General features: G+C 66.6%; 63 protein-coding genes and 1 pseudogene (1 of these 64 running past the window's edge). 20 read left to right on the top strand and 44 right to left on the bottom strand.

The genetic code is table 11. From position 1 onward, the window contains the following. From secY to ACI2JO_RS14735, 28 genes are all read right to left on the bottom strand, one after another. Positions 1 to 416 carry the start of a preprotein translocase subunit SecY gene (gene secY / locus ACI2JO_RS14870; protein WP_335307503.1) on the bottom strand. Its footprint begins 931 nt before the window's first position, so only the first 416 of its 1,347 coding nucleotides appear in the window; it begins with the start codon at positions 414 to 416; the stop codon falls past the left edge of the window. A gap of 216 nt (positions 417 to 632) precedes the next feature. Further along, complete coding sequence (rplO, locus tag ACI2JO_RS14865) at positions 633 to 1,154, bottom strand: 50S ribosomal protein L15 (protein ID WP_404721404.1); 522 nt, start codon at positions 1,152 to 1,154, stop codon at positions 633 to 635. Positions 1,155 to 1,250: 96 nt separating this feature from the next. Then, on the bottom strand, positions 1,251 to 1,430 hold the full coding sequence (gene rpmD / locus ACI2JO_RS14860; RefSeq protein ID WP_028966606.1) for a 50S ribosomal protein L30: 180 nt from the start codon (positions 1,428 to 1,430) through the stop codon (positions 1,251 to 1,253). Positions 1,431 to 1,436: 6 nt separating this feature from the next. Next, positions 1,437 to 2,219, bottom strand: a complete 783-nt coding sequence (gene rpsE, locus ACI2JO_RS14855) for a 30S ribosomal protein S5 (protein WP_404721403.1) — start codon at positions 2,217 to 2,219, stop codon at positions 1,437 to 1,439. A 3-nt stretch (positions 2,220 to 2,222) separates the two neighbouring features. Beyond that, complete coding sequence (rplR, locus tag ACI2JO_RS14850) at positions 2,223 to 2,573, bottom strand: 50S ribosomal protein L18 (protein WP_028966608.1); 351 nt, start codon at positions 2,571 to 2,573, stop codon at positions 2,223 to 2,225. Further along, a complete protein-coding gene (rplF, locus tag ACI2JO_RS14845) occupies positions 2,573 to 3,106 on the bottom strand; it encodes a 50S ribosomal protein L6 (RefSeq protein WP_404721402.1) in 534 nt (177 codons plus the stop codon). Before rplF ends, rplR begins: the two co-directional genes overlap by 1 nt. Further along, positions 3,106 to 3,501 (bottom strand): 30S ribosomal protein S8, encoded by a 396-nt coding sequence (rpsH, locus tag ACI2JO_RS14840; RefSeq protein WP_159754654.1) that lies wholly within the window; start codon positions 3,499 to 3,501, stop codon positions 3,106 to 3,108. Before rpsH ends, rplF begins: the two co-directional genes overlap by 1 nt. Before the next feature lie 9 nt (positions 3,502 to 3,510). Next, on the bottom strand, positions 3,511 to 3,816 hold the full coding sequence (gene rpsN, locus ACI2JO_RS14835) for a 30S ribosomal protein S14 (protein ID WP_028966611.1): 306 nt from the start codon (positions 3,814 to 3,816) through the stop codon (positions 3,511 to 3,513). 35 nt (positions 3,817 to 3,851) lie between these two features. Continuing rightward, entirely contained in the window at positions 3,852 to 4,436 is a 585-nt protein-coding gene (rplE, locus tag ACI2JO_RS14830; protein ID WP_404721401.1) for a 50S ribosomal protein L5, read from the bottom strand. Then, the gene (gene rplX, locus ACI2JO_RS14825) at positions 4,429 to 4,746 is read right to left on the bottom strand and encodes a 50S ribosomal protein L24 (RefSeq protein WP_028966613.1); all 318 of its coding nucleotides are present in this window, start codon (positions 4,744 to 4,746) and stop codon (positions 4,429 to 4,431) included. The genes rplE and rplX overlap by 8 nt, the downstream gene beginning before the upstream one ends. Next, on the bottom strand, positions 4,746 to 5,114 hold the full coding sequence (gene rplN, locus ACI2JO_RS14820; protein WP_007406105.1) for a 50S ribosomal protein L14: 369 nt from the start codon (positions 5,112 to 5,114) through the stop codon (positions 4,746 to 4,748). Before rplN ends, rplX begins: the two co-directional genes overlap by 1 nt. Before the next feature lie 225 nt (positions 5,115 to 5,339). Next, positions 5,340 to 5,612 carry a 30S ribosomal protein S17 gene (gene rpsQ / locus ACI2JO_RS14815; RefSeq protein WP_022687057.1) on the bottom strand — a complete coding sequence of 91 codons (273 nt, stop codon included), beginning with the start codon at positions 5,610 to 5,612 and terminating at the stop codon, positions 5,340 to 5,342. Positions 5,613 to 5,623: 11 nt separating this feature from the next. Further along, positions 5,624 to 5,830 carry a 50S ribosomal protein L29 gene (gene rpmC, locus ACI2JO_RS14810; protein WP_028966615.1) on the bottom strand — a complete coding sequence of 69 codons (207 nt, stop codon included), beginning with the start codon at positions 5,828 to 5,830 and terminating at the stop codon, positions 5,624 to 5,626. A gap of 1 nt (position 5,831) precedes the next feature. Further along, complete coding sequence (gene rplP, locus ACI2JO_RS14805) at positions 5,832 to 6,266, bottom strand: 50S ribosomal protein L16 (RefSeq protein ID WP_022687059.1); 435 nt, start codon at positions 6,264 to 6,266, stop codon at positions 5,832 to 5,834. Positions 6,267 to 6,278: 12 nt separating this feature from the next. Beyond that, a complete protein-coding gene (rpsC, locus tag ACI2JO_RS14800; protein WP_159754660.1) occupies positions 6,279 to 6,986 on the bottom strand; it encodes a 30S ribosomal protein S3 in 708 nt (235 codons plus the stop codon). Then, entirely contained in the window at positions 6,986 to 7,363 is a 378-nt protein-coding gene (gene rplV / locus ACI2JO_RS14795) for a 50S ribosomal protein L22 (RefSeq protein WP_404721400.1), read from the bottom strand. Before rplV ends, rpsC begins: the two co-directional genes overlap by 1 nt. Continuing rightward, on the bottom strand, positions 7,363 to 7,638 hold the full coding sequence (rpsS, locus tag ACI2JO_RS14790) for a 30S ribosomal protein S19 (RefSeq protein ID WP_028966618.1): 276 nt from the start codon (positions 7,636 to 7,638) through the stop codon (positions 7,363 to 7,365). Before rpsS ends, rplV begins: the two co-directional genes overlap by 1 nt. After that, a complete protein-coding gene (rplB, locus tag ACI2JO_RS14785) occupies positions 7,638 to 8,471 on the bottom strand; it encodes a 50S ribosomal protein L2 (protein ID WP_404721399.1) in 834 nt (277 codons plus the stop codon). Before rplB ends, rpsS begins: the two co-directional genes overlap by 1 nt. 1 nt (position 8,472) lies before the next feature. Further along, positions 8,473 to 8,787 (bottom strand): 50S ribosomal protein L23, encoded by a 315-nt coding sequence (locus ACI2JO_RS14780; RefSeq protein ID WP_022687064.1) that lies wholly within the window; start codon positions 8,785 to 8,787, stop codon positions 8,473 to 8,475. Beyond that, positions 8,780 to 9,394, bottom strand: a complete 615-nt coding sequence (gene rplD, locus ACI2JO_RS14775; protein WP_028966620.1) for a 50S ribosomal protein L4 — start codon at positions 9,392 to 9,394, stop codon at positions 8,780 to 8,782. Before rplD ends, ACI2JO_RS14780 begins: the two co-directional genes overlap by 8 nt. Positions 9,395 to 9,397: 3 nt before the next feature. Next, positions 9,398 to 10,129, bottom strand: coding sequence for a 50S ribosomal protein L3 (gene rplC / locus ACI2JO_RS14770; RefSeq protein ID WP_404721551.1), 732 nt, complete (start codon positions 10,127 to 10,129; stop codon positions 9,398 to 9,400). Positions 10,130 to 10,425: 296 nt separating this feature from the next. Further along, on the bottom strand, positions 10,426 to 10,734 hold the full coding sequence (rpsJ, locus tag ACI2JO_RS14765; protein ID WP_022687067.1) for a 30S ribosomal protein S10: 309 nt from the start codon (positions 10,732 to 10,734) through the stop codon (positions 10,426 to 10,428). A 213-nt stretch (positions 10,735 to 10,947) separates the two neighbouring features. Continuing rightward, entirely contained in the window at positions 10,948 to 12,144 is a 1,197-nt protein-coding gene (tuf, locus tag ACI2JO_RS14760) for an elongation factor Tu (protein WP_028966622.1), read from the bottom strand. 209 nt (positions 12,145 to 12,353) lie between these two features. Then, positions 12,354 to 14,447 (bottom strand): elongation factor G, encoded by a 2,094-nt coding sequence (gene fusA, locus ACI2JO_RS14755; RefSeq protein ID WP_404721398.1) that lies wholly within the window; start codon positions 14,445 to 14,447, stop codon positions 12,354 to 12,356. 110 nt (positions 14,448 to 14,557) lie between these two features. Beyond that, on the bottom strand, positions 14,558 to 15,028 hold the full coding sequence (gene rpsG, locus ACI2JO_RS14750) for a 30S ribosomal protein S7 (protein ID WP_028966624.1): 471 nt from the start codon (positions 15,026 to 15,028) through the stop codon (positions 14,558 to 14,560). A 42-nt stretch (positions 15,029 to 15,070) separates the two neighbouring features. Beyond that, positions 15,071 to 15,442, bottom strand: a complete 372-nt coding sequence (gene rpsL / locus ACI2JO_RS14745; RefSeq protein ID WP_404721397.1) for a 30S ribosomal protein S12 — start codon at positions 15,440 to 15,442, stop codon at positions 15,071 to 15,073. A 214-nt stretch (positions 15,443 to 15,656) separates the two neighbouring features. After that, on the bottom strand, positions 15,657 to 16,001 hold the full coding sequence (locus ACI2JO_RS14740; protein ID WP_404721396.1) for a DUF3140 domain-containing protein: 345 nt from the start codon (positions 15,999 to 16,001) through the stop codon (positions 15,657 to 15,659). Between the two features lie 43 nt (positions 16,002 to 16,044). Next, positions 16,045 to 16,932 carry a LysR family transcriptional regulator gene (locus ACI2JO_RS14735; RefSeq protein WP_404721395.1) on the bottom strand — a complete coding sequence of 296 codons (888 nt, stop codon included), beginning with the start codon at positions 16,930 to 16,932 and terminating at the stop codon, positions 16,045 to 16,047. A 99-nt stretch (positions 16,933 to 17,031) separates the two neighbouring features. On the opposite strand from ACI2JO_RS14735, the gene ACI2JO_RS14730 reads away from it, so the two are divergent. Continuing rightward, a complete protein-coding gene (locus ACI2JO_RS14730) occupies positions 17,032 to 17,775 on the top strand; it encodes a pirin family protein (protein ID WP_404721394.1) in 744 nt (247 codons plus the stop codon). Between the two features lie 23 nt (positions 17,776 to 17,798). Next, positions 17,799 to 18,401 (top strand): NAD(P)H:quinone oxidoreductase, encoded by a 603-nt coding sequence (gene wrbA, locus ACI2JO_RS14725; RefSeq protein ID WP_404721393.1) that lies wholly within the window; start codon positions 17,799 to 17,801, stop codon positions 18,399 to 18,401. Positions 18,402 to 18,449: 48 nt separating this feature from the next. Here the strand turns inward: wrbA and ACI2JO_RS14720 are convergent, their stop codons facing one another. After that, positions 18,450 to 19,289 carry a M15 family metallopeptidase gene (locus ACI2JO_RS14720; RefSeq protein WP_404721392.1) on the bottom strand — a complete coding sequence of 280 codons (840 nt, stop codon included), beginning with the start codon at positions 19,287 to 19,289 and terminating at the stop codon, positions 18,450 to 18,452. On the opposite strand from ACI2JO_RS14720, the gene ACI2JO_RS14715 reads away from it, so the two are divergent. Beyond that, positions 19,275 to 19,928, top strand: coding sequence for an RluA family pseudouridine synthase (locus ACI2JO_RS14715; RefSeq protein WP_404721391.1), 654 nt, complete (start codon positions 19,275 to 19,277; stop codon positions 19,926 to 19,928). The two genes, ACI2JO_RS14720 and ACI2JO_RS14715, sit on opposite strands and share 15 nt — an antisense overlap. 67 nt (positions 19,929 to 19,995) lie before the next feature. Here the strand turns inward: ACI2JO_RS14715 and ACI2JO_RS14710 are convergent, their stop codons facing one another. The 4 genes and pseudogenes from ACI2JO_RS14710 to ACI2JO_RS14695 all read right to left on the bottom strand — a co-directional run bounded on the left by ACI2JO_RS14710 (position 19,996) and on the right by ACI2JO_RS14695 (position 22,245). Then, entirely contained in the window at positions 19,996 to 20,268 is a 273-nt protein-coding gene (locus ACI2JO_RS14710; protein WP_404721390.1) for a hypothetical protein, read from the bottom strand. A gap of 67 nt (positions 20,269 to 20,335) precedes the next feature. Then, positions 20,336 to 20,420 (bottom strand): annotated as a pseudogene (locus ACI2JO_RS14705). Between the two features lie 75 nt (positions 20,421 to 20,495). Continuing rightward, positions 20,496 to 20,918 (bottom strand): alternative ribosome rescue aminoacyl-tRNA hydrolase ArfB, encoded by a 423-nt coding sequence (arfB, locus tag ACI2JO_RS14700; protein ID WP_404721389.1) that lies wholly within the window; start codon positions 20,916 to 20,918, stop codon positions 20,496 to 20,498. 73 nt (positions 20,919 to 20,991) lie between these two features. Continuing rightward, positions 20,992 to 22,245 (bottom strand): DUF1996 domain-containing protein, encoded by a 1,254-nt coding sequence (locus tag ACI2JO_RS14695; protein WP_404721388.1) that lies wholly within the window; start codon positions 22,243 to 22,245, stop codon positions 20,992 to 20,994. Positions 22,246 to 22,529: 284 nt separating this feature from the next. On the opposite strand from ACI2JO_RS14695, the gene ACI2JO_RS14690 reads away from it, so the two are divergent. Then, on the top strand, positions 22,530 to 23,009 hold the full coding sequence (locus ACI2JO_RS14690) for a GAF domain-containing protein (protein ID WP_404721387.1): 480 nt from the start codon (positions 22,530 to 22,532) through the stop codon (positions 23,007 to 23,009). A gap of 39 nt (positions 23,010 to 23,048) precedes the next feature. On the opposite strand, the gene ACI2JO_RS14685 is transcribed toward ACI2JO_RS14690, so the two are convergent. Together ACI2JO_RS14685 and ACI2JO_RS14680 are read right to left on the bottom strand one after the other, a co-directional pair. Beyond that, positions 23,049 to 24,344 (bottom strand): M20/M25/M40 family metallo-hydrolase, encoded by a 1,296-nt coding sequence (locus ACI2JO_RS14685; RefSeq protein ID WP_404721386.1) that lies wholly within the window; start codon positions 24,342 to 24,344, stop codon positions 23,049 to 23,051. A 45-nt stretch (positions 24,345 to 24,389) separates the two neighbouring features. Further along, a complete protein-coding gene (locus tag ACI2JO_RS14680) occupies positions 24,390 to 24,842 on the bottom strand; it encodes a universal stress protein (protein ID WP_404721385.1) in 453 nt (150 codons plus the stop codon). Between the two features lie 137 nt (positions 24,843 to 24,979). Between ACI2JO_RS14680 and ACI2JO_RS14675 the strand changes: the two genes are divergently transcribed. From ACI2JO_RS14675 to ctrA, 7 genes are all read left to right on the top strand, one after another. Further along, positions 24,980 to 26,299: a pyruvate dehydrogenase complex dihydrolipoamide acetyltransferase gene (locus ACI2JO_RS14675; protein ID WP_404721384.1), complete on the top strand. Its 1,320-nt coding sequence runs from the start codon at positions 24,980 to 24,982 to the stop codon at positions 26,297 to 26,299. A gap of 11 nt (positions 26,300 to 26,310) precedes the next feature. Then, complete coding sequence (locus ACI2JO_RS14670; protein WP_404721383.1) at positions 26,311 to 26,523, top strand: hypothetical protein; 213 nt, start codon at positions 26,311 to 26,313, stop codon at positions 26,521 to 26,523. Further along, on the top strand, positions 26,520 to 26,906 hold the full coding sequence (locus tag ACI2JO_RS14665) for an acyl-CoA thioesterase (RefSeq protein ID WP_404721382.1): 387 nt from the start codon (positions 26,520 to 26,522) through the stop codon (positions 26,904 to 26,906). The genes ACI2JO_RS14670 and ACI2JO_RS14665 overlap by 4 nt, the downstream gene beginning before the upstream one ends. Before the next feature lie 59 nt (positions 26,907 to 26,965). Beyond that, positions 26,966 to 28,360 carry a dihydrolipoyl dehydrogenase gene (gene lpdA / locus ACI2JO_RS14660; protein WP_404721381.1) on the top strand — a complete coding sequence of 465 codons (1,395 nt, stop codon included), beginning with the start codon at positions 26,966 to 26,968 and terminating at the stop codon, positions 28,358 to 28,360. A 230-nt stretch (positions 28,361 to 28,590) separates the two neighbouring features. Then, positions 28,591 to 30,075, top strand: a complete 1,485-nt coding sequence (locus ACI2JO_RS14655) for a hypothetical protein (RefSeq protein WP_404721380.1) — start codon at positions 28,591 to 28,593, stop codon at positions 30,073 to 30,075. Positions 30,076 to 30,154: 79 nt separating this feature from the next. Then, positions 30,155 to 31,273: an AI-2E family transporter gene (locus ACI2JO_RS14650; protein ID WP_404721379.1), complete on the top strand. Its 1,119-nt coding sequence runs from the start codon at positions 30,155 to 30,157 to the stop codon at positions 31,271 to 31,273. A 99-nt stretch (positions 31,274 to 31,372) separates the two neighbouring features. Further along, a complete protein-coding gene (gene ctrA / locus ACI2JO_RS14645; protein ID WP_404721550.1) occupies positions 31,373 to 32,068 on the top strand; it encodes a response regulator transcription factor CtrA in 696 nt (231 codons plus the stop codon). Positions 32,069 to 32,211: 143 nt separating this feature from the next. Here ctrA and ACI2JO_RS14640 read toward each other — a convergent pair whose 3' ends face one another. Next, complete coding sequence (locus ACI2JO_RS14640; protein WP_404721378.1) at positions 32,212 to 33,243, bottom strand: choice-of-anchor A family protein; 1,032 nt, start codon at positions 33,241 to 33,243, stop codon at positions 32,212 to 32,214. Positions 33,244 to 33,341: 98 nt separating this feature from the next. Continuing rightward, on the bottom strand, positions 33,342 to 34,100 hold the full coding sequence (locus tag ACI2JO_RS14635; RefSeq protein WP_404721377.1) for a competence/damage-inducible protein A: 759 nt from the start codon (positions 34,098 to 34,100) through the stop codon (positions 33,342 to 33,344). A 50-nt stretch (positions 34,101 to 34,150) separates the two neighbouring features. Here ACI2JO_RS14635 and map point away from each other — a divergent pair, with 50 nt between their 5' ends. Then, on the top strand, positions 34,151 to 34,975 hold the full coding sequence (map, locus tag ACI2JO_RS14630; protein ID WP_404721376.1) for a type I methionyl aminopeptidase: 825 nt from the start codon (positions 34,151 to 34,153) through the stop codon (positions 34,973 to 34,975). A gap of 10 nt (positions 34,976 to 34,985) precedes the next feature. On the opposite strand, the gene ACI2JO_RS14625 is transcribed toward map, so the two are convergent. Next, complete coding sequence (locus ACI2JO_RS14625) at positions 34,986 to 36,083, bottom strand: CAP domain-containing protein (protein ID WP_404721375.1); 1,098 nt, start codon at positions 36,081 to 36,083, stop codon at positions 34,986 to 34,988. A 202-nt stretch (positions 36,084 to 36,285) separates the two neighbouring features. On the opposite strand from ACI2JO_RS14625, the gene ACI2JO_RS14620 reads away from it, so the two are divergent. The 3 genes from ACI2JO_RS14620 to ACI2JO_RS14610 all read left to right on the top strand — a co-directional run bounded on the left by ACI2JO_RS14620 (position 36,286) and on the right by ACI2JO_RS14610 (position 39,089). Further along, positions 36,286 to 36,624 (top strand): P-II family nitrogen regulator, encoded by a 339-nt coding sequence (locus ACI2JO_RS14620; RefSeq protein ID WP_028056880.1) that lies wholly within the window; start codon positions 36,286 to 36,288, stop codon positions 36,622 to 36,624. A gap of 96 nt (positions 36,625 to 36,720) precedes the next feature. After that, positions 36,721 to 38,133, top strand: a complete 1,413-nt coding sequence (glnA, locus tag ACI2JO_RS14615) for a type I glutamate--ammonia ligase (protein ID WP_404721374.1) — start codon at positions 36,721 to 36,723, stop codon at positions 38,131 to 38,133. A gap of 362 nt (positions 38,134 to 38,495) precedes the next feature. Further along, a complete protein-coding gene (locus ACI2JO_RS14610) occupies positions 38,496 to 39,089 on the top strand; it encodes an alpha/beta hydrolase (RefSeq protein ID WP_404721373.1) in 594 nt (197 codons plus the stop codon). Between the two features lie 282 nt (positions 39,090 to 39,371). On the opposite strand, the gene ACI2JO_RS14605 is transcribed toward ACI2JO_RS14610, so the two are convergent. From ACI2JO_RS14605 to ACI2JO_RS14585, 5 genes are all read right to left on the bottom strand, one after another. Then, on the bottom strand, positions 39,372 to 40,382 hold the full coding sequence (locus ACI2JO_RS14605) for a sugar kinase (protein WP_404721372.1): 1,011 nt from the start codon (positions 40,380 to 40,382) through the stop codon (positions 39,372 to 39,374). Further along, a complete protein-coding gene (locus tag ACI2JO_RS14600; protein ID WP_404721371.1) occupies positions 40,382 to 41,755 on the bottom strand; it encodes a mannitol dehydrogenase family protein in 1,374 nt (457 codons plus the stop codon). The genes ACI2JO_RS14605 and ACI2JO_RS14600 overlap by 1 nt, the downstream gene beginning before the upstream one ends. Continuing rightward, positions 41,752 to 43,164 (bottom strand): glucuronate isomerase, encoded by a 1,413-nt coding sequence (gene uxaC / locus ACI2JO_RS14595; protein ID WP_404721370.1) that lies wholly within the window; start codon positions 43,162 to 43,164, stop codon positions 41,752 to 41,754. Before uxaC ends, ACI2JO_RS14600 begins: the two co-directional genes overlap by 4 nt. Positions 43,165 to 43,166: 2 nt before the next feature. Further along, complete coding sequence (gene uxuA, locus ACI2JO_RS14590; protein WP_404721369.1) at positions 43,167 to 44,345, bottom strand: mannonate dehydratase; 1,179 nt, start codon at positions 44,343 to 44,345, stop codon at positions 43,167 to 43,169. Positions 44,346 to 44,411: 66 nt separating this feature from the next. Further along, entirely contained in the window at positions 44,412 to 45,308 is an 897-nt protein-coding gene (locus tag ACI2JO_RS14585) for an aldo/keto reductase family oxidoreductase (RefSeq protein WP_404721368.1), read from the bottom strand. A gap of 71 nt (positions 45,309 to 45,379) precedes the next feature. On the opposite strand from ACI2JO_RS14585, the gene ACI2JO_RS14580 reads away from it, so the two are divergent. The 5 genes from ACI2JO_RS14580 to ACI2JO_RS14560 all read left to right on the top strand — a co-directional run bounded on the left by ACI2JO_RS14580 (position 45,380) and on the right by ACI2JO_RS14560 (position 52,679). Further along, the gene (locus ACI2JO_RS14580; protein WP_404721549.1) at positions 45,380 to 46,732 is read left to right on the top strand and encodes an FAD/NAD(P)-binding protein; all 1,353 of its coding nucleotides are present in this window, start codon (positions 45,380 to 45,382) and stop codon (positions 46,730 to 46,732) included. A gap of 96 nt (positions 46,733 to 46,828) precedes the next feature. Next, the gene (locus ACI2JO_RS14575) at positions 46,829 to 47,950 is read left to right on the top strand and encodes a glycoside hydrolase family 43 protein (RefSeq protein WP_404721367.1); all 1,122 of its coding nucleotides are present in this window, start codon (positions 46,829 to 46,831) and stop codon (positions 47,948 to 47,950) included. Positions 47,951 to 48,085: 135 nt separating this feature from the next. After that, a complete protein-coding gene (xylB, locus tag ACI2JO_RS14570; protein WP_404721366.1) occupies positions 48,086 to 49,525 on the top strand; it encodes a xylulokinase in 1,440 nt (479 codons plus the stop codon). 12 nt (positions 49,526 to 49,537) lie between these two features. Next, positions 49,538 to 50,848 (top strand): xylose isomerase, encoded by a 1,311-nt coding sequence (xylA, locus tag ACI2JO_RS14565; RefSeq protein WP_404721365.1) that lies wholly within the window; start codon positions 49,538 to 49,540, stop codon positions 50,846 to 50,848. 250 nt (positions 50,849 to 51,098) lie between these two features. Then, positions 51,099 to 52,679, top strand: a complete 1,581-nt coding sequence (locus ACI2JO_RS14560; protein WP_404721364.1) for an aldehyde dehydrogenase (NADP(+)) — start codon at positions 51,099 to 51,101, stop codon at positions 52,677 to 52,679. A gap of 330 nt (positions 52,680 to 53,009) precedes the next feature. Here ACI2JO_RS14560 and ACI2JO_RS14555 read toward each other — a convergent pair. Further along, on the bottom strand, positions 53,010 to 53,492 hold a 483-nt coding region (locus ACI2JO_RS14555), incomplete at its 5' end, for a dihydroxy-acid dehydratase (protein WP_404721363.1).

Genomic DNA, 53,492 nt, shown 5'->3' with positions numbered 1-53,492 from the left:
ATGAAATAGCCCTGCACCGCGGTCAGCCCGACGGTGCCGTAGCGGGTATACTGGTTGAGCTTCTTGCGGCCCGATTCGCCTTCCTTCTTGATCGCGGCGAGCTGCGGGCTCAGCGAGGTCGCGAGCTGCACGACGATCGACGCCGTAATGTACGGCATCACGCCCAGCGCGATCAGCGACGCGCGCGACAGCGAGCCGCCCGAGAAGGTGTTGAAGAAGTCGAGCACGCCGCCCTTCATCCGCTCGGCCAGCACCCCAAGCTGCGTCGGGTCGATCCCGGGCAGCGGAACGTAGCTGAGCAGACGGAAAACGATCAGCGCGCCGATCGTGAACCACAGTCGCTTCTTGAGGTCGGTAGCCTGCGAAAATTTCGCGAGGCTGATGCTCTGCGCCATCTGGTCGGCTGCGGATGCCATCGTGTCGGTGTATCCTGGAAACGAAGAACGGCGGGATGCGTTTATACCGCCCCGCCGCTCATATAGGCGCTTGGCACGCCTTGTCTAACCCGGTGAGGCGCGAACGGCGGGAAAGCCGGTAATCGGGCCGTCCCGCGCGCACGATTGCCGTGCACCACCGGCCCGGAAACGAAGAAGGGGCGCGGACCCAGCCCGCGCCCCTTCCCTGATTCGGCGTTACGCCTGCTTGCGTGCGGCCTGCGCGGTGCGGTGCTTGGCCTTGGCCTTGTCCGCGGCCGGCACGATCTCCGGCACGGTGACCGAGCCACCTGCCTTTTCGACCGCTTCGCGCGCCGACGACGACACGCCCGCGACCGTGAAGTTCAGCTTCGCCGAATACTCGCCCTTGGCGAGCAGACGGACGCCGTCCTTGCCACCACGCGCCAGGCCAGCGGCCTTCAACGCGGCGTGGTCGATGTCGGTGCCGGTCAGCTTGCCCGAATCGATCGCCTTCTGGATCGCGCCCAGGTTCACCTCGGCATAATCCTTGGCGAAGATGTTGTTGAAGCCGCGCTTCGGCAGACGCATGTGGAGCGGCATCTGGCCGCCCTCGAAACCGGCAATCGACACGCCTTCGCGGCTCTTCTGACCCTTGACGCCACGGCCGCCGGTCTTGCCCTTGCCCGAGCCGATACCGCGCCCGACACGGATCTTGCGATGACGGGCGCCCTGGTTGTCGCTGAGTTCGTTGAGCTTCATGTTATGCACTCGCTTTCGCTTTTTACGCGCTGAAATAAGGAAGGGGGCCGGTTAGCCCCCTTCCCGTGTCTTGTCATCACCGAAGTGACGAAGGGCTCAGCCCTCCACCACCTCGACCATGTGCTGCACCTTGCGGATCATGCCGCGGACCGACTCGGTATCCTCGAGCTCGGACACCTTGTGCATCTTGTTGAGGCCCAGCCCGACGAGGGTCGCGCGCTGGTCCTTGGTGCGCCGGATCGGCGATCCGGTCTGCTTCACCTTGATGGTTGCCATGTCGCCTTACTCCACCACGGCCGCGGCATCCGCCTCGGCGGTCTGCGCATCGGCACCGTGCGCACGGCCCAACAGGTCGGCAATCTTCTTGCCGCGACGCTGCGCCACCGACTTCGGCGAGGTCTGGCTGCCCAGCGCCTCGAACGTCGCACGGATCATGTTGTACGGGTTCGACGTACCGACCGATTTGGTCACGACGTCGTGCACGCCCAGGCTCTCGAAGACGGCACGCATCGGGCCGCCCGCGATGATCCCGGTGCCCTGCGGCGCCGAGCGGACGGTGACGCGACCGGCACCGAAGTGGCCGTTGCCGTCATGGTGCAGCGTGCGACCTTCCTTGAGCGGAACGCGCAGCATCTTCTTCTTGGCAGCGGCGGTCGCCTTCGAGATCGCCTCCGGCACTTCGCGTGCCTTGCCATGACCGAAGCCGACGCGGCCCTTGCCGTCGCCCACGACGACCAGCGCCGCGAAGCCGAAGCGCTTGCCGCCCTTCACCGTCTTGGAGACGCGGTTGATGTGGACCAGCTTCTCGATCAGCTCTTCGCCGCCGTCGTCCTGGCCACCGCGCCGATCGTCACGACGACCACCGCGGCCATCACGGCCACCGCCACGATTGCCGCCGGGGCCACCGCGACCACCGCCGCCGCCCGGGCCGCCGCGGCCACGGCCGCCACGTGCGCCGCGCTCACCGCCGCCCTGATAGCCACCACCGGCGTTGCCGTCCTGCGGCGCTGCGGCGGGAGCTTCGTTCTCCGCAGCCTGCGGCTGCTGGTTGTTCTCGTCAGCCATGTCTTAGAACTCCAGTCCGGCTTCGCGCGCCGCCTCGGCCAGCGCCTTCACGCGGCCGTGAAACAGGAAGCCGCCACGATCGAAGACGACCTGCGTGACGCCGGCAGCCTTGGCCGCCTCGGCGACTCGCTTGCCGACGGCAGAGGCCGCCTCGGCAGTGGCGGTCTTGCCGTCGTGGTTGGACAAGGTCGACGCCGAGGCCACGGTGCGGCCCTGCGCGTCGTCGATGACCTGCGCATAGATGTGCTTGCCCGAACGATGCACCGACAGGCGCGGACGGGTGCCCGCACGCGCACGCAGCGCGGTACGGTTGCGGCGACGCCGCTTCTCGAAAAGTGAAAGACCCTTGGTCATTACTTCTTCTTCCCTTCCTTGCGGAAGATGAACTCGCCGTCGTACTTGATGCCCTTGCCCTTGTACGGCTCCGGCTTGCGCCAGCGGCGGATCTCGGCGGCCAGCTGGCCGACCTTCTGCTTGTCCGCACCGCTGATCTCGACGGTGGTCGCGTCCGGCGTCTTGACCTCGATGCCTTCCGGCACGTCGATGTTGACGTCATGGCTGTAGCCAAGCTGCAGCTTCAGGTTGCGCCCCTGCGCCGCAGCACGATAGCCGACGCCGGTGATGAGCAGCTTCTTGGTGAAGCCGTCGGTCACGCCGGTCACCAGGTTCTGCACCATGGTCCGCTGCATCCCCCAGAACGCGCGGGCGCGCTTGGTGTCGTTGGCCGGCTGCACCGAAATGCCGTCGCCTTCGATCGTGTAGTTGATCTCGTCACGCAGCGGCATGGTGAGGGTGCCCTTCGGGCCCTTCACGGTGATGATGCCGTTGTTGATCGTCGGGGTCACGCCCGCGGGGACGACAACCGCCTTCTTGCCAATGCGGCTCATCAGAACACCTCCGCGAGCACTTCGCCACCGACGTTCTGCTCGCGCGCTTCCGCATCGGAAAGCACGCCGCGCGGCGTCGAGACGATGGTGATGCCAAGGCCGTTCATCACGCGCGGCAGCTCGGTGGCGCCGGAGTAGATGCGACGGCCGGGCTTGGAGACGCGCGCGACATGCTTGATCGCGGGCTGGCCCTCGAAATACTTCAGCTCGATGCGCACGCCGGCGGCGGGGCCCATCTGCTCTTCGGAATAGCCACGGATGTAGCCTTCGCGCTGGAGCACGTCGAGCACGCGGACGCGCAGCTTCGACGACGGCGAAAGCACGCTGTCCTTGCGCGCGCGCTGGCCGTTGCGGATACGGGTGAGCAGGTCACCCAGGGGATCGGTCACTGCCATCTTACGTCCTTACCAGCTCGACTTGGTGAGACCCGGGATCAGGCCCTTGTTGGCCAGATCGCGCAGCATCACACGGGCAAGCCCGAACTTGCGGTAGTACGCACGCGGACGACCGGTCAGCGCGCAGCGGTTGCGGATACGCGTCGGATTCGCGTTGCGCGGAAGCTCGGCCATCTTCAGCCGCGCGATGAGACGCTCGGTCTCATCCAGCGACTGATCGTTGGCCTGTGCCTTCAGCTTCGCCAGCTTGGGCGCATATTGCGCCACCAGCTTCTTGCGACGCTCGTTCTTGTTCACGGAACTCAGTTTCGCCATGGACTTAAGCTCTCTCTATCAGACCAGAAGCGCGGTCATGCCGCCTTCTTCTCGGTCGTTTCTTCCTCGATCGGGAACGGGAAGCCGAACAGACGCAGCAGCTCGCGCGCCTCGTCATCGGTCTTCGCGGTCGTGGTCACGATCACGTCCATGCCGCGCACCTTGTCGACGCGGTCATAGCTGATCTCCGGGAACACGATCTGCTCCTTGATGCCGCAGGCGTAATTGCCACGGCCGTCGAAGCTCTTCGGGTTCAGCCCGCGGAAGTCGCGAACGCGCGGCAGCGCGATCGTGATGAAGCGGTCGAGGAACTCGTACATGCGCTCGCGACGAAGGGTGACCTTCACGCCGATCGGCATGCCCTCACGCAGCTTGAACTGCGCGATCGACTTCTTCGCCTTGGTGATCACCGGCTTCTGGCCCGCGATCAGCTCCATTTCCGACGCGGCCTGGTCGACGCGCTTCTTGTCCTGCGTCGCTTCGCCCACGCCCATGTTGAGCACGATCTTCTCGATGCGCGGAATTTCCATCGCATTCTTGTAACCGAACTTCTCGGTCATCGCCGCGACGATGCGATCGTCATAGATCGCCTTCATGCGGGGCTTGTAGGCATCAGCCATCGATCTTCTCCCCGGTCTTGACGGCGACGCGGACCTTCTTGCCGTCCTGCGTCTCGAAACGGACGCGGGTCGGCTTGCCGTCGGCGGTGACGTGCGCCACCTTCGAGATGTGCAGCGGCGCCTCGATCTTCTCGAGACCACCCTGCGGGTTCGCCTGGCTCGGCTTGCGGTGACGGGTCGCGACGTTGACGCCGCCCACGATCACCTTGCCGTCGCGCGGCATCGCCGCGGTGACGGTGCCGGTCTTGCCCTTGTCCTTGCCGGACAGGACGATGACCTGATCACCCTTCTTGATCTTCGCGGCAGCCATTACAGCACCTCCGGCGCAAGCGAGATGATCTTCATGTGCTTCTTGCCACGCAGTTCGCGAACCACCGGGCCGAAGATACGGGTGCCGATCGGCTCCTCGTTCTTGTTGACCAGCACCGCGGCGTTTCCGTCGAAGCGGATCACCGAACCGTCGGCGCGACGGATGTCCTTGGCGGTACGCACGATTACCGCGCGGTGAACGTCGCCCTTCTTCACGCGGCCACGCGGCTGCGCTTCCTTGACGCTGACGACGATGATGTCGCCGACGCTGGCCGTGCGGCGCTTGGACCCGCCAAGCACCTTGATGCACTGCACCCGCTTCGCGCCGCTGTTGTCAGCGACGTCGAGATTGGACTGCATCTGGATCATTGATCCGCTTCCTTCTCGCTCATGGGGTGGATACCGACCCAACCCCGCCTAAAAAAACGACCCCCGGCGGCGGGCTTGGCCCGCGCCAGGGGGAGCAGCCCGGTAGCCGCTCCATGGGTGAAAGGCAAGCCCTTCAGCCTACGTCGCCCCTCGCCCGCTCATGTGGTCTCCGCCCTGGCGAACGGACCCTTCACGAAACGGTGCGAGGCACTCGGTCATCGACGCTTATGCGTCGACGTCGACCCGCTCCGGTGCCACGTGGGTGTTCACGCGGTCCAGGACCTTCCAGGTCTTCAGCTTCGACATCGGCGCGATCTCCTCGATGCGCACCGTTTCGCCAGCCTTGTACTCGTTCGCCTCGTCATGGGCGTGATACTTCTTCGAACGGCGGATGATCTTGCCGTAGAGCGGGTGCTTAACCTTGCGCTCCACGTTCACCACCACCGTCTTCTCGCCCTTGTCGGAGACGATCACTCCGGTCAGCACGCGCTTCGGCATGTGTCGTCCTCTTACTTGGCGTCAGCCGCAGCGTTGCGCTGCGTCTGAAGGGTCTTGATGCGGGCGATGTCCTTGCGGACCTCACGCACGCGGCTCGGCTTCTCGAGCTGGCTGGTCGCCGCCTGGAAGCGCAGGTTGAACTGCTCGCGCTTCAGGTTGCCCAGGCTCTCGGAGAGCTGGTCGTCGCTCTGCCCGTTATAGTCGGTCTTGTTCGCCATCTTACTCGCCTCCCAGGTGCGAGGTGTCGCCGAGGCGCGCCACGACCTTGGTCTTGATCGGCAGCTTCATCGCGGCGCGCTCGAACGCCTCCGCCGCCAGCGGCCCTTCGACACCGTCGAGCTCGAACAGGATCCGGCCCGGCTTGACGCGCGCGGCCCAGAATTCCGGCGAACCCTTACCCGAGCCCATGCGGACTTCGGCAGGCTTGCTCGACACCGGCACGTCCGGGAACACGCGGATCCACAGACGCCCCTGGCGCTTGATGTGACGCGTGATCGCGCGGCGGGCCGCCTCGATCTGACGCGCGGTGATACGATCCGGCTCCATCGCCTTGAGGCCATAGGAGCCGAAGTTCAGCGACGTACCGCCCTTGGCGTCGCCGTGAATACGGCCCTTGAACGCCTTGCGGAACTTGGTGCGCTTCGGTTGCAGCATGTCCGTTAATCCTTAGCGGCGGTCGTCGCGCGCCGGGCGCACGCCGGAGGTCTGAGCCTCCATCATGAGACGATCGGTGGCGAACGGGTCGTGACCGAGGATCTCACCCTTGAACACCCACACCTTCACGCCGCAGACGCCGTACGCGGTGTGCGCTTCGGCATGGGCGTAGTCGATGTTGGCGCGCAGCGTGTGCAGCGGCACGCGGCCCTCGCGATAGCTCTCCGAACGCGCGATTTCCGCGCCGCCCAGACGGCCACCGCAATAGACCTTGATGCCGTCAGCGCCGAGCCGCATCGCGGACTGCACCGCGCGCTTCATGGCGCGGCGGAATGCGATACGACGCTCGAGCTGGTCGGCGATGCCCTGCGCGATGAGCTTGGCATCGACTTCCGGCTTGCGGATCTCGACGATGTTCAGCGACACGTCCGAGCTGGTCATCGCGCCGAGCGTCTTGCGCAGCTTCTCGATGTCCGAGCCCTTCTTGCCGATGATGACACCGGGGCGGGCCGCAAAGATCGAGATCCGGCACAGCTTGGCCGGACGGTCAATCACCACCTTGGAGATCGCCGCCTGCGGCAGCGTCTTCATGATGTACTGGCGGATCTTCAGATCCTCCAGCAGCAGCTTCTTGTAATCCGCGCCCTCGGCGAACCAGCGGCTGTCCCAGGTGCGGTTGATCTGCAGGCGCAGACCGATGGGGTTGCTCTTGTGACCCATTAGGCTTCTTCCTGCTCGCGCACGACGATCCGCAGCCGCGAGAACGGCTTGAGGATGCGGGTGGACTTGCCGCGGCCGCGCGTGGCGAACCGCTTCATGGTGATCGACTTGCCGACCGAGGCCTCGGCGACGACGAGTGCGTCGACGTCGAGGTTGTGGTTGTTCTCGGCGTTGGCGATGGCCGACGCCAGCACCTTGCGCGCATCAACCGCCATCGACTTCTTCGAGAAGGCGAGGATGTTCAGCGCGTCGGCGGCCGAGCGGCCACGGATCAGCGCAGCGACCAAGCCCAGCTTCTGTGCCGAACCGCGGATCTGCGTGCCGACCGAGAGGGCTTCCTTCTCGCCGACCTTGCGGGGGGACTGAGGCTTGCTCATCAGCGCTTGCCCTTCTTGTCAGCCGCGTGACCCGGGAAATAGCGGGTCGGCGCGAATTCACCGAGCTTCATGCCGACCATGTCCTCGTTCACCGTCACCGGCACGAACTTGCGGCCGTTATAGACAGTGAAGGTCAGGCCGATGAACTGCGGCAGGATGGTGGAGCGACGCGACCAGGTCTTGATCGGCGCGCGGCCGCCCGAGTCCTGTGCGACTTCGGCCTTCTTGAGCAGGCTCAGTTCGACGAACGGGCCCTTCCAGACGGAGCGCGCCATTACTTCTTCCTCGCGTGACGGCTACGGATGATCATCTTGTCCGTAGACTTGTTGTGGCGCGTGCGCGCACCCTTGGTCGGCTTGCCCCACGGCGTCACCGGATGGCGACCGCCCGAGGTCCGGCCTTCACCACCGCCGTGCGGGTGGTCGACCGGGTTCTTCGCCACGCCGCGCGTCAGCGGGCGCGAGCCCATCCAGCGCGAACGACCGGCCTTGCCGAGATTCTGGTTCTGGTTGTCCGGGTTCGACACCGCGCCGACCGTCGCCATGCACTCGCCATGGATGTAGCGCTGCTCGCCCGAGTTCAGGCGGACGATGACCATGCCGCGATCGCGACCGACGACCTGCACATAGGTGCCCGCCGAACGTGCGATCTGGCCACCCTTGCCGGGCTTCATCTCGACGTTGTGGACGATGGTGCCGACCGGCATCTGGCCCAGCTCCATCGCGTTGCCCGGCTTCACGTCGGTCTTCTTGCCCGCAACGACCTTGTCGCCCACGGCCAGACGCTGCGGCGCAATGATATACGCCTGCTCGCCGTCCGGATAGGAGACCAGCGCAATGAACGCGGTGCGGTTGGGATCATATTCCAGCCGCTCGACGGTGCCGTCGACGTCCCACTTCCGACGCTTGAAGTCGATGAAGCGGTAACGCTGCTTGTGGCCGCCCGCGATGCCGCGCGAGGTCACGTGGCCCTTGTTGTTGCGGCCGCCGGTCTTGCGCTTGCCCTCGGTCAACGCCTTGACAGGCTTGCCCTTCCACAGCGACGACTTGTCGACGAGGATCAGGCCACGCTGTGCCGGCGAGGTCGGGTTATAATGCTTGAGTGCCATCTTACTTGGCCCCCTCGGTGACGTCGATCGATTGCCCCTCGCGGAGCGTGACGATCGCCTTCTTCATATCAGACCGCTGGTAGGGCGCACCCTTCCAACGCTTGGTCTTGCCCTTCTGGACGATCGTGTTGACGCTGACGACGCTTACGTCGAACAGCGCTTCCACGGCCGCCTTGATCTCGGGCTTGGTCGCCTTGTTGGCGACCTTGAAGACCACCGCGTTCTGCTCGGAGAGCAGGGTCGCCTTCTCGGTGATGTGCGGCGCGACAATCACGTCATAATGACGGTTGTCGATCGCCTTTGCCGGCTTAGCCATTGAAGCGCGCCTCCAGCTTCTCGACCGCCGCGCGCGTCAGCACCAGCGTGTCAGCCTTGATGATGTCGTAGACGTTGGCGCCCACGGCCGGGAGCATGTTCACGCCCGGAAGGTTGCGGCCGGCGCGGAAGCCCTCGGCTGCCTCGCCGTCGATCACCAGCGTGCGCTTGCCCGTGTTGAGCCCCGCGAAATGGCCCTTCAGCTCCTTGGTCTTGGCGACCTCGAAGCCCTCAAGGACGATCAGCGAACCCGCCTTGGCGTGGCTGCTGAGTGCCATCTTGAGACCCAGCGCGCGGATCTTCTTGTTCAGGCCCGGATTGAAATCGCGGACGCGGGCGCCGTGCGCCTTGCCACCGCCGATGAACACCGGAGCACGACGATCGCCGTGACGAGCGACGCCGCCGCCCTTCTGGCGACCGAGCTTCTTGCCCGACCGTGCGACATCCGAACGCTCGCGGGTGCCGCGCGCGGTGGCGCGACGCTTCTCGAGCTGCCAGGTCACGACGCGGTGCAGGATGTCGGCGCGCGGATCGAGGCCGAAGACCTCGTCGTTGAGCTCGACTTCGCCCGTATCGGTGCCGGCGAAGGAAGAAATCTTGACCTTCACTTCTTAGCCCTCCTGGCTCTCGGCAGCTGCCGGAGCAGGGTCTGCGGAAACATTGTTGTTGGCCGCCTTGATCGACGCCGGGAACGGCGCGCTCTCGTGACGGGCCTGCTTGACGGCATCCTTGACGAACAGCCAGCCGCCCTTGGAGCCGGGGACCGAACCCTTCACGAAGATCAGGCCACGCTCGACGTCGGTGCCGACAATCTCGAGGTTCTGCTGCGTGCGGTTCTTGTCGCCCATGTGGCCGGCCATCTTCTTGTTCTTGAAGACGCGACCCGGATCCTGACGGTTACCCGTCGAACCATGCGAACGGTGGCTGACCGACACGCCGTGCGTGGCGCGCAGACCGCCGAAGTTCCAGCGCTTCATGGCGCCGGCGAAGCCCTTGCCCTGCGTACGACCCTGGATGTCGACCAGCTGGCCGGCGACATAATGGTCGGCCGACAGCTCTGCGCCGACGTCGAGGAGGTTATCCTCGGTGACGCGGAATTCGTGGACGATCGCCTTCGGCTCCACTTCGGCCTTGCCGAAGTGGCCGCGCTGCGGCTTCGCAACATTCTTGGCCTTGGCGACACCTGCACCAAGCTGGACGGCGGTGTAGCCATCCCGGTCATTTTCGCGACGAGCGATGACCTGAAGCGCCTCGATCTGCAGGACGGTGACCGGCACGTGGCGGCCGTCATCCTGGAACAGGCGGGTCATCCCCATTTTCTTCGCGATCACGCCAGTACGCATGATCCCTTGCTCCTTGACAGAGGCACCCTGAAGCCCATCCCCAGGGTGCTTGCGACCCGCAGCTTGCACCGCGGATCAGTCCGGCCCGGAATAGCGAAGCGTGCCCCCGTCCCGGGCTGGGCGCTCTCCACAAGGGAAGAGCAGACGGGAGACGCTGGACCCGGCCACCCGAGGGCGACCGGCGGTATCTCATGGTCGTCGGAGCGTCCGCTCAGGCGGTGCGCTCGTCCGCTTCGTGCGATACGCCACGAAACGACAAGCCCGCGGGACTCACGTCAACCGCGGGAGCCGGCCGATTACGCCAGCTTGATCTCGACGTCAACACCGGCCGCCAGATCGAGCTTCATCAGCGCGTCGACGGTCTGCGGGGTCGGCTGTACGATGTCGAGCATCCGCTTGTAGGTGCGGACCTCGAACTGCTCACGCGACTTCTTATCGATGTGCGGGCCACGGTTGACCGTGAACTTCTCGATACGGGTCGGGAGCGGAATGGGACCACGGATGAGCGCGCCGGTGCGGCGCGCGGTTTCGGCGATGTCGCCGGTCGCCTGATCGAGCACGCGATGATCGAACGCCTTCAGGCGGATGCGGATGTTGCTGTCCATAGTCCCTACCAATGCGAAAGAGCGGGGTACCTGCCCTGCCCGCCTGCCGGATAAACCGGACCGACGAATCGGGAGCACCTCTTGCTGTTCTCGAACGAAAACCGAAGCGGCGGCAATAGTGCCACCCTCATTAAAAGGCAACCGCCCGACGCACCTTTCGGCGCGCCGGGCGGAACCTTTTTCGACGAGCCGCGCGATGCGGCCCGACGTGTCTTACTTGGTGATGCCGCTCACGACACCCGCGCCGACGGTCCGGCCACCCTCACGGATGGTGAAACGCTGGCCGACGTCCATCGCGATCGGGGCGATCAGCTTGATGCCCAGCGCGACGTTGTCGCCCGGCATGACCATCTCGGTGCCCTCGGGCAGCTCGACGGTGCCGGTCACGTCGGTCGTGCGGAAGTAGAACTGCGGACGATAGTTGGCGAAGAACGGCGTGTGACGGCCACCTTCGTCCTTCGACAGCACGTACACTTCCGACGAGAAGTCGGTGTGCGGCTTGATCGAGCCCGGCTTGCAGAGCACCTGACCACGCTCGACCTCGTCACGAGCGACGCCACGGATCAGCGCGCCGACATTGTCGCCCGCCTGTCCCTGGTCGAGCAGCTTGCGGAACATCTCGACGCCGGTGACGGTGGTCTTGCGGACTTCCGGGTGGATGCCGACGATCTCGACCTCTTCACCAACCTTGATGATGCCGGTCTCGACGCGGCCGGTCACGACCGTACCACGACCCGAGATCGAGAACACGTCCTCGATCGGCATCATGAACGGCTTGTCCAGCGGACGCTCCGGCTGCGGGATGTACTCGTCGACGGCCTTCATCAGCTCCATGACCGCATCCGGCCCGAGCTTCTGGTTCGAGCCCGACAGCGCGCAGGTCGCCGAACCCTTGATGATCGGAATGTCGTCGCCCGGGAACTCGTACGAGCTCAGCAGCTCGCGGACTTCCAGTTCGACCAGCTCGAGGATTTCCTCGTCGTCGACCAGATCGACCTTGTTCATGAACACGACCATCGCCGGCACGCCGACCTGACGGGCGAGCAGGATGTGCTCGCGGGTCTGCGGCATCGGGCCGTCGGTGGCCGAGACGACCAGGATCGCGCCGTCCATCTGCGCCGCGCCGGTGATCATGTTCTTCACATAGTCGGCGTGGCCCGGGCAATCGACGTGCGCATAGTGGCGGTTCGCCGTCTCATACTCGACGTGCGCGGTCGAGATCGTGATGCCGCGCTCGCGCTCTTCCGGCGCCTTGTCGATGTTGGCGAAGTCGACCGCGGCGTTGCCCGCGACGTTCTCTGCCAGCACCTTCGTGATCGCTGCGGTCAGCGAGGTCTTGCCATGGTCGACGTGACCGATGGTGCCGATGTTCAGGTGCGGCTTGTTCCGCTCAAACTTAGCCTTAGCCATTGTTTCCCTACCTTCTTGGATTCGTCTTCGCGAACGGAGCCGCGCCAGAACGCGGCCCCATAGCGGCTGTTTAACCGTTGTGCAAACCCTCGCCTGCTTCAGCGGGGCCGACGGCGGAGTAAATCCGCCGTCGTCGGACGGGTCGGTTGCACCGGCCCGCCGGCCGGCCTTGCGGCGAGATGGGGCTAAGTCGCCTTAGCCCCTCCGCGTCAGGCGAGCTTCGCCTTCACTTCGTCGGCGACGTTCTGCGGCACTTCGTCATAGTGCGAGAACTGCATCGAGTAGCTGGCGCGGCCCTGCGTGAACGAACGGAGTGAGTTCACATAGCCGAACATGTTCGCCAGCGGGACCATCGCGGTCACCGCCTGCGCGTTGCCGCGCGTGTCGGTGCCCTGGATCTGGCCACGACGCGAGTTCATGTCGCCGATGACGTCGCCCAGATAATCCTCCGGGGTGACGACTTCGACCTTCATCACCGGCTCGAGCAGCGTTATGCCGGCCTTCTGCGCGCCTTCGCGCATCGCGCCGCGGGCGGTGATTTCGAACGCCAGCGCCGACGAGTCGACGTCGTGGTACGCACCGTCATACAGCGTGATGTCGAAGTCGATGATCGGGAAGCCGACCAGCGAACCGGTCGCCGCCGTCTCGCGGAAACCCTTTTCGATCGCGGGGATGTACTCGCGCGGGATGTTGCCGCCCTTGATCTCATCCTTGAAGACGATGCCCGCGCCGCGCTCGCCCGGCGTCAGCTTCACCTTCACGCGACCGAACTGACCGGTGCCGCCCGACTGCTTCTTGTGCGTGTAGTCGATATCGACGGCCTTCTTGAGGTACTCGCGATACGCCACCTGCGGCGCACCGACGTTCGCCTCGACCTTGAACTCGCGCTTCATGCGGTCGACGAGAATCTCGAGATGGAGCTCGCCCATCCCCTTGATGATCGTCTGACCCGATTCGTGATCGGTCGACACGCGGAACGAGGGATCCTCGGCGGCCAGGCGGTTGAGCGCGATGCCCATCTTTTCCTGGTCGGCCTTGGTCTTCGGCTCCACCGACAGCTCGATCACCGGCTCCGGGAATTCCATGCGCTCGAGGATAATCGGGTGCGCGGGATCGCAGAGCGTGTCACCGGTCGTCGTTTCCTTGAGACCCGCGATCGCGACGATGTCGCCGGCACGCGCCTCTTCGATGTCCTCACGCGAGTTCGCGTGCATGAGGAGCATACGGCCGATCTTTTCCTTCTTGTCCTTCACCGAGTTCAGGTAGCCGCCCTTGGTCAGCACACCCGAATAAATGCGCGCGAAGGTCAGCGAGCCGACGAACGGGTCGTTCATGATCTTGAACGCCAGCGCCGAGAACGGCGCGTCGTCCGACGACGGACGCTCGTCCGGGGTTTCGCCGTCGAGCTTGACGCCCTTGATCGCCGGCACGTCGAGCGGGCTCGGCAGATAGTCGACCACTGCGTCGAGCAGCGGCTGGACACCCTTGTTCTTGAACGCCGAACCGCAGACGACCGGCACGAACGACATGTTGAGCGTGCCCTTGCGGAGCAGCTTCTTCAGCGTCGCGGCGTCGGGCTCGTTGCCCTCCAGATACGCCTCCATCGCGTCGTCGTCCTGTTCGACGGCCAGCTCGATCAGGTCGTTGCGATACTTCGCCGCCTTCTCGACCATGTCGTCGGGGATCGGCTGATATTCGAACTTCGCGCCCAGCGACTCCTCGAGCCAGATGATCGCGCGGTTCTCGACCAGATCGACCAGGCCCTTGAACCCGCCCTCGATACCGATCGGGAGATACAGCACCGCCGGCTTCGCGCCGAGACGCTCGATGATCGAATTGACGCAGAAGTAGAAATCGGCGCCGGTGCGGTCGAGCTTGTTGACGAAGCACATGCGCGGCACGCCGTACTTGTCGGCCTGACGCCACACGGTTTCCGACTGCGGCTCCACGCCCGCGACGCCATCGAAGCACGCGACCGCGCCGTCGAGGACGCGCAGCGAACGCTCGACTTCGATCGTGAAGTCGACGTGGCCCGGCGTGTCGATGATGTTGATCAGGTGCTCGGGGCCCTTGCCCTCTTCGGCCTTCCACTTGCAGGTGGTGGCAGCCGACGTGATCGTGATCCCGCGCTCCTGCTCCTGCTCCATCCAGTCCATCGTCGCGGTGCCTTCGTGCACTTCGCCGATCTTGTAGGACTTGCCGGTGTAGTAAAGAATACGCTCGGTCGTCGTCGTCTTGCCGGCGTCGATGTGCGCCATGATGCCGATGTTACGGTAGAGTTCGAGCGGATGGCTGCGGGCCATGAACGGGCTTCCTTGAGCAGATGTGGGGAGCGCAGCGCATCGGCCGGCTCCCCACGATATAGGTCAGATTTGAGACGCTTCCAAGACAGGCCGCGTCCGCATCGCCGCTGTTACCAGCGGTAGTGCGAGAAGGCGCGGTTCGCTTCCGCCATGCGGTGCGTGTCTTCGCGCTTCTTGACCGCGTTGCCGCGGTTGTTCGAGGCATCGAGCAGCTCGCCCGACAGACGCGCCGACATCGTGTTCTCGCTGCGCGCGCGCGCAGCGGTGATCAGCCAGCGGATCGCCAGTGCCTGCGCACGCTCCGGACGGACTTCGACCGGAACCTGGTAGGTCGCACCGCCGACGCGGCGGCTGCGGACCTCGATGCCCGGCTTGATGTTGTTCAGCGCATCGTGGAACACGCCGATCGGCTCGCGCTTGGCGCGGGTCTCGACGGTGTTCATCGCCGAATAGACGATGCCTTCGGCGACCGACTTCTTGCCGTCGAGCATCACCGAATTCATGAACTTGGACAGAACCTCATCCCCGTACACGGGATCAGGCAGAATTTCCCGCTTCTCGGGACGACGACGACGCGCCATGATGAATACCTTTCAATCAGCTGGTGAGAATACGGGAGCGGCTTACTTCGGCCGCTTCGCACCGTACTTCGACCGCGACTGCTTGCGCTCCTTGACGCCCTGCGTGTCGAGCACGCCGCGCAGAACGTGGTAGCGCACGCCGGGAAGGTCGCGCACACGGCCGCCGCGGATCAGCACCACCGAGTGCTCCTGCAGGTTGTGGCCTTCACCCGGAATGTAGCTGATGACTTCGCGCTGGTTGGTCAGGCGAACCTTGGCCACCTTGCGCAATGCCGAGTTCGGCTTCTTCGGGGTCGTCGTATAGACACGGGTACAGACGCCACGCTTCTGCGGGTTCTGTTCCATCGCAGGGACCTTGCTCTTGGCCTTCTGCGGGTCGCGGCCCTTGCGGACCAGCTGGTTGATCGTCGGCATTGAAGCCTTCACCTTTCCGATAGGTTACTTTGCTGGAGCCCTAAAACAAGACTTGGAATACGAAAAGGGACCGCGGCGCCGCCGCTTGGGCGGCGACCGGATGGCCCTTGATGCATCCAGCAATGTTCAAGCTGCCCGGCGGAGTCGCCTCCTCCCGGACCGGCGCGCTATACGCACGGGGACCGGTTCGGTCAATCGCTGTGCCGATATCGCGTTACTTCAGCGGATCATGCCCCCAGTTCATCAGCGAATAGCGCCAGTCGGAATGTTCCTTGTCCTTCGCCGGACCGCCCTGGGCGAGATGGCGATGAACATAACCGACCACTTTCTTCATATGCGCATAATCGTCGTCAGTCAGATCGGCTTTCTTCTTGCGCTTGATCGCGACGATCCGCCGCCCCGATTCGTGCCCGACGCTTTCGCCCGAACCCTTGCCGTCCCCGCCTTTCCAGCCGACGCGCTTGCTGTCGTCGCCGTCGAGGAATTTCTCCAGCTCGGCGGGCGCCATGTTGACTGCCTCGCTGAAGTCCTTCGCAATCGTGTTGTGCTCATCGGCCATCTGCTTCTCCTCTGACGGGAAAAGCGCGAATGCCGGCCATGGTTCAATCGCGCAGCCGCGTGGTCAGGAAGGCGATCAGCGCATCGACGCGCGCCGGGCGCAATGCGCTGGGCGGAGTAAGCAGGTGAAGCCCGATCGGTGCCGGGGCCCAGTCATGCAGGATTTCGACGACCCGTCCCGCCGCCAACGCGTCGGCAACGATGAAGCGCGGCAGGCGCGCGATCCCGAGTCCCGCCTCCAGCGCCGGAACAAGCGCCTCGCCACTGTTCGCCGCCAGCGGCCCGGCTGCGCGTACCGAAACCTCCGCGCCTTCGGGTCCACGAAAGCGCCACGGCCCGGTGATGTTGGTATAGCCGAGCAGCCGGTGCTCGCCCAGCTGCGCCGCATGGGTCGGCGTACCATGCTCAGCAAGATAACAAGGCGCGGCAACCAGATGCGCCGCGATCGAGCACAATCGCCGCGCGCGCAGCGAACTGTCGGGCAGATCCGCGATCCGCAGCGCGACATCGAACCCCTCCGCGACGATATCGACACGCGCGTCCGACAAATGCAGCTCGATCTCGATCTGCGGATGCTCGCGCAGGAAGTCGGCGATCAGCGGCGCGACATTCTTGACCCCGAAGGTCATCGGGGCCGCCAGCCGCACCCGCCCGCTCGGCACGCTCGCGCCGATCCGCGCCGCCTCCTCGGCGGCCTGCGCCTCGGCGACGATCCGCGCGGCGTGGTCGGCAAGCGGCACGCCCGCCTCGGTAAGCGCCAACCGCCGCGAGGTCCGATGGAACAGCGACACGCCCAGATGCGCTTCCAGCCGCGACACCGCCTTGGACACCGTCGCCTTGCTCAACCCGATCGCATCCGCCGCGCCGCTGAACGACCGGTGCTCGGCCACCGCGGCAAAGATCGCCCAGGCCTCGAAATCGGGGAGCCTCATGTCGCCCAATCTACGCCTCGAAACGATCCGTTTCAATCGTTTCTGTTTTGACGACGGTCATGGCTCCCTAGCTTGGTGGCAACGAAACGGAGGTTCATCATGACCGACACCGCCACCCTCACCCGCACCGCCGGCATCGAGCGCCGCGGCTTCGAGACCCTGGGCCATGCCAACCACGGCTGGCTCGACGCGCGTCACCATTTCTCGTTCGCCAGTTACCATGATCCGGCGCGGATGAGCTGGGGTGCGATCCGCGTCTGGAACGACGACACGATCGCCCCGAACAGCGGCTTCCCGCCGCATCCGCACCGCGACATGGAGATCATCACCTATGTCCGCAAAGGCGCGATCACGCATCAGGACTCGCTCGGCAACACTGGCCGCACCGAGGCCGGCGACGTGCAGGTGATGAGCGCCGGATCGGGTGTGCGCCACGCCGAATACAATCTCGAGAGCGAGCCGACGACCTTGTTCCAGATCTGGATCGAGCCGACCCGCAGTGGCGGCGCGCCGAGTTGGGGCGCCAAGCCTTTCCCGAAGGGCGACCGGAGCGGCAAGTTCGTGACGCTCGCCAGCGGATTCGAGGCTGACGTGACCGGTGCGGGTGCGGCGCTGCCGATCCGTGCCGAGGCGCGCGTGCTGGCGGCGACGCTGGCGGCGGGCGAAACGCTGACCCATGAGGTCGGCAAAGGCCGCCACGCCTATCTGGTCCCCGCGACCGGCGCGATCGAGATCGATGGCGCGCGCTTCGGGGCGCGTGACGGCATCGCGATCACCGGCGGCCGCGCCATTACCATCACTGCGATCGACGAGGCCGAACTGGTGCTCGTCGACGCCAACTGACTTTTTGAAAGGAGCTGACGACCATGACCAAGGTGCTCGTGCTTTATTACTCGTCCTACGGCCATATCGAGAAGATGGCCGACGCCATCGCCGAGGGCGCGCGCAGCGGCGGCGCGGAGGTCGATATCCGTCGCGTCGCAGAGACCGCGCCTGCCGAGATCGTCAAGGCGGCCGGCTTCAAGACCGATACCGCGCATCCGGAGATCGAAAGCCCGGACGCACTGGCGAACTATGACGCGATCGTCGTCGGCGCGCCGACCCGCTATGGTCGGATGCCCAGCCAGATGGCGGCCTTCTGGGACACGACCGGCGGGCTGTGGATGAGGGGCGCACTGGTCGGCAAGGTCGGCGGCGCGTTCACCTCGACCGCCAGCCAGCACGGCGGTCAGGAAACGACCCTGTTCTCGATCATCACCAACCTGCTTCACCACGGCATGACGATCGTCGGGCTCGACTACGGCTTCCAGGGGCAGATGGGCCTCGACGAGGTCAAGGGCGGCACACCGTACGGCGCGAGCACGCTGGCCGACGGCGACGGCAGCCGCCAGCCCTCGACGGTCGAGCTGGACGGCGCACGCTATCAGGGCAAACGCATCGCCGAAACCGCCGCGAAGCTGAAGGCGTAACCCTCAACGTCGTCCCGGGCCTGACCCGGGACGACGGCTTTACCACTTCTACTGCTTCTTCAGCCGCGCCGGCTTGCACTTGCCCTTCCGACACTCCGGCGGCGCGATCGCGCCCATATAGACCGGCGGAGGCGCCACCTGCGCGATCCTCACCGGATCGCGCGGCACGGCAGGATCGGCCGGATAGCGGACCCGCGCCGCGGCGAACAACGCCCGTGCCCGCGCCGCCCCCGGCGTCGTCGCGCTGGCCCCGACCCACCGCCAGTGCCACGGCTCCCACTTCACCCGCTGCCGATTGCCTGCCGGGAACGACATCTCAAATCCGTAGCGCGACGCATTCTTCACCAGCCAGCGAAATGCCGGGGTCGCCGCGGCGCACGCCTCGGCATCCGGGCAGTCGTTGCGGCGGGGGCGGAACGCAAAGTCGAGCGCGAAGCCGGTCGCATGTTCGCTATGCCCCGGCGGCGCGACCGACAGCGCGCGCTGCGCGGCATCGGCCTGGCCCTCGCGGCAGAACACCGCCTCCTGATACGTGATCGAACGGTGGCATGACAGCGCGAGCACCTGCCCGCCCGCCGCCGGATCGCGCGCCGCCGCCTCGATCAGCCGTTGAAGATCGGGCAGCACCTCGCGTCGCAGCATGCAGGGGTTGACCGTCAGCGCGCCCGCCACCGCGACCAAAGTATCAGGCGCTGCATCGCCATAGGGCAGATGCCCGAGCACGCGATTGTCCGCCGCGGTCGGGACGCGGCGGCCGTCGCACAGTTGCGCCTGCACGGGCGTGGCGGCGAGCGCGGTCAGCGCGGCGAGGATCGTCGGGAGTCGCACCGCGCCCTCTGGCCATGCCGCGCGCCAACTGGCAAGAGCCGCGCCATGTTGGGTGAGCATGTTCTTTTCCTCGATGGCGAGGCACTGGTGATCGACAAGCCTGCCGGGTTGCCGGTCGATCCGCCGCGCGCCGGTGGGATCAGCCTCGAAAACCATCTGGCGTCGCTGACCTTCGGATTCCGGCGCTGGCCGGTCGCGGTGCACCGGCTCGATCGCGACACCAGCGGCTGCCTGCTGCTGTCGCGCAACCCCAAGGCACACGCGCGTTTCCAGCAGGCGTTCGAGCGCGGCGAAGTCAGCAAGCGATATGTCGCGATCCTCGACGGCATACCCGAGGGCGAGGCCGGCACGATCGACCTGCCGCTCGGCAAGGTGTCGACCGCCGAGGCCGGGTGGCGGATGACGCGCGATCCGCGCGGCAAGGCGGCCCGCACCGACTGGCGGGTGCTCGCAACGCACGAGGGCCGCGCGTTGGTCGAGTTCCGCCCGGCGACCGGCCGCACGCACCAGATCCGCGTTCACGCGCTGGAAGGACTCGGGGTGCCGGTCACCGGCGATCCGGTTTACGGCACCAGGAACGACGGCGGCATGATGCTCCATGCGATCGCGCTGTCGCTGGTGCGCCCGGGGAAGCCGGACATTGTCGCCGACGCGCCATGGCCGGCGCGGTTCAGCACATTGGGGTTCGCGACGGGCTGACGACCTCGGTTGTGGTTGGTCAGGAGCCGGCGAGCTAGGTCCGCTTGCGCCCAGCTTCGGGCTTTCATTACAACCAGGCAGGAAGGTCGAATGCTTCTCCAGCCGCGTCTTTCGGCGGCGGTCCGATGCTCGTCACGAAACCATCTTGCCAGCCGGTCAACCCGAGCTTTGTGGGAATGACATCAAAGCCGTCGGGATAATCGGAAAAGCCAGGCTTCTCTCTGAGCGTCTCAACCGCCGCCAAGGCTTCCCGCTCGGATGCATAGATGCCGATATGAAGCTCGGTGTCCTCGCGATGATCATATTCGCGGGTGAACCAAAGATCAAAAACGGTGTCCATCGCGACGGGATATCGGTGCACTCGCGGCGCAGCAAGCGCATGGCCGCTCTCAACCAAGTCGAGCCGGCGCCAGCGGCAGGGGATCGAACCCGCACCCCGACCGTCGCCGAGGATCGCTGTAGCGATACGTCTACCAATTCCGTCACGCTGGCGGTGCGGCGATAGCATATAAACTTGGGCAAGCGTCACGTCCGCTAACCACCAAAGCGCGCCACGTTGCCTTCGCCCTAATCGAAGGCGGGCTTCTTCCGCCCCGACTTCACCGCCGAGCGCCCCTTCTTCGCATCCACCCGCCGCACCTGCGACGCGCGCGTCGGCTTGGTGGCGCGGCGCTTGGCTTGCACCACCGTCGCCTCCTTCACCAATGCCAGCAGGCGTTCGCGCACCTCCGCGCGGTTCATGTGCTGCGAGCGCGAGCCTTCGCTGCGCAGCGTCAGCACGCCATCGCGCGTCATCCTCGTTCCCGCCAGCTCCACCAGCCGCAGCTTGACGCGTTCGGGCAGGTCGGACCGCGCCACATCATAGCGCAGCAGCACCGCCGAATCAGTGGTGTTGACATGCTGCCCCCCGGCTCCGCCCGAGCGGGTGAAGCTCTCCTCGATCAGATCGGTGTCGATGCTGATCGTGCGGGTGACGGGAACGCGGGCCATGCAGGCTCCATAAAGCCGAAGACCCGGCCGCACCATCGGTGCGACCGGGTCTTACGAGCGTCCGCGCCAGGGATCAGGCGGCGGGGATGTCAACCAGCCGCGGCTTGGCGACCCAGTCGAAATTCGGATCACCGCGCAACTGCTTGCCGTTTCCGAGGTCGCCGCCGTTGCAGCTCAGCAGCTTGTTGATGCAGTTATCCATCCACATCTTCATAACATCGTCGTCCCATGCGCCCATCCAATCGGCGTGGAAGGTCGAGCCCGGACGCTTCACCGCCATTCCGGGCATGCTGTCCGACGACAGCGACCAGGTCGAGGTGCCCGGCGACCACTCACCCGAGCGATCCAGATTCTCGTCGACCGTGTACCAGGCGCCCAAGGTGAAGGTCGGAATGATGTACGGCGTCTTCGCGGGGCATTTCAGTTCGCCGCGATCGTTCCACTGCGCATAGCCGACGTGGCTGCGGTGGTCCGCGCTGTTCAGGTTCTTGCCGTCCCAGCAGCCCGGTCCCGACACGAGCGCGCCAAGGCGGTTGCCGACCGGGCAGTTCTTGGCCGCGGTCACGATGTCCGGGTACGAACCCGGGGTCGCGGTGGGACCGTCGCAATTGAAGTAGAAGTGGTCGGCCTCACCGGTCGCCATGTTGTAGCCGAAGATGTAGCGCATGCCGCGCGGCAGCGACACGCACGCCTTGCCCACCTTCTGACAGTCCGGGCTCGTTTCGGGCAGACGCTTGTAATAGATCGTCACGTAATCCGGCCGCACGACCTTGCCCTTGCCATCCAGCATCGCCGGGATCCAGTAAGCGGACCGGTTCAGCAGGTTGTTGCACGTGCTCTCACCCTTGGTGCGCAACGTGCCATAGGTCGAATAGGCGTTGGTGGACGTGTTGCCAAAGAACTGGTGAAGATGGCTCTTGCCCGGCTGCCCCGGGAAGACGATCGGATCGTCGCGACGGACGTGTCCGGGACCGCAAATGAAGCGGAAGGCGCCGACCACGTCGGGCCGCCCGGTCACGGCGATCTCGCCGGAGCCCCACGACGGGACCAGATACTTGTTCACATCGAAGTTGGAGAGAACACGGTCGAGCTGACCCTGACCCGGGAGCAGGCCCTTCGAAATGGCACCCGGCACCGGCTCGATCGTCTTGCTGGTTCCGCCGACCGTGACGGTGGCGGGCAGAATGCCGCTGAGCTTCACCGTCGTCGGCGAGGCGATGACCGTAACCTTGCTCGTGATGGAATTGAGAGCACCCGAAGGGACGATCGCGGCATAAGCGGTAGAGGCTGCCAGGATCATGGCGCCCGAAATGACGATTTTCTTCATCATAGTCCCTGGCGTTGTTGGCGTTGCCGGAACTCAAATTGGTTCCGAACGCTGTTATCGACCGGCACGGCCGGTGCCGCGCTGTAGAGACATGATTAGCGGTAAAACCCTAACATAATCTAACACTTCTGGTTTATTTTCGTTAAGTGTTCGAATACTTAGGGGACCGCTTCAAGGATGCTGGTTACTTCCTGTTTACTTCCTTTACCAGCACCCTAATTTCGGTTCGTCCCGCGATGCGCTCCCTCTGGCGCAGCGAGGCCGCAGCGCCTACCTCGGCCCGCATGTACGACTTTCAAATCGAAGCCGAATCGAAGCCGGCGTTGTATCGCGAGCTGCTGGGGGCGCTTGATGCGCTGACCGCGGGTGAGCACGATGGTATCGCGAACATGGCCAACGCCGCCGCGCTGATCGCGCAATATCTGCCCGACCTTAACTGGTCGGGATTCTATCGGCTGGTCGACGGCGAACTGGTGCTCGGGCCATTTCAGGGCAAGGCCGCCTGCATCCGCATCCCGCTGGGCAAGGGAGTGTGCGGCACGGCCGCGGCGGAGCGCCGGACCCAGCTGGTCGCCGACGTCCACGCCTTCCCCGGCCATATCGCCTGCGACGCGGCCAGCCGCTCGGAGCTCGTGGTGCCGATCACCCGCGACGGCGCGCTGCTCGGAGTGCTCGATCTCGACAGTCCGTCGCCGGCACGCTTTGATGAGGATGACGCGCGCGGGTGCGAAGCACTCATGGCGATGCTGGCCGCGCGACTGTAATCCGCCGTCGGTGCGAGCGTGGCTCGCACCGACGAACCGTTATTTCTTCTCGCGGCCCGCGAACGTCACCAGACTCTCCGCGCCATTTGCGCCGACCGCCGCGACCCCGAAGAAATGGTCGTCGACCGGCACACCCGCGACATCGAGACTGGTACCGGTCGCCTCGCGCGACTGCGTCCATGCCGCGGCATCAGCACGTCGCCAGTAAATCTTGTAGCGCACCGCCCCCGGCACGGCGGCCCATGTCACCTTCGTATCATAGGACAGCGCCCCCGAGATGGACGCCACCGGCGGCGCGGCCGGGGCGGCGGCGAGCCGCGCGATCGTCGCGACGTTGATCGCGGTCACCTTCGCCAGATAAGGGAAGTCCATGCCTTCGATCGTATCGGCATAGACGCGCCCGTTCTCGGTGCGCACGTCCTGATGCTGGCGGTCCCAGTTCTCCGCCGCGACCGAGAAGCGCACCGCCGGATAGCCCTGCTTGAGGAATGGCTCATGATCGCCACCGCGCCCGAAGCGATCCGGGCGGCGGTCGACGAACACCCCGAACCCGCCGGGGATCGTCCCTGCGATGCCGTCGATCGCCTTGGCAAGCGCGCGGCTCGGGCCGTCGTCCTCGCCGCCGACGCCGCGCCGCTCGATCGCGTCGACGAGCGATTCGCTGCTGCGGATGCCTTCGGAGAAGACGCGGACATAACCGTCGATCGTCACCCCACCCTGCCCGACCGTGTTGCCGACGATATCGTTGTTGAGCATCGCATCGACCTGCCAGCCGCGCGCTTTTGCGGTCTCGGCAAGCAGGGTCGCGCCCCACAATCCCTGCTCTTCGCCGGAGAAAGCGACATAGACGATGTTCGCCGCGAACTTTTCCTTCGACAGGATGCGCGCCGCCTCGAGCACCAGCGCGACGCCGCTCGCGTCATCGTTCGCGCCGGGCGCGTCGCTGGTCACGTTCATCACGTCGGTGACGCGGCTGTCGATATGCGCGCCGACGATGATGTAGCGGTTGGGATCGCTGCCCTTCTGCACGCCGAGCACATCCTCGATCACCACGCCGTCGGGCGCGCGAGGGCCGACGAAGCGCCGCGACAACCGTTCGGTCGCGATACACCCGCCGCACGCACGCGACAGCGCGGCGAACTCGCCCGCCACCCAGCTACGCGCCGCGCCGATCCCACGCTTCGGATCGGTCGCCGACGACAGCGAGTGGCGCGTGCCGAACGACACCAGTTTCTCGACCGTGGCGCGCTGTCGCGACGGTGACGGTGCCTCGCGCGCAATGGCGGGCGTGGCGAGGAGCAACGGAGTGGCGGCGAGCAACAGGCGATGGTTCATCCCCCGCTTGTGGCGGGGGAATCACGCGCGCTCAAGCGATTGCGATCAACTCAGCCGGTCGATCGCCTCTGCCGACAACCCGCCGGGCACGATCATCAGCGGCACCGGCAATGAGCCCACGTCCGCGGCGAAGTGGTTGACCAGCGCACCGGGCGCACCATCCGCCGCTGCGCCCAGCACCAGCGCGGCGATCTGCGGGTTCTCGGCGATGAGCGCGCGGATCACCTTCGGCCCGTCGCCGCTACGCACCGTGATCGACGGGCGGACTCCCGATTCTTCGAGCAACGTCCCCGCCGCGCGCGCCACCAGCCCCTCGGCATGGCGCTGCTGCTCGTCCTCGATCGTCGCCTGCACCCCGCCAAACGGAATGAACTCCTGGGGCGGCAGCAACGCCAGGATCTCGACCCCGCCACCGGTCTTCACCGCGCGGCGCGCCGCAAAACGCAGCGCGATCAGCGCCTCGGGCGTGTCGTCGATCACCGTCAGATAGATGCGCATCACGCCCCCCTTTTCGCCGTCGTTGTACCGCCCGCAACCTGCCGCGCCAAGCACATGGCAGCCGGCGACGGGCTTGACCGTACGGCGCGGGTCCGCAAGAGACGGGTGACTGTCTCACGAGCCTCTCGAGGATCACGATGCCCATCGAAATCAAGATGCCTGCCCTGTCGCCGACGATGGAGGAGGGCACGCTGGCCAAATGGCTCGTGAAGGAAGGCGATACGGTCAAGGCCGGCGACATCATGGCCGAAATCGAGACCGACAAAGCGACGATGGAGTTCGAGGCGGTCGACGAAGGCGTCATCTCCAAGATCGCCGTCGCCGAGGGCGCGGACGGCGTGAAGGTCGGAACGGTCATCGCGCTGCTGCTCGCCGACGGTGAGGAAGAGGGTGAGAGCACCCCCGCCCCCGCCGCGAAGGAAAGCGAGCCCAAGCCGTCGCCCGCCGATCCGAACAAGACCGGCACCGAGGCGCAGCCCGCGAAGGAAGACGTGCGCGATCACGGCAAGCCTGCCGATCCGAAACCCGCGCCGGCTCGCCACGACGGCGACCGCATCAAGGCGAGCCCGCTCGCGCGCCGTCTCGCCGCCGACAAGGGCGTCGACCTGTCGGGCGTGAAGGGCAGCGGCCCGAACGGCCGTATCGTCAAGGCCGATGTCGATGGCGCGCAGCCGGGCAAGGCGTCCGCGCCGACCGCCGCCGCCAGCAGCGCGGCTCCGGCGGCATCGCCCGCCCCCGCGCCGACCCCGGCGCAGGTGCCCGATATCCCGCACGAGCTGACCAAGCTCACCAACATGCGCAAGACGATCGCGCGCCGCCTGACTGAATCGAAGCAGCAGGTGCCGCACATCTACCTCACGGTCGATGTCCAGCTCGACAAGCTGCTCAAGCTGCGCGGCGACCTCAACGCCGGGCTCGAATCGCGCGGCGTCAAGCTGTCGGTCAACGATCTGCTCATCAAGGCGCTGGCCGTCGCGCTGGTCCAGGTGCCGAAGTGCAACGTGATGTTCACCCCGGACCAGCTCGTCAGCTTCCAGCGCGCCGACATCTCGGTCGCGGTGTCGACGCCGGACGGCCTCATCACCCCGGTCATCACCGAGGCCGATACCGCTTCGCTGTCGAGCATCTCGACGCGGATGAAGGATCTTGCCGCGCGCGCCCGCGACAAGAAGCTGAAGCCGGAGGAATTCACCGGCGGCACCGCGTCGATCAGCAACATGGGCATGTTCGGGATCAAGCAGTTCGAGGCGGTCATCAACCCGCCACAGGGCATGATCCTCGCGGTCGGGGCGGGCGAGAAGCGCCCGTGGGTGCTGGGTGACGGCTCGCTTGGCGTCGCGTCGATCATGTCGGCCACCGGCAGCTTCGATCACCGCGCGATTGACGGGGCGGATGGCGCGCAGCTGATGAAGGCGTTCCGCGAGCTGGTCGAGAACCCGCTGGCGATGCTCGCCTGAGGCATCCCGCCGTGGCGCAGATGGAGCTGAGCGCGGACAAGCGCGAGATCGCATGGAGCGCCTTGTCGCTCGGCGTCACCGCCCTGGTCTTCAAGGGCGCGGCGTGGAGCTATCCGCAGGGCGCCAAGACAATCTGGCTGGTCGGCGCGGCGACGCTCGTCGCGGTCGGCCTGCTCGGCGCGCGCGACATCTGGCGCGTCCGCCGCGAAGGTATTGCTGCATGAGCGCGACCGAACCGCAACAGGCACCGACGATCCGTGTCTCGGCGATGCCGGCCGATTGCAATGCGTACGGTGACATCTTCGGCGGCTGGCTGATGAGCCTGATGGACTCGGCCGCCGGGCTCACCGCGGCGCGACGCGCGCGCGGGCGCGCGGTGACGATCGCGATGGACGGAATGCAATTCCACGCCCCCGTCCATGTCGGCGACGAAGTCTCGGTCTACACGCAGATCGAACGCGTCGGGCGGACCTCGATCGCGATCCAGGTCGAAAGCTGGGCGCGCGACCGGCACGGTGAAGAGTCGCGCAAGGTGACCGAGGCGCGCTTCACCTTCGTCGCGATCGACGAGGACCGTCGCCCGCGCGAAGTGCCGCCGGCGGCGTAAGGATTTTCGGGCCGCTGTGCCCGTGGTGACAACAGGGGCTGCGGCCCGGGAGTGGTTACATGGCTGACACCTTCGACCTTATCGTTCTCGGCTCCGGCCCCGGCGGCTATGTCGCCGCGATCCGTGGCGCACAGCTCGGCCTGAAGGTCGCGATCGTCGAGCGCGAGCGGCTCGGCGGGATCTGCCTCAACTGGGGCTGCATTCCGACCAAGGCGCTGCTGCGCACGTCGGAAATCTATCACTACATGACGCACGCGGGCGATTACGGGCTCAAGGCCGACAACATCGGCTTCGACCTCGCCAAGATCGTCGACCGCAGCCGCAAGGTCTCCGGCCAGCTCAACGCCGGCGTCAAGGGCCTGATGAAGAAGAACAAGATCACCGTGGTCGAAGGCTTCGGCACGATCACGGCGAAGGGCAAGCTGTCGGTCAAGCAGGGCAACGGCACGGTCGACCTCGAAGCCAAGCACATCCTCGTCGCGACCGGCGCGCGCGCCCGCGACCTGCCGTTCGCCAAGGCCGACGGCAAGCGGATCTGGACCTATCGCCACGCGATGGTGCCGGAGGTGATGCCGACCAAGCTGCTGGTGATCGGCTCGGGCGCGATCGGCGTCGAGTTCGCGAGCTTCTACAACGACATGGGCGCGGACGTGACGATCGTCGAGATGCTGCCGCGCATCCTGCCGGTCGAGGACGAGGAAGTCAGCGCCTTCATGGAGAAGCGGCTGACCAAGGACGGGATCAAGATCGTCACCGGTGCGGCGCTCGAGAAGATCGACACCGGCGCGGACGGCGTGAAGGCGACGATCAAGGGCAAGGACGGCAAGTCCACGACCGAGGATTACAGCCACGTCATCGTCGCGATCGGCATCGTCCCGAACACCGAAGAGATCGGGCTCGAGAAGCTCGGCGTTCAAACCGAGCGCGGCCATATCAAGGTCGACGGCTTCGGGCGCACCAATGTCGAGGGCATCTACGCGATCGGTGACGTCACCGGCGCGCCGTGGCTGGCGCACAAGGCGAGCCACGAGGGCATTGTTTGCGTCGAGAAGCTGACCGGCGGCAGCCCGCATCCGTTCGAGACGTGGAACATCCCGGGCTGCACCTACAGCCGCCCGCAGGTGGCGAGCGTCGGGCTGACCGAGGCAAAGGCGAAGGAAGCGGGCCGCGACATCAAGGTCGGCAAATTCCCGTTCATCGGTAACGGCAAGGCGATCGCGCTGGGCGAGGCGGACGGCTTCATCAAGACCGTCTTCGACGCCAAGACCGGCGAGCTGCTGGGTGCGCACATGGTCGGCGCGGAAGTGACCGAGCTGATCCAGGGCTATGTCGTCGCGCGCCAGCTTGAAACCACCGAGCATGAGCTGATGGAAACGGTGTTCGCGCACCCGACGCTTAGTGAAATGATGCACGAAAGCGTGCTTGGCGCCTACGGCCGCGCGATCCACTTCTAGGGGCAGCGCTGCCTCGATCGAAATCCCGGACCTCCGTGAGCTTTCCGAAGGTCCGGGATGGCGACTATATCTGACAGACGGCCCCAGCGTCGGCCGGCATCGGACGTGAAGCGAACGCCCGACGCCTTGCTGCCGAGCTCGCGGACACGCTCGCGATAGCGCCCGGGAGCGACGCGGCGAGACCCCCGAACGATCCTTCGCCACTGCCGACGGACGCCGCGGCCCTCGCCTTGACTGACCGCCGTGACTATCCCGGCGCGATGACGCCCGAGCGAACGCGACGACTCGACCTCCGCCGCCCGCATCTTTTCGTCGGCGCGCTCCTGTTCGCAGCGTCGCTCGCTTTGTTCTGGCCGGGCTATGCGACCTACGACACGCTGCAACAATATCAGCAGGTTGTCTCCAACCATCTCGACGACTGGCATCCGCCGATCATGGCGCGGCTATGGCAAGCGCTGTTGCCGCTCGGCCACGGCACTGCGCCGTTGCTCGCGGCGCAACTCGCCGGTTATTGGCTGGGCCTCACGCTGATCGCCGACGCGCTGGCGGTCACGCGCCGGCGAGGCGCCGGTTGGGTGGTGCTTGTGGTCGGACTGCTCCCGCCGCTGCTCGGCTGGCAAGCCGTGGTCCTCAAGGATGCGCAACTGGTCGGCGCAGCGCTCGCCGCAACGGGACTGGTCGCCCGCTATCGCCTCCGCGACCGCCCGGTACCGCCCGCGATCACCGTCGCCGCTGCGATCCTGTTCGGCTATGCCCTGCTCGTTCGCGCCAATGCGGTCTTCGCCCTCGCGCCGCTGATCGTCGGGTTCATCTCGCTACGTCACCCCGTCGCTCGGGTCGGCGCGTCGCTGTCGATCGTCGCGGCGGTGCTCGCGCTGTCCGGTCCGATCAACCATCGGCTGTTCGGCGCCGCGGCAAGCGACGTCGCCACCACCCAGCCTCGCTACGACCTCGCCGGCATAGCGGCACGCACCGACGGGGCGATCATTGCGGGACTGCCGACCGGCACGGGCGTGGCGCTGCGGGCGGCGCATTGCGTCACCCCCTATTTCTGGGACCCGCTGGGCGACACCCCCGCTTGTGTCACCGCGCTCGGCCCGCTCGACTCGCGCACGACCGGGACGCTCTATCGCCAACTCGGCAATGAGGCGGCGCGGCACCCGGCTGCCTATCTGGCGCAGCGTGCTGCGCATCTGAACATGACGTGGCGCTGGCTGGTCCCTTCACGCCTGCCCGGCGCCGAGCCGCCATCGCTCAGCGAGCCGAACACGCAAGAACTTGGCAATCCCGGTCGCGCGGCGGCGGCATGGCAGATGGTGGCGGGGCACATGGTTCGCACGCCGATCGGCTGGCCGTTCGCCTGGAACGTCGCGGCATGTCTGCTGCTGGCGGCAGCCTGTCGGACCCGCGCGAGTCCGCCGCGGCGCCTGGCTCTCGCGCTGCTCACCTCAGCCCTGGCACTGGAGGCGAGCTTCGCGGCGATCTCGATCGCGGCAGATCTGCGTTATCATCTCTGGCCGATCATCGCGACGGCACTGGCGGCGGTGTTGCTCCTCGACCGGCTACCTTCGCGCCGCCATCTGGTGATCGTCGCCGGAGCGGGGCTGCTGGTCGGCGCACCGGCCCTAATCGCCCGCGCCACGCTCGCCGATCCGCCACCGGACTATGAGACGCTGCTTCAATGGGATCCGCCCGTGGCGCTCTTGCCACGGTAAACGGAAAAGGTGCTCCGCCCGCGCGCCTTTTTGGCAACAAGCGCGTTGTGCCGCTCGTGAAACGTTCTACCATCCCCGCATGAACCGCCTGGCGCCCGACGAGGCGGATGCGCGCTTCATTCGCCGCGTGTTGTGGATCATCGTGATCGTTGCGGTGGTGGCGGCGCTCTACCTCGCGCGGCACCTGCTGATCCTCGCCTTCGGATCGGTGCTGATCGCAATCGTCATCCACGCGATCGCGGAGCTTTATGCGACGCGCGCGCGATTGGGCAGCAAACGCGCGATGACCGCGGCGATCCTGACGCTGCTGGCGCTCCTCGCGTTGCTGTTCTGGCTATTCGGGGTCGAATTCCGCGCGCAGGTCAACACATTGGTGGTCGCCCTGCCCGGCCTTCTCGACCAGTTTCAGGCCTATATGTCGCAAAGCCCGGTGGGGGCAAAGGTGGTCGACGCGGTCCGCGCCGCGTTTGCCGGCAGTCGCGTGGCGCAGGACATCGGCGAGATTGTCCGCGGTGCCGGACAGTTGCTGCTCAACACCGTGCTGGTGCTGTTTGGGGCGATCTTCTTCGCGGTCGATCCCAAGATCTACGAACGCGGGGTGCTGTTGCTCGTACCGCCGTCGCGGCGCGCGGCGCTGGAAGACGCGCTGGGGGACGTCGGCTCCACGCTCCTGCTGTGGCTGCGCGCGCAGTTGATCCAGATGACGGCCATGGGAACCATGGTCGGGCTTGGCCTATGGATGGCCGGCGTGCCTTCGCCCGCGATGCTCGGCCTGCTGACCGGTCTTAGCGAGTTTATCCCGTATGTCGGACCGGTTGCGGCGATGCTGCCCGCACTCGGGCTCGCGGCGACGGCGGGCACCGATCAGTTACTCTGGGCGCTGGGCGTGTTCGCGGCGGTGCGAATCATCCAGACCAATTTCGTCACGCCGTTCGTCACCAGCCGAGTCGTTGCAATCCCCCCGGCGCTCAGTCTGTTCGCAATCATCGGAACAGGCGCGGTTTTCGGGCTCTTCGGGCTGTTTTTTTCGGGTGGAATCCTGGTCGTGACCTTCACACTGGTACGCAGTCTGTACCTGCGCGAGATGCTGGGCGAGGACATTCCCCGCTCGCGCGAGCGCACATTGTTCACGGCGATGGGCACGCCGCGTGAAGCAAACATCGACAAGCAAAGTGAAAAAAGGGAACACCCAATTTAAGTGGCAGTTAACCTTTATGGTTCAGATGCAGTTTGGTAAACGAACCAGACAGGCGTGGCCGGCGACGGCATCTCGCCACCGACAACCGGGGAATTGCCGATGCGCGTGCTGCTGATCGAGGACGAGCCGACCACCGCCAAGGCCATCGAGCTGATGCTCTCGACCGAGGGCTTTAACGTCTACAATACTGATCTGGGCGAAGAAGGCCTCGATCTGGGCAAGCTCTACGATTACGACATCATCCTGCTCGACCTGAATCTGCCGGACATGCACGGCTATGACGTGCTCAAGAAGCTGCGCGTTGCGCGGGTACAGACTCCGGTATTGATCCTCAGCGGCATCAACGAAATGGATACGAAGGTGCGCAGCTTCGGGTTCGGTGCCGACGACTACGTCACCAAGCCGTTCCACCGCGAGGAATTGATCGCGCGTATCCACGCCGTCGTCCGCCGCTCGAAGGGCCATTCGCAGTCGGTCATCAAGACCGGCAAGCTGTCGGTGAACCTCGATGCCAAGACGGTCGAGGTCGATGGCGCACGCGTCCACCTGACCGGCAAGGAATATGCGATGCTGGAGCTGCTGTCGCTCCGCAAGGGCACGACGCTCACCAAGGAAATGTTCCTCAACCATCTGTATGGCGGGATGGACGAGCCCGAGCTGAAGATCATCGACGTCTTCATCTGCAAGCTGCGCAAGAAGCTCAGCCTCGCCTGCGACGGTGAGAACTACATCGAAACCGTCTGGGGCCGCGGCTATGTGCTGCGCGAGCCGGAAGAGATCGTTCAGGTCGCGTGATCCTGTAACGCTCCTCCGAGCACATCTACCGTCATTGCGAGCGCGGCGAAGCAATCCAGAGGCTCCTGAGCCGGCACTCGATTGCTTCGCCACGCTCGCAATGACGAATATTACGTCATCAAAAACGGCGTCCTAGGCCCCCTTCAAACCGCCGAAGGAACCGCCACCTTCCGCCGCCGCCGCAATGTCGCACCGAGCGCGCCGAAGCCGGCCAGCATCATCATCCACGTCGCCGGCTCCGGCACCGCCGCGGTGGGGCGGAAGGTGCCTGAATAGGTATCGAGGTGCATCTCGCCGTTCTGCACCATGCTGTTGAAGACGGCGCTGCCCTGGATGTAATTGCTGGTGGTGCCGGCCGCGAGCGGCGCGAGCACCGACCCGCGCCACTGGGTGGTCACATCGACCTTGGTCGCATCGGCGAAATTCCAGATCACGTTGCGACCGAGCTGGTCGACGTTGCCGATGAAATTGTCGTCCAGCTTGATCGTCGCGCCGCTGACGTTGACGATCACCGTATCCGCGCCGTTACGGTTGAAGTCGATCTCGCCGAACTTCGCCAGATCGCTGCCGTTCAGCGAGAATACCGCTACGCCGTTGCTGCCCGCCACCGCGTTGAACGTGGCGCGATTGCCCGCAATCAGCGCATTGCTCGTCGTCGTCAGGGCCGACAGACCGCTCGACAGGTCGATCAGCGAGCGGGTAAGTGCGTCACGCTGTTCGATCAGCCCCTGCGTAAAGCCGGCGACCGCCCCCTGTCCGGACTTCACGATGTTCTGGTTGACGTTGGTGTTGGCGATCGTTCCGCCGACCAGCACCGTCTGCGGATTGCCGTTCAGCGTAAAGCCGCTGGTGACGTTGCCGCCGACCTTGGCGCCGCCCGTGAGGTTCTTCACGCCGCCGGTCACGTCACCGACGACGGTCAGCGCGGGGGTCGTCGCGGTCGAGGTCGCAGGCGTACGGATCTGGTAATTCGACGAATTGCCGCCCAGATTGCCGCCGACGAACGTGCGCCCCTCGACCTCCGATGACGACGTGAGGTTACCGAGCACCACCAGGTTCCATTCGTGCAGCGCATCAATGCCCTGGATAACGGTGGTGGCCGAAGCAGGCGTCGCCGCTGCCATCGCCATCACCAGCGCCACCGACAAACCCGCCTTCTGTGCTGCTCGTGCCATCGTACCCGGTCCCGGAATTGATCCGCTGCCGTTAACGCCGAGGGCATCGGCATCAAGCGCGTTTACCTTTACCGCTTTCCCCGAGCGGGACACACGGGTCAGATGCCTCCGGTCGTCACCTCCCGCCCATCCGCCTCCAGCGCGGCGATCAGGTCGGCGATGCACGCCTCCACCAGCGTCGGATCGGGGGAGCGCACGACGAAATTGGCGCCGGTCCGGCCGTCGCGGAAGAACGGATAGCTGCCGATCGCCACCCCTTCGTGCGCCTTTTCGGTGGCGCGCAGCAGCTCGGCGACCTCGCTTTCGGCGACCCAGCAGCCGATCGTCGCGCTCACCACGGGACGCCCGCCCTCGAGCTTGCCGGTCAGCCAGTCGAGCATCCCGGCGGTGATGTGCGGCACGCCGGCCATGATGAAGATGTTACCGGCGCGAATACCCGGCGCGCCCGAGACGCGGTTCTCGATCAGCGATGCCCCTTCCGGCACGCGCGCCATCCGCCGCCGCGCCTCGGTCAGACCGCCGCGGGTTTCGTAATGCCGCTCCAGCACCGCGATGGCGTCGGGATGCTCGACGACCGCCACGCCCAGCGCCGCGGCGATCGCGTCGACGGTGATGTCGTCGTGGGTCGGGCCGATCCCGCCGGTCGTGAACAGGTAATCGTTGCGCGCGCGCAGTGTGTTGACCGCCTCGACGATCGCCTCCTCGCGGTCGGGCACGACACGCACCTCCACCAGCCGGATGCCCTGTACGTTCAACCATGTAGCAAGCTGCGCGATATTCTTGTCCTGTGTGCGGCCAGACAGGATCTCGTCGCCGATCACCACCAGCGCGGCGGTCCAGATGCGTTCAGTCGTCATGGTCCCTCACTAGCTCGCAATCGCGCGCTCGCCACGCTATATCCGCGCGCATGACCGATTATGTGACCGTCACCAGCGATGCGCCGCTTGCGCGCACCGGCGCGATAAAGCTGCACGGGCCGGAAGCCTTTGCGGGAATGCACAAGGCCGGACGACTCGCCGCCGAGACACTCGACATGCTCGTGCCGCACATGGTGCCGGGCGTGACCACCGCCGAGATCGACAAGCTGATCTACGACTTCGTCAAGGCCGGCGGGGGCGTGCCTGCGACGCTCGGCTATCGTGGCTATACGCATTCGAGCTGCATCTCGATCAACCACGTCGTCTGTCACGGCATCCCATCGGACAAGGCGCTGAAGTCGGGCGACATCGTCAATGTCGACGTCACCCCGATCGTCGACGGCTGGCACGGCGACACCAGCCGCATGTATCTGATCGGCGACGTGCCGCTTAAGGCGAAGCGGCTCGTCGAGGTGACCTATGAATGCCTGATGCTCGGCATCGAGCAGGCGCGTCCCGGCAATACGATGGGCGACGTCGCGCATGCGATCCAGCGCCATGCCGAGGGACACCGCTTCGGCGTGGTCCGCGATTTCTGCGGGCACGGCGTCGGGCGGCTGTTCCACGACGCGCCGGAGGTGGTGCACGTCGGCCGTCCGGGGACCGGGCCGGAGTTGCGTCCGGGAATGATCTTCACGATCGAGCCGATGATCAACATCGGCCGACCGGACGTGAAGCTGCTCGACGACGGCTGGACCGCGGTGACGCGCGACCGTTCGCTGTCGGCGCAGTTCGAACATTCGATCGGGATCACCGAGGACGGCTGCGAGATCTTCACCGGCTCGCCGGCGGGGCTCGACAAGCCGCCCTACTAAGCGCCCTTCGTCAGGCCACGATCCGGAACGTGTAGCTGTAATCGGTCGGCGTCCCGCGCACGCCGACTCCGGTGATCTTCACCGAATAGCTCACCCCCGCCTTCAATCCTGCAACCTGGAATTGCAGGTTGTTGGGCACCGCATAGCCGACATTGTCGAAGCTGACGTTCGACACCGTCAAGGTCGTGGCCCCGTCGCTGACCGCGATCGTCGCCTTCGAGAAATCGACCGTCGCGTTCGCACCCCCACGCTGCGCCGTGTCGGCAATGACCGTGAACGACAGTAGCGACGACGTGTCGAAGTAACGCGCCGGATAGTCTCCATAGGGATAGGCGACGAACGGCGGTAGATTGGCGGGCACGGTTACGCCGTCGGTGAACGACACCACCTTCATCGCCGCCGCATCGGTCCGGGTGCCATCCGCCAGCACCTGCGCGACGCGCCCATACGAAATCTTGCCGAGGAACGGATCGAGCATCCAGCGGCGGTGTCCGACATTATTGGCGACGAGGTTCGATGTCTCGCTCAGCCACCCGCCGAGGTACATATCCTCCGTGTAATAAGCGAGATATGGCGAGATCAGCCCGCCATACAGATTGCTGGTCCCCGCACCGTTCGCGCCGAGCGTGGTGTAGCATTTCCACGTCGCGGCAGGCGTGTGACTCAGTTGCCCGTTGGCGGCCATCATCAACGCCGCCTGTGTCGCCTGCTCGTCGTCGGCACGCGAATAGGTGACCGCCGGCAACCGGTGGAGTGCTCGGATCGCGTTCAGCCGCGCCAGCACGTCATCGCGAACGCTTTGCAGCAGCGTGCCGGGCTTGCAATTGGCGACATCCGGCTGCGCACTGAACAGTGCGGCAGCGTTGGCCGCCCAGCTGCCGCTGGGGGTCAGGGCGGGTGGCGGCGGGGTGGGAGTCGGTGCCGGGCTTGGCGTGGGTGTCGGTACCGGCGTGGGCGATGGCGTCGGGCCAGGCGCCGGCACCACCTGCACCGCGCCGCTGGCCGGTGCCGCAGTGCTTCCCCCGTCGCTTCCTGCGCCGCCGCAGCCCGCCAGCGACAACGACAATGCCGAGACGGCGCCGATCAGGTATCCGCGTGAGGTTCGCATTACCGTCGCATAGACGTGACGGAGTTAAGAAATGGCACCTGCCCGAGAAAGCGGCAGCATAACCGCCGATGCCTGTTTTTAGAGCAGCGAAAAGCCCGGATTTGCGCGAGTCGTCGCCTTGCCCCTGAGCGTTGCGGCTGGCACAATCGATGCAACGATGCTGCTGGGGCATCCAAGTTTTCCGGGGTGGGGCGTTCGTCGCGTGAAGAAGATCGAAGCGATCATCAAGCCGTTCAAGCTGGACGAGGTGAAGGAGGCGCTGCACGAAATCGGCGTGTCCGGCATCACCGTCACCGAGGCGAAGGGTTTCGGACGGCAGAAGGGCCATACCGAGCTGTATCGCGGCGCCGAATATGTCGTCGACTTTCTGCCCAAGGTGAAGCTGGAGGTGGTCGTCGAGGACGGGCTGACCGAGCGCGTGGTCGAGGCGATCGCCGCCGCCGCGCAGACCGGCCGGATCGGCGACGGCAAGATCTTCGTGATCCCGGTCGAGACCGCGCTGCGCATCCGCACCGGCGAGCGCGATAACGAGGCGATCTGATCCCCTTCATTCGCTCCGTTGTCATCGGAGCGTGCCACTTACCGCGTCCCACTCGACAGCAGTCGGGGCGACGCTAATGCGAGAGAGAGCAACACCATGGCGAACACGGCCGCAGACGTTCTGAAGAAGATCAAGGACGAAGAGATCGAGTGGATCGATCTGCGTTTCACCGATCCCAAGGGCAAGTGGCAGCATCTGACCATGGTCGCCTCGGTGATGGGCGAGGACGAATGGACCGACGGCCTGATGTTCGACGGCAGCTCGATCGAGGGCTGGAAGGCGATCAACGAGTCGGACATGATCCTGAAGCCGGATCTGGACGCGGTCTACACCGATCCGTTCTCGGCCACCCCGATGCTGATCGTGTTCTGCGACATCGTCGAGCCGTCGACGGGCGAAGGCTATAGCCGCGACCCGCGCACCACCGCGAAGCGCGCCGAGGCCTATGTCGCCACCACCGGGATCGGTGACACCGTCTATGTCGGGCCGGAAGCCGAATTCTTCATGTTCGACGACGTCCGTTTCGACACGTCGTACAACCAGTCGTACTTCAAGCTCGACGACATCGAGCTGCCGACCAACACCGGTCGCGAATATGAGGGCGGCAACATGGCGCATCGTCCGCGCGCCAAGGGCGGTTATTTCCCGGTTGCGCCGGTCGACTCGGCGGTCGACATCCGCGGCGAGATGGTCTCGACGATGATCGAGATGGGCCTGCCGTGTGACAAGCACCACCACGAGGTCGCCGCCGCGCAGCACGAGCTGGGCCTGACCTTCGGCACGCTGACCACCACCGCCGACCGCATGCAGATCTACAAGTATGTCGTGCACCAGGTCGCGCACGCTTACGGCAAGTCGGCGACGTTCATGCCGAAGCCGATCAAGGAAGATAACGGCTCGGGGATGCACACGCACTTCTCGATCTGGAACGGCAAGGAGCCTTTGTTCGCGGGCAATGGCTATGCCGGGCTGAGCGACACCTGCCTGTATTTCATCGGCGGGATCATCAAGCACGCCAAGGCGATCAACGCCTTCACCAACCCAACCACCAACAGCTACAAGCGGCTGGTGCCGGGTTACGAAGCGCCGGTGCTGCTCGCCTATTCGGCGCGCAACCGCTCGGCCTCGTGCCGCATCCCGTACGGCACCGGCCCGAAGAGCAAGCGCGTCGAGGTCCGCTTCCCCGACGCGATGGCCAATCCGTACCTCGCTTATGCGGCGCTGCTGATGGCGGGTCTGGACGGCATCCAGAACAAGATCCATCCCGGCGAAGCGATGGACAAGAACCTGTACGACCTGCCGCCGGCCGAGCTGGCGGAAGTGCCGACGGTCTGCGCCTCGCTGCGTGAAGCGCTCGAGTCGCTGCTGGCCGACCACGACTTCCTGCTCAAGGGCGACGTGTTCACCAAGGACCAGATCGAAGCTTATGTCGAACTGAAGTGGGCTGATGTGGCGCGTTGGGAAATGACCCCGAGCCCGGTCGAGTTCGATATGTACTACAGCGCGTGAGGCTGCCGTGCCGGCAGCCGGTGGTGCGCCGCGCCACACGCGCTGTCGGCCGGCTTCGCCGCAGGTGAGGACCGACGACGTGGCTTCGCCACGTCGTTTCCCCGACCAAGAAAAGGGCGTCTTCCAGACCGGAAGGCGCCCTTTTTCCGTCATTGCGAGCAGTGCGAAGCAATCCAGTGCCGGACCTGGATGCCCTGGATTGCTGCGCTACGCTCGCGATGACGGCGAGCCCCCTCACCTCACCCCGACAAACCCAAAGCTCACCGCACGATAGGCCAACTAGACTCCCCATCCCGTCCGACTCGCGTACCATCACTACCTTCAGCCACGACATCGGTCCGCGCCACCCGGGAGCCAAAGCCATGTTCGCCATCGCCGCCAACGACCGCTTCGCCCCTTTCTCGATCGTCGCGATCTCGGACGCGCGGCAGGGGGAGCCGACGTGGCGGACGATGTTCGGCTGGCCGGGCAACGATCCGCGCACGATCCCGCTGGCGGCCCGCTCGCGCGCCGAGCGCAAGATCTGGGCGGCGCGACTCGATCAGGCGGTGTGCGCGGCGGATCGGCCGGTGCTGCTGGTCGCGGACGGGATCGGCTGCGCGGCGAGCGCGTGGTGGGGCCGACTCTCGCCCAGCGATTACGTCTCGAAGATCGCCGGTGCCTTGCTGTTCGCCCCGCGCGGCGCGGACGTGACGCGCGACGGCGACACCGACCTGTTCGCCTCGCCGACCGCGCCTTTACCCTTTCCATCGATCGTGATCTCGCCACAGGGTGACGCGGGTCAGATCAATGCGGCGGTCGAAAGCTGGGGCAGCCGGCTGATCGCCGGTCACCGTGACCGCCATGTCGCGCGCGAGACGAACGCATGGCGGCAGGCGCAACGGCTGTTTCTGCGCGTAACGCAGCAGGTCGCCGCGCACGAGGTCGGCCGCGCCGAGGCGATGATCGGGCGGTAGCCCGCCTCGACAACACCGTCGCCCCTGCGCAGGCAGGGGCCCATGTCTGTCTCGTCTTGACCGACCCTCTGACACGGCCAGCGCGCGTCATGTGTCCGGCGTCACGCGCGACGACACAGCAATAGGCCCCTGCGTGCGCAGGGGCGACGGCGTGTGGGGTAGTAGTTCGCCCCTTCACCTCCGTCGCCCCGGACTTGATCCGGGGCCTCGCTTCCCCTGACGCGCGAAGAAGAAGAAGAAGAAGCGGGGTTCCGGATCAGTTTCGGCCTGGCCCCGCCAATCCTACCGACGCACGTCCAGCCCACCGGCAAGAAACGCATCGACATCCCCCTGCCGGAACAGCGCCGCATCACCCGGCAGCGAATGCTTCAGCGCCGCCAGCGCCAGCCCGGTCTCCGCCGCCGCCGCAATCCCCTGTTCGTTGAGCAACGCGTGGAGCACCCCGGCCGCGAACGCGTCCCCACCGCCGATCCGGTCGACGATTCCCGCCAGCACCGTCTCGGGGGTCTGCGCATGGTCGTCGCGCGTATCGATCCGCGCCGACAGACGGTTGAGGTCAACATGCTCGACGTGCCGCGCGGTCGAGGCGATCGTCATCAGCTTTGGGAACCGCGCGAACGCCGCTTCCGCGGCCGCGCGCCGCCGATCCTCGCCATCCCCGCCGAAATCGTCACGCCCGAGCAGCAGCGCGATGTCGCGGTGGTTGCCGAACATCAGATCGGCATGTTCGACGATCCGCGTCAGAATGCCGCGCGGATCGCTCTCCCAGCGGGCCCACAACTTGCCGCGCCAATTGCCATCGAACGACACCGCAACGCCGCGCGCGCTCGCCGCCTCGGCCGCGGCGATCGCGCTCTCGGCGGGCACCGGCCCCAGCGCCGGGGTGATCCCCGACAGATGCAGCCGCGTCACCCCATCAAGGATCGCGTCCCAGTCCCACGCGCTCATCGGCGCCTCGGCAAACGACGATCCGGCACGGTCGTAGATCACCTCGGTGGCGCGCATCCCCGCGCCCGAGGTGACGAAATACAGCCCCATTCGCTCGCCGCCGGTCTGGAGGTGCCGCACGTCCACACCATGCCCGCGCAAGGTGGTGATCGCACTCTGCCCCAGATCATTGTCGGGCACGCGGCTGACGATGCCGACATCGTGGCCGAGCTTGGCGAGCTGCGTGACGACATTCGCCTCCGCGCCCGCCACCCACACGTCGAAGCGCGGCGTCTGCATCAACAGCTCGCGCCCGGGTGGCGAAAGCCGGAGCATGATCTCGCCGAACGCCAGGAACTTGCCCATCAACCCCGCTCCACCAGATCGACCAGTATCTCGCGCTCGGCATCGTCGGCTTGCCAGCGCCCGGCGAACTTGCCGCCCGCGCCGAACAGCGCATCGACCATCCCGCGCGCATCGTTCGCACGCCACAATGCCGCCAGTTCGTCGGCCATCGGATCGTTGATCGGCCCCGCCTGCCCACGCAGATGCCGCAGCCACGCGGCCAGCGCGGTCAGCGTCGCGGTCCGCTCGACCCCGCGCGCACGGGTGATCGTCAGCGCCTCCAGCCAGCGCGGGCCGACCTTCTGCGACCCGTCGGTGGCGATCTGCGCCAGCCGGTGCGCCAGCGATGGATTGGCGAAGCGCGCGAGCAGCGCATCGGCATAAGCGCGCAGATCCTGCCCTGGGGCCGCATCGAGGCTTGCGGCAGCCTCGTCACGCATCAGCCGCTCGACGACCGGGCGCACCGCCGGATCGGCGATCGCCTGATGCACGAACTCATGCCCCGCCCCGAGCCCGAGATAGGCGAGCGCCGAATGGGCGCCGTTGAGCATCCGCAGTTTGGCGGTCTCATAGGGCCGCACGTCGGCGACGAACTGCGCGCCACCGACGTCCCAGCGCGGGCGATCGGTCGCGAAGCGATCCTCGATCACCCATTGCCGGAACGGCTCGGTGACCACCCCGCCCTCGTCGCGCACCCCAAGCCGCGCTTCGATCCCGTCGAGATCGGCGGCGGTCGTCGCGGGCACGATCCGGTCGACCATTGTCGACGGGCACGCCCAGTCACGCTCGAACCAGTCGCGCGCCGCGCCGTCGAGCAACGCCGCCACGCCGTCGCGGAGCACATGGCCGTTGTCGGTCATGTTGTCGCAACTGACCAGGGTCATCGGCCCTGCACCCGCCGCGTGCCGCTCCCGCACCGCCTGCGAGAGGTAATGGTAGATTGTGCCACCCGCCGCCGCGACCGACGCGGTGTCGATCCCGCCGCCGGGCAGCCGGTGATAGCCTTTCTCCGTGACGGTCAGCGTCACGATGCGCGTCGCAGGCGCGGCCAGCGCCGCCGCCACCGCGTCCGGCGCATCCGGCGCGACCAGCACCTCGCGCACCGCCCCGATCAGCCGCAGCCGCTCGCCGTCCGCATCGCGCGTCGCCACCGTGTAGAGCCCGTCCTGCGGCGCGAGTTGCTCATGAACCTGTCGCGAGCGCAGCGACACGCCGGTGATCGCCCAGTCACGATCCCCCGCCGCCATCGCATCGTCGGTATAGACCGCCTGATGCGCGCGGTGGAACGCACCGATGCCCAGATGCACGATCCCACGCGCCTGTTCGCCCCGCGCATAGCCGGGCTGCGCAACATCATCGGGCAGCGCGGCGCGGGTGGCGTCGGCCAGCCTCACAGCTTGTACGCCTTGCGCACCAGACCATCGGTCAGCTCATGCGCCAGCTCGACCGCCTCCCAGTCCTCGATGCGATGCTCGGCGACCAGCCGCGCGAGGAACGCGCAGTCGACGCGTCGCGCGACATCATGCCGCGCCGGGATCGACAGGAAGGCGCGCGTGTCGTCATTGAAGCCGACCGTATTGTAGAAGCCGGCGGTCTCGGTGGTCAGCTCGCGATAGCGGCGCATCCCCTCGGGCGAATCGTGGAACCACCACGCAGGCCCCAGCTTGAGGCACGGATAATGGCCCGCCATCGGCGCCAGCTCGCGCGCATAGACGCTCTCGTCGAGCGTGAAGAGGATGATCGTCAGGTCGCGCTCGTTGCCGACCACGTCGAGCATCGGTTGCAGCGCGCGCGTATATTCGGTGCGGACCGGAATGTCGGCGCCCTTGTCGCGCCCGTGGCTGGCGAACAGCCCGGCATTGTGGTTGCGATACGAGCCGGGGTGGATCTGCATCACCATCCCGTCCTCGACGCTCATCTTCGCCATCTCGGTCAGCATCTGCGCGCGGAACAGCTCGGCATCGGCGGTGTCCCATGTACCCCCGACGATCTTCGCGAACAGCGCCTCGCATTCGGCAGTCGACAGGTTGGCGGTCTGCGCGGTGGCATGCCCGTGGTCGGTCGCGGTCGCCCCGGCGGCGCGGAAGTCGGCGCGACGCTTGCGGTGCGCCGCCAGATAGCCCGACCAGCTATGCACGTCCTCGCCGGTCAGCGCCGCGAACGTCTCCAACGCGCCTTTGAATTGCTCATGCTCGACGTCGATCACGCCATCGGGTCGATAGGTGGTGACGACGCGCCCGCCCCATCCCGAGGCGCGGATCGCGTGATGCGCGTCGAGGCTGTCGTGCGCGCCCTCGGTGGTGGCGAGGAAGTCGATACGGAACCGGTCGAACAAGGCGCGCGGGCGGAAGTCGTCGCCCGCCAGTCGCGCGTTGATCGTGTCGAAGTAGGTGTCGGCGGTATCGGCATCGAGCCGCATGTCGAACCCGAACACCTCGGCAAAGACGTGATCGAGCCACAACCGCGACGGCGTCCCGCGGAACAGATCGTAATGCGACGCGAACAACTTCCACGCAGCGCGCGGATCGGTGGCAGGCACGCCGCCGCGATGCGGGATGCGCAGATCGTCGAGCGCGATCCCCTGCGAATAGAGCATCCGGAATACATAATGGTCGGGTGCGAGCAGCAGCGTCGTCGCATTGTCCCACTTGGCATCGGTCGCGAACCACGTCGGATCGGTGTGGCCGTGCGGGCTGACGATCGGCAGCGCGCCGATCTCGGCGTAAAGCGTCCGCGCGATATCGCGGGTCGTCGGGTCGGCGGGAAACAGTCGGTCGGGGTGCAGTTCGAGCGGTCGTGTCATCGTCAGTTCGCTCCCATAAACGTCAAGCCGCGCTCCAGCCCGCGCAGCTCGGCGAGCCCGCGCATCCGCCCGAGCAGTGAATAACCGGGGTTCGTCACCTTGGTCAGGTCGTCGAGCATCTGATGCCCGTGATCGGGGCGCATCACGATCGAGCGTCCCTCGCGGCGTTGCAGCGCCACCACCTCGGCCATCACCGCGGTCAGGTCGCCGCTGCCCTCGAGATGCGCCGCCTCGTGGAACGCGCCATCGGGTTCGCGCTGCACGCTGCGCAGATGCAGGAAGCCGATTCGCTCGCCCAGCCGCCGCACCATCCCGGGCAGATCATTATCGGCGCGCACCCCGAACGAGCCGGTGCAGAAGCACAAGCCGTTCGCAGCGCTCGGCACCGCCTCGAACAACGCGGTTACGTCCGCCTCGGTGCTGACGACGCGCGGCAGGCCGAAGATCGGAAACGGCGGATCATCGGGGTGGACGACCATGCGGATGCCCAGTTCCTCGGCGACGGGGCAGATCGCCGCCATGAACGCATGGTGGTTGGCGCGCAGCTCGTCCGCGCCGGTATCGGCATAGCCATGGATCGCATCGAGGAATTGCGCGGAGGTGAAGCTCTCCTCGCTCCCCGGCAGCCCGGCGATGATCGTCCGCTCCAGCCGCAGCCTCGCGTCGTCGTCCATCGCCGCGAAGCGCCGCGCGGCGCGCTCGATCGTGTCGGGGGCATAATCCGCCTCGGCACCGGAGCGCTTCAGCAAGTGCAGGTCATAGGCCGCGACGGCATCCAGCTCGAACCGCAGCGCACGCGCACCGTCCGGCAGCTCCCAGGCCAGATCGGTGCGCGTCCAGTCGAGCAGCGGCATGAAATTGTAGGTGACGGTCGTGATCCCCTCCGCCGCCAGATGGCGCAGGGTAATAATATACTGGTCGATCAGCCGCTCGCGGTCGGGTCCGGCGGTCTTGATCGCCTCGTGGACCGGCACGCTCTCCACCGTGGTCCAGCCCAGCCCGGCGCGCTCGATCATCGCGCGCTGCGCGGCGATTTCCTCGCGTGGCCAGACGTCGCCATTGGGGATGTGGTGGAGCGCAGTGACGACGTCGGTCGCGCCGGCCTGACGAATATGCGCCAGCGGCACCGGATCGCGCGGCCCGAACCAGCGCATCGCCTGCGTCATCAACACGTCCGCCATCCTCTCCGATCCTGCCGCCTGCGGCGTTACGCCGTCCCTGTTAGCGATAACAACCTGTGAAGCAAGCTAGGGCAAGCTGCATCCCATTCCCGCCTGAAGCACTGCATACCATCGCGCGCGGGTCCATTCGACCCGGTACGCCCCGGCCGCTGCCGCGATCCGTCCGGCGCTTTGCGACCCGACGATCGGGATGATCCGCGCGGGATGCGCCATCACCCATGCCAGCGCCGCGGTCGCCGCGTCGACACCATAGGCCGCGCCCTGTTCGGCGAGCAACGCGCCCGCCGGATGCGCCACGTCGGTCAATCGCCCGCCGCCGAGCGGCGACCAGGCCAGCACGGCAAGGTCGTGCGTCATCGCATGGTCGAGCGTCCCGTCGAACAGCGGCGCGACGTGCAAGGCGGAGAACTCCGGCTGCGTCGCGGCGATCGGCTGGCCGAGGAACGACTGCAATGCGTCGAGCTCGGCAGGCGCATGGTTCGACACGCCGATCGCGCGTACCTTGCCGCTCGCCACCATGGCGTCGAGCGCGCCGGCGACCTCCTGCGGGTGGGTCAGCAGGTCGCGGCGGTGGATCTGATAGAGTTCGACCGTCTCCACCCCCATCCGCCGCAGCGAATCATCGAGCGCCTCGGTCAGATAGGCGCGGCCGGAATTGTAGGGGATGCCGGGGCGGATTCCGCCCTTGGTCGCGATCACCATCCGGTCGCGAAGCGTACGATCCTCGGCCAGCGCGCGCCCGAACAGCGCCTCCGCCGATCCAAACCCGGCCGGCGTGTCGCAGCCATAGATGTCGGCGGTGTCGAACAAGATGATCCCCGCCCCCAGCGCGGCGTCGATCAGCCCGCGCACCGCCGCGACATCGTCGCCTGCCAGCCGCCACATGCCCCAGGCGAGCGGTGAAACCATGATCCCGCTCTTGCCGAGTGCCCGCGGTTCATTCGATAGGCGCAATGTCGTCATACGGGGCGGCATGGCACAGGGTCGATCGGGATGATAGCACCGAACCATCGCACGAGCGGGCCGTCCCGGTGATGATCCGCCATGTCGCGATCGTCGGCGGCGGCTTCTCGGGGGCGCTGCTCGCCATCAACCTGCTGCGTCACGACGGCCCGCGCGCGACGTTGATCGAGCGACGTCCGGCCCAGCTCGGACGCGGGGTCGCGTACAGCGCCGCGCACGAGGAGCATCTGCTCAACGTTCGCGCCGGCAACATGAGCGCGCTGCCCGACGACGCCGATCATTTCGTCCGCTGGCTGACGCACAACGGACTGGGCGACCGCACCACCTTTGTGCCACGCCGCGTCTATGGCCGCTACCTGCGCGAGATGCTGGAACAGGCGGTCGCGGCGCACCCGCACCGGCTGACGCTGATCGAGGACGAGGTGCAGACGATCGCCCCGGTGGCGGACGGCTACCAGGCGACGCTGGCAGGCGGCGGCATCCTGACCGCGGATGCGATGGTGCTCGCGCTCGGCAACCTGCCGCCGCACACCCCACCGGGGATCGACCACGATGCTCTGCCGTCGGGTTGCTATCGCGGCGATCCGTGGGCGGGCGACATTGCGGAAGGATTGCGCGACGACGATACCGTCGTGCTGGTCGGCAGCGGACTGACCGCCGTCGACGCCGCATTGCTGCTCGACTCGAGCGGATTCCGCGGCCGGATCGTCGCGCTGTCGCGACGCGGGCTGGTCCCGCGCCGCCACGCCGACACGCCGCCGCAGCCCGGCCTGTCGGAGCGCCCCGCCGCGAAATTGTCGGCGTTGCTGCACCATGTGCGAATGCGCAGCGCCACGATCGGCTGGCGCGCGGCGGTCGATACGCTGCGCCCGATCACGCAGATGATGTGGGGCGCGGCGGATGCGACGACCCGCGCGCGGTTCCTCCGCCACCTGCGCCCGTGGTGGGACGTGCATCGCCACCGCCTCGCCCCCGCCATCGCCGACCGGATCGAAGCGCTGGTCGCGAGCGGCCGACTGGAGGTGGTCGCGGGCAAGCTGGTCGCCGCCACCGGCGATGGCGCACAGGCGCTGCTCGACTGGCGGCCGCGCGGCGAGGCCGAGACACGCCGCATTCGTGCGGCGCGGATCGTCAACTGCACCGGGCCGCAGGGCGATCTGCTGCGTTCGGGCGAGCCACTGCTGCGCGACCTGCTCGCACGCGGCATGATCCGCCCCGACAGGCTGCGCATCGGATTGGAGGTCGATGCGCAATCGCGCGTCGTCGCTGAAGACGGCACCATCGCCGAACAATTCTACGCAATCGGCCCGATGACGCACGGCGGATTATGGGAAGTTGTCGCCGTTCCCGACATCCGCCAACAGAATTGGACGCTCGCGCGAAGGCTCGCCAACGCGCACTGGGTGGGTGGCGAGGGGCTGTGATGCGAAAACGGTTGCGTGCCAATGATGGTAGCGCTACCTCATCGCACAACGCGCGGGCGCAGACCCGCCGACTGGACCTGAGAGGAGCCCGAGACGATGCGTCGCCCCATTCGTGCCTATCTGCTGCCGCTGCTCGCCGCGCTGCCGCTTGCTGCGTGCGGTGATCGCACGACGACCGCCGACAACGCCACGACCGCCAACGCCGCCGCCAGCGGCGCGCCGCGCGCCAAGGACGGCCGACGCTATCTGTCGCAGCCGTTGGTCACCGACTTCTATACCGCCGACCCTTCGGCGCACGTCTTCGACGGCAAGCTCTACGTCTATCCAAGCCACGACATCGACGGCTCTGCGAAGGAAGACGATCTCGGCGGCCATTTCGAAATGCGCGATTACCGCGTGCTCAGCATGGACGAGCCCGGCGGCAAGGTCACCGCACACCCGGTCGCGCTCGACGTCAAGGACGTGCCCTGGGCCGAAAAGCAGATGTGGGCCCCCGATGCCGCGTACAAGAACGGCACCTACTACCTGTATTTCCCCGCCAAGGATCGGCAGGGCGCATTCCGCATCGGCGTCGCCACGTCGAAGTCGCCGGTCGGCCCGTTCAAGGCTGATCCGCAGCCAATCGCAGGCAGCTTCTCGATCGACCCGGCGGTGTTCACCGACGACGACGGCAAGAGCTACATGTACTTCGGCGGGATCTGGGGCGGGCAGCTTCAGCGCAACACCACCGGCAAATACGACCCGAACGGGTCGAAGACTGATCTCGGCGCCGACGACAAGCCCGCGCTGACCCCGAAGGTGGCGCCGATGGGTGCCGACATGAAGACCTTCGCCGGCAAGCCCCGCGACGTCGTGATCCTCGACGAGAAGGGCAAGCCGCTGCTCGGCGGCGACCACGACCGTCGCTTCTTCGAGGCGTCGTGGATGCACAAGTACAAGGGCAAATACTACTTCAGCTATTCGACCGGCGACACGCATTACCTCGTCTATGCGATCGGCGACTCACCCTTCGGCCCGTTCACCTACAAGGGCCGCATCCTCCAGCCGGTCGAGGGCTGGACGACCCACCATTCGATCGTCGAGTGGAAGGGCAAATGGTGGCTGTTCTACGCCGACACGCAGCTCTCGGGTCAGACCCGCCTGCGCAACGTCAAGATGACCGAGCTGAAGTACAATCCCGACGGCACGATCCAGACGATCGACCCGTTCGTGAAGTGATCTGACACCGGCGTCCCTCACCGGTCACCCCGACGCAGCTCGGGGTCCAGTCGGGGGACGCTTTCGCATCGCACGCCCGGCCCGCCACGGGACCCCGGCTTTCGCCGGGGTGACGGCAGAGACGAAAGACTGACCATGTTCCTCGGCATCGACATCGGCACCTCGGGCGTGAAGGCGGTGGTGATCGACCGTGACGGTACGATCGCCGCGCAGGCGACCGCCGCGCTGACCGTCCAGCGCTCGCATCCCTTGTGGTCCGAGCAGGACCCGGACGCCTGGTGGCAGGCGACCGACGCCGCCGTCCGCGCGCTGCCCGCCGACGTGCGCCGCGCGGTGCGCGGGGTCGGCATCGCCGGTCAGATGCACGGCGCGACCCTGCTCGGCGCCGATGACCGCCCGTTGCGCCCCGCGATCCTGTGGAACGACGGCCGCTCGTTCGCCGAGTGCGAGGAACTGGAACGCGCCGTCCCCGCGCTGCGCGACATCGCCGCCAACATCGCGATGCCCGGCTTCACCGCCCCCAAGCTGCTGTGGGTCAAGCATCACGAACCCGAAACCTTCGCCGCGATCCGCACCGTGCTGCTCCCCAAGGACCATGTCCGGCTCATCATGACCGGCGAGAAGGCGTCCGACGTCTCCGACGCCGCCGGCACCTTGTGGCTCGACGTGGCGAAGCGCGACTGGAGCGACGAATTGCTCGCCGCGACCGGCCTCACCCGCGACCAGATGCCGCGCGCGGTCGAGGGCAGCGACGTCACCGGCACGCTCCGTCAGGAAATCGCCGACAGCTGGGGGATGGACGCTGTCCCCGTCGCGGGCGGTGGCGGCGACAATGCCGCGGGCGCGGCCGGGATCGGCGTCGTACGCGACGGGGACGCCCTGCTGTCGCTCGGCACCTCGGGCGTGATCTTCGTCGCGACCGACACGCTGCGTGCCAATCCGGCGGCGGCGGTCCATGCGTTCTGCCATTGTATCCCGGACATGTGGCACCAGATGGCGGTGCACCTCTCGGCGGCGGTTTGCGTCGACTGGGTCGCGCGGCTGATCGGCGCGGCCGGTGCCGCCGACGTCTTCGCGCGCGCCGAGATCGCCGGTCCGGCGAGCGGCCCCGAACTGTTCCTCCCCTACCTTTCGGGCGAGCGCACCCCGCACAATGACGCGCAGGTGCGCGGCGGCTTCCTCCAGCTCGACCATGACAGCACCCCCGAGCGGATGGCGCAGGCGGTCCTCGAAGGCGTCGCCTTCGCGCTCGCCGATGGTGTCCGCGTGCTGCGCGAATCGGGCACGACCGTCGAGCGCCTCTCGGTGATCGGCGGCGGCGCGCGCTCGCGTTATTGGGGTGAGACGCTCGCCGCCGCGCTGGAGGTCGAACTCGCCTATCTCAAGGGCGGCGAGGTCGGTCCCGCGATGGGCGCCGCCCGCCTGGCGCAGCTCGCCGTCGACGGCGGCACCCCCGCCGAGGTCTGCGTCGCCCCGCCGATCAGCCACGTCATCACCCCCGACCCGACGCTGGTCGACCGGCTCGCCCCCAAGCGCGCCGCCTTCCGCGCCGCCTATTCCCGCATCAAGCCGTAAAGGAACCAGCGAATGGCCACCGACTTCTTCGCCGACATCCCCCAGATCAAATATGAGGGGCCGGAGACCACCAACGAACTCGCCTATCGTTTCTACGACAAGGACCGGGTCGTGCTCGGCAAGCGGATGGAGGACCACCTCCGCTTCGCCGCCTGCTTCTGGCACACCTTCTGCTGGCCGGGCTCGGACGTGTTCGGCGGCGGCACCTTCAACCGCCCGTGGCATGCCGGCGCGAACGACAGCGCGGCCTCGGCGATGAAGCGGGAGGTCGCATTCGACTTCTTCTCGAAGCTCGACGTGCCTTATTACTGCTTCCACGACGTCGACGTGATGGCCGACGCCAACAGCGTCGCCGAGCATCGCCGCTTCTTCGGCGAGGCGGTCGACCACCTCGAAAAGCTCCAGGCCTCGTCGGGCCGCAAGCTGCTGTGGGGCACCGCGAACCTGTTCGGCAACCCGCGCTTTGCCGCCGGTGGCGCGACCAATCCGGACCCGGAAGTCTATGCGTTCGGCGCGATGCAGGTCCGCGACGCGCTCGAAGCGACGCACCGCCTCGGCGGCCAGAACTACGTGCTGTGGGGCGGTCGCGAGGGGTATGAGACGCTCGCCAACACCGACCTGAAGCGCGAACTCGACAATCTCGGCCGCTTCCTCACGCTGGTCGTCGAGCACAAGCACAAGATCGGCTTCAACGGCACGATCCTGATCGAGCCGAAGCCGCATGAGCCGACCAAGCACCAGTACGACTTCGACACCGCCACTGTGTACGGCTTCCTCAAGAAGTACGGGCTGGAAAAGGAGGTCAAGGTCAACATCGAGGCGAACCACGCCACGCTGGCCGGCCACACCTTCGAACATGAGATCGCGATGGCCGGCGCGCTCGGCATCTTTGGCTCGATCGACGCCAACCGCGGCGATCACCAGAACGGCTGGGACACCGATCAATTCCCGAACTCGGTCGAGGAACTGACGCTGGCGATGATCGAGATCATCCGCGCGGGCGGCTTCACCACCGGCGGCTTCAACTTCGACGCCAAGGTCCGCCGTCAGTCGATGGACGCGGTCGACCTGTTCTACGGCCATGTCGGCGGGATCGACGTCGTGGCGAAGGGCCTGCTCAACGCCGCCGCGCTGATCGAGGACGGTCGCCTCGATGCGATCAAGAAGGAACGTTACGCCGGCTGGGATGCCGACTTCGGCCGGAAGGTGTCGAGCCTCGACCTCGCCGGGATCGCCGATCTGGCCGAGAGCGCCGACGTCAACCCGCGCCCGCGCTCGGGTCGTCAGGAGCGTATCGAAAATCTGGTGAACCGCTTCATTTAAGCGGGTCACCTACCCACCGTCATCCCCGCCGCGGCGGGGATGACGGGTTTGGCGGAGCAATGCTCCCAAAACCGACGACGCGGCACCGGGCGACCTCCGATCGCGCGCTCCGCGTGCCCGCCTATGCTGCGGGGCTGCTATTTTTGACCAGGCTACGGCACCGGCCACGCCGGATCGGCCACCGCAGGGTTGCGAATCCGCCCCTCGCCGCCTACCTAATGTCCGACTAATCCCCATCACGAGGACGATCATGATCGACGGAGCGATGCTCATCGGCGCCGAGGCGCGTCAGGCTGACAAGCGGTTCACCTCGGTCGATCCGTCGACCGGCGAAACGCTGACGCCGGACTTTTCCTCCGCCGGCCCCGACGCGGTCGACGCCGCCGCCGCGCTCGCCGCCGAGGCGTTCCCGACCTATAGCGCGACCGATCCCGAGACACGCGCCGCGTTCCTGGAATCGATTACCGAGGAAATTCTTGCACTTGGTGACGATCTGATCGTTCGCGCGATGCAGGAAAGCGGCCTGCCGCGCGCGCGCCTCGAAGGCGAGCGCGGCCGCACCGTCGGTCAGCTCAAGCTGTTCGCGCAGGTCGTCCGCCAGGGCGACTGGCTCGACGCGACGATTGATCCCGCGATGCCCGACCGTCAGCCGCTGCCGCGCCCCGACCTGCGCCGCATGAACGTCGCGCTCGGCCCGGTCGCGGTGTTCGGCGCGTCGAACTTCCCGCTCGCCTTCTCGGTCGCGGGCGGCGACACCGCCTCGGCGCTGGCGGCGGGCTGCCCGGTCGTCGTCAAGGGTCATCCGGCGCACCCCGGCACCGGTGAGCTGGTCGCGCGCGCGATCGCCAAGGCGGTCGAGAAGGCCGGGCTTCCGGCCGGCGTCTTCTCCTATCTGCCCGGCGAAACCAATGAGCTGGGTGGCGCGATCGTCCGCGATCCGCGCATCAAGGCGGTCGGCTTCACCGGCTCGCGCGGCGGCGGTATGGCGCTGATGAAGATCGCGGCCGAGCGTGACGAGCCGATCCCGGTCTATGCCGAAATGTCGGCGATCAACCCGGTCGTGATCATGCCGCATGCGCTCGAAGCGCGCGGCGCGGCGCTCGCGCCGGCCTATGTCCAGTCGCTGACGATGGGCGCAGGCCAGTTCTGCACCAACCCCGGCCTCGTCCTCGCGATCGCCGGCCCGGCGCTCGACGCGTTCGTCGCGGCGGCCGGTCAGGCGCTGACCGAGAGTGCGCCGACGACGATGCTCACGCCGGGCATCCACGCCAGCTTCGAAAAGGGCGTCGAGGCGCTCGCGTCGCACGCGGCCGTGACGACGGTCGCGCGCGGCAAGGTCGGCGAGGGCGTCAACCAGGCGGTCGGCGCGCTGTTCCGCACCGACGCCGAGGCGTTCCTCGCCGATCGCGCGCTCGGGCATGAGGTGTTCGGCTCGTCGTCGATCGTCGTCGCCTGCCGCGATTTCGACGAGCTGAAGAAGGTCATCGCCAGCCTCGAAGGCCAGCTGACCGCCACGCTCCAGATCGACGCAGAGGACGAGGCGGAGGCCAAGGGGTTGATCCCGGTGCTCGCCGACCGCGTCGGCCGCATCCTCGTCAACGGCTGGCCGACCGGCGTCGAGGTCGCCCCGGCGATGGTTCATGGCGGACCGTTCCCGGCGACCAGCGACGGCCGTTCGACGTCGGTCGGCACCGGCGCGATCTATCGGTTCCTTCGCCCGGTCAGCCTCCAGAATCTGCCCGCCAGCCTGCTGCCGGACGCGGTGTCGGACGCCAACCCCTGGGGCATCGCCCGCCGCCTCGATGGCAAGCGTGAGGCTTCGCCGCGGTAAGCGTTACGGGTTGTTGTGGAACGGAAAGGGCGGCCTCGCGGGGCCGCCCTTTTTCTTGGTAAGTCTGCGGCTACGGCTGCGAAGCCAATCCGCAAATCCGCCGACCCGCTGATCCAGCCCACTCCCGCACCACCCCCGTTCGCCCTGAGCTTGTCGAAGGGCGTGTCCGGGACCTTTGCTTCGACAAGCTCCGCACGAACGGCGTACGAGGGACAACGCCCTCGCCCGCCACTTCGGCGAACGCCGGGGCCCAGTTGGGAAGGCCGGCGTAACGAGGCGCGACCTACCAGCTTCGCCCGACGGCGCCCCGGCTTCCGCCGGGATGACGCCTCAATGGTTGTCGCGCGGCAGCCCCATGGTCTGCGCGATGCGCTGGTACTTCTCTGCGCCCTCGAGGATCGCGCCGGTGCTCATCTGCCCGACGACCGAGCGCTGGATCTCCTGCCACGGCGTCTGCGAGGCCGGATAGGCATAGCCGCCCGCCGCCTCCAGCGCCGCACGCCGCTCGGCCAGTTCCTCGTCGGAGATCAGCACGTTGGCCGTGCCCTTGCCCAGATCGACCCGCACCCGGTCGCCGGTCTTCAGCAGCGCAAGACCACCCATCGCCGCCGCCTCGGGGCTGGCGTTGAGGATCGACGGCGAGCCGCTCGTCCCCGACTGCCGCCCGTCGCCGATGCACGGCAGCGCATGGACGCCCTCGGTGATCAGATACGCCGGCGGGCGCATGTTGACGACCTCGGCCGCGCCCGGATAGCCGATCGGGCCCGCGCCGCGCATGAACAAGAGCGTCTCGGGCGTGATCCCGGTCGCGGG

This window comes from Sphingomonas sp. NPDC079357 (assembly GCF_044901155.1).
GTDB lineage: Bacteria > Pseudomonadota > Alphaproteobacteria > Sphingomonadales > Sphingomonadaceae > Sphingomonas.
The sequence above is the reverse complement of the archived record's forward strand: the minus strand, read 5'-3'. Positions and strand labels throughout refer to the sequence as shown.

What these genes read in the sequence shown, in the direction of transcription:
- rplO (WP_404721404.1), bottom strand. Translation starts at nt 1,154, where the DNA reads ATGAAGCTCAACGAACTCAGCGACAACCAGGGCGCCCGTCATCGCAAG.
- rpmD (WP_028966606.1), bottom strand. Translation starts at nt 1,430, where the DNA reads ATGGCAACCATCAAGGTGAAGCAGACCGGATCGCCGATCCGGCGCACC.
- rpsE (WP_404721403.1), bottom strand. Translation starts at nt 2,219, where the DNA reads ATGGCTGACGAGAACAACCAGCAGCCGCAGGCTGCGGAGAACGAAGCT.
- rplR (WP_028966608.1), bottom strand. Translation starts at nt 2,573, where the DNA reads ATGACCAAGGGTCTTTCACTTTTCGAGAAGCGGCGTCGCCGCAACCGT.
- rplF (WP_404721402.1), bottom strand. Translation starts at nt 3,106, where the DNA reads ATGAGCCGCATTGGCAAGAAGGCGGTTGTCGTCCCCGCGGGCGTGACC.
- rpsH (WP_159754654.1), bottom strand. Translation starts at nt 3,501, where the DNA reads ATGGCAGTGACCGATCCCCTGGGTGACCTGCTCACCCGTATCCGCAAC.
- rpsN (WP_028966611.1), bottom strand. Translation starts at nt 3,816, where the DNA reads ATGGCGAAACTGAGTTCCGTGAACAAGAACGAGCGTCGCAAGAAGCTG.
- rplE (WP_404721401.1), bottom strand. Translation starts at nt 4,436, where the DNA reads ATGGCTGATGCCTACAAGCCCCGCATGAAGGCGATCTATGACGATCGC.
- rplX (WP_028966613.1), bottom strand. Translation starts at nt 4,746, where the DNA reads ATGGCTGCCGCGAAGATCAAGAAGGGTGATCAGGTCATCGTCCTGTCC.
- rplN (WP_007406105.1), bottom strand. Translation starts at nt 5,114, where the DNA reads ATGATCCAGATGCAGTCCAATCTCGACGTCGCTGACAACAGCGGCGCG.
- rpsQ (WP_022687057.1), bottom strand. Translation starts at nt 5,612, where the DNA reads ATGCCGAAGCGCGTGCTGACCGGAGTGATCGTCTCCGACAAGGGCGAG.
- rpmC (WP_028966615.1), bottom strand. Translation starts at nt 5,830, where the DNA reads ATGGCGAACAAGACCGACTATAACGGGCAGAGCGACGACCAGCTCTCC.
- rplP (WP_022687059.1), bottom strand. Translation starts at nt 6,266, where the DNA reads ATGCTGCAACCGAAGCGCACCAAGTTCCGCAAGGCGTTCAAGGGCCGT.
- rpsC (WP_159754660.1), bottom strand. Translation starts at nt 6,986, where the DNA reads ATGGGTCACAAGAGCAACCCCATCGGTCTGCGCCTGCAGATCAACCGC.
- rplV (WP_404721400.1), bottom strand. Translation starts at nt 7,363, where the DNA reads ATGAGCAAGCCTCAGTCCCCCCGCAAGGTCGGCGAGAAGGAAGCCCTC.
- rpsS (WP_028966618.1), bottom strand. Translation starts at nt 7,638, where the DNA reads ATGGCGCGCTCCGTCTGGAAGGGCCCGTTCGTCGAACTGAGCCTGCTC.
- rplB (WP_404721399.1), bottom strand. Translation starts at nt 8,471, where the DNA reads ATGGCACTCAAGCATTATAACCCGACCTCGCCGGCACAGCGTGGCCTG.
- ACI2JO_RS14780 (WP_022687064.1), bottom strand. Translation starts at nt 8,787, where the DNA reads ATGGCTAAGCCGGCAAAGGCGATCGACAACCGTCATTATGACGTGATT.
- rplC (WP_404721551.1), bottom strand. Translation starts at nt 10,129, where the DNA reads ATGCGTACTGGCGTGATCGCGAAGAAAATGGGGATGACCCGCCTGTTC.
- rpsJ (WP_022687067.1), bottom strand. Translation starts at nt 10,734, where the DNA reads ATGGACAGCAACATCCGCATCCGCCTGAAGGCGTTCGATCATCGCGTG.
- tuf (WP_028966622.1), bottom strand. Translation starts at nt 12,144, where the DNA reads ATGGCTAAGGCTAAGTTTGAGCGGAACAAGCCGCACCTGAACATCGGC.
- fusA (WP_404721398.1), bottom strand. Translation starts at nt 14,447, where the DNA reads ATGGCCCGCAGCCATCCGCTCGAACTCTACCGTAACATCGGCATCATG.
- rpsG (WP_028966624.1), bottom strand. Translation starts at nt 15,028, where the DNA reads ATGGCGCGTCGTCGTCGTCCCGAGAAGCGGGAAATTCTGCCTGATCCC.
- rpsL (WP_404721397.1), bottom strand. Translation starts at nt 15,442, where the DNA reads ATGCCGACGATCAACCAGCTGGTCCGCAAGGGCCGCGACCCGCAGAAG.
- ACI2JO_RS14740 (WP_404721396.1), bottom strand. Translation starts at nt 16,001, where the DNA reads ATGGCCGATGAGCACAACACGATTGCGAAGGACTTCAGCGAGGCAGTC.
- ACI2JO_RS14735 (WP_404721395.1), bottom strand. Translation starts at nt 16,932, where the DNA reads ATGAGGCTCCCCGATTTCGAGGCCTGGGCGATCTTTGCCGCGGTGGCC.
- ACI2JO_RS14730 (WP_404721394.1), top strand. Translation starts at nt 17,032, where the DNA reads ATGACCGACACCGCCACCCTCACCCGCACCGCCGGCATCGAGCGCCGC.
- wrbA (WP_404721393.1), top strand. Translation starts at nt 17,799, where the DNA reads ATGACCAAGGTGCTCGTGCTTTATTACTCGTCCTACGGCCATATCGAG.
- ACI2JO_RS14715 (WP_404721391.1), top strand. Translation starts at nt 19,275, where the DNA reads ATGTTGGGTGAGCATGTTCTTTTCCTCGATGGCGAGGCACTGGTGATC.
- ACI2JO_RS14720 (WP_404721392.1), bottom strand. Translation starts at nt 19,289, where the DNA reads ATGCTCACCCAACATGGCGCGGCTCTTGCCAGTTGGCGCGCGGCATGG.
- ACI2JO_RS14710 (WP_404721390.1), bottom strand. Translation starts at nt 20,268, where the DNA reads ATGGACACCGTTTTTGATCTTTGGTTCACCCGCGAATATGATCATCGC.
- arfB (WP_404721389.1), bottom strand. Translation starts at nt 20,918, where the DNA reads ATGGCCCGCGTTCCCGTCACCCGCACGATCAGCATCGACACCGATCTG.
- ACI2JO_RS14695 (WP_404721388.1), bottom strand. Translation starts at nt 22,245, where the DNA reads ATGAAGAAAATCGTCATTTCGGGCGCCATGATCCTGGCAGCCTCTACC.
- ACI2JO_RS14690 (WP_404721387.1), top strand. Translation starts at nt 22,530, where the DNA reads ATGTACGACTTTCAAATCGAAGCCGAATCGAAGCCGGCGTTGTATCGC.
- ACI2JO_RS14685 (WP_404721386.1), bottom strand. Translation starts at nt 24,344, where the DNA reads ATGAACCATCGCCTGTTGCTCGCCGCCACTCCGTTGCTCCTCGCCACG.
- ACI2JO_RS14680 (WP_404721385.1), bottom strand. Translation starts at nt 24,842, where the DNA reads ATGCGCATCTATCTGACGGTGATCGACGACACGCCCGAGGCGCTGATC.
- ACI2JO_RS14675 (WP_404721384.1), top strand. Translation starts at nt 24,980, where the DNA reads ATGCCCATCGAAATCAAGATGCCTGCCCTGTCGCCGACGATGGAGGAG.
- ACI2JO_RS14665 (WP_404721382.1), top strand. Translation starts at nt 26,520, where the DNA reads ATGAGCGCGACCGAACCGCAACAGGCACCGACGATCCGTGTCTCGGCG.
- lpdA (WP_404721381.1), top strand. Translation starts at nt 26,966, where the DNA reads ATGGCTGACACCTTCGACCTTATCGTTCTCGGCTCCGGCCCCGGCGGC.
- ACI2JO_RS14650 (WP_404721379.1), top strand. Translation starts at nt 30,155, where the DNA reads ATGAACCGCCTGGCGCCCGACGAGGCGGATGCGCGCTTCATTCGCCGC.
- ctrA (WP_404721550.1), top strand. Translation starts at nt 31,373, where the DNA reads ATGCGCGTGCTGCTGATCGAGGACGAGCCGACCACCGCCAAGGCCATC.
- ACI2JO_RS14640 (WP_404721378.1), bottom strand. Translation starts at nt 33,243, where the DNA reads ATGGCACGAGCAGCACAGAAGGCGGGTTTGTCGGTGGCGCTGGTGATG.
- ACI2JO_RS14635 (WP_404721377.1), bottom strand. Translation starts at nt 34,100, where the DNA reads ATGACGACTGAACGCATCTGGACCGCCGCGCTGGTGGTGATCGGCGAC.
- map (WP_404721376.1), top strand. Translation starts at nt 34,151, where the DNA reads ATGACCGATTATGTGACCGTCACCAGCGATGCGCCGCTTGCGCGCACC.
- ACI2JO_RS14625 (WP_404721375.1), bottom strand. Translation starts at nt 36,083, where the DNA reads ATGCGAACCTCACGCGGATACCTGATCGGCGCCGTCTCGGCATTGTCG.
- glnA (WP_404721374.1), top strand. Translation starts at nt 36,721, where the DNA reads ATGGCGAACACGGCCGCAGACGTTCTGAAGAAGATCAAGGACGAAGAG.
- ACI2JO_RS14610 (WP_404721373.1), top strand. Translation starts at nt 38,496, where the DNA reads ATGTTCGCCATCGCCGCCAACGACCGCTTCGCCCCTTTCTCGATCGTC.
- ACI2JO_RS14605 (WP_404721372.1), bottom strand. Translation starts at nt 40,382, where the DNA reads ATGGGCAAGTTCCTGGCGTTCGGCGAGATCATGCTCCGGCTTTCGCCA.
- uxaC (WP_404721370.1), bottom strand. Translation starts at nt 43,164, where the DNA reads ATGACACGACCGCTCGAACTGCACCCCGACCGACTGTTTCCCGCCGAC.
- uxuA (WP_404721369.1), bottom strand. Translation starts at nt 44,345, where the DNA reads ATGGCGGACGTGTTGATGACGCAGGCGATGCGCTGGTTCGGGCCGCGC.
- ACI2JO_RS14585 (WP_404721368.1), bottom strand. Translation starts at nt 45,308, where the DNA reads ATGACGACATTGCGCCTATCGAATGAACCGCGGGCACTCGGCAAGAGC.
- ACI2JO_RS14580 (WP_404721549.1), top strand. Translation starts at nt 45,380, where the DNA reads ATGATCCGCCATGTCGCGATCGTCGGCGGCGGCTTCTCGGGGGCGCTG.
- ACI2JO_RS14575 (WP_404721367.1), top strand. Translation starts at nt 46,829, where the DNA reads ATGCGTCGCCCCATTCGTGCCTATCTGCTGCCGCTGCTCGCCGCGCTG.
- xylB (WP_404721366.1), top strand. Translation starts at nt 48,086, where the DNA reads ATGTTCCTCGGCATCGACATCGGCACCTCGGGCGTGAAGGCGGTGGTG.
- xylA (WP_404721365.1), top strand. Translation starts at nt 49,538, where the DNA reads ATGGCCACCGACTTCTTCGCCGACATCCCCCAGATCAAATATGAGGGG.
- ACI2JO_RS14560 (WP_404721364.1), top strand. Translation starts at nt 51,099, where the DNA reads ATGATCGACGGAGCGATGCTCATCGGCGCCGAGGCGCGTCAGGCTGAC.